The sequence below is a fragment of the Amycolatopsis iheyensis genome (genome assembly GCF_024703995.1).
Taxonomy (GTDB): Bacteria; Actinomycetota; Actinomycetes; order Mycobacteriales; family Pseudonocardiaceae; genus Amycolatopsis; species Amycolatopsis iheyensis.
In genome coordinates this window covers 57,672-99,703 of the sequence record NZ_JAMXQV010000036.1, presented here as the reverse complement: position 1 = coordinate 99,703, position 42,032 = coordinate 57,672, and the positions used below count along the sequence as shown (strand labels likewise).

Annotated in this window: 33 protein-coding genes and 1 pseudogene (1 of these 34 only partly in view); 14 read left to right on the top strand and 20 right to left on the bottom strand. The window is 71.7% G+C overall.

The window, feature by feature from the left end; translation table 11 throughout:
• Nucleotides 1–716 precede the first annotated feature (716 nt).
• From M8542_RS44275 to M8542_RS44255, 5 genes are all read right to left on the bottom strand, one after another.
• The gene (locus M8542_RS44275) at nt 717–1,517 is read right to left on the bottom strand and encodes an ABC transporter permease (protein WP_257926408.1); all 801 of its coding nucleotides are present in this window, start codon (nt 1,515–1,517) and stop codon (nt 717–719) included.
• The gene (locus M8542_RS44270) at nt 1,514–2,548 is read right to left on the bottom strand and encodes an ATP-binding cassette domain-containing protein (RefSeq protein ID WP_257926407.1); all 1,035 of its coding nucleotides are present in this window, start codon (nt 2,546–2,548) and stop codon (nt 1,514–1,516) included. The genes M8542_RS44275 and M8542_RS44270 overlap by 4 nt, the downstream gene beginning before the upstream one ends.
• On the bottom strand, nt 2,545–2,757 hold the full coding sequence (locus tag M8542_RS44265) for an MbtH family protein (RefSeq protein ID WP_276587945.1): 213 nt from the start codon (nt 2,755–2,757) through the stop codon (nt 2,545–2,547). The genes M8542_RS44270 and M8542_RS44265 overlap by 4 nt, the downstream gene beginning before the upstream one ends.
• 2 nt (nt 2,758–2,759) lie before the next feature.
• The gene (locus M8542_RS44260) at nt 2,760–13,004 is read right to left on the bottom strand and encodes a non-ribosomal peptide synthetase (RefSeq protein WP_257926406.1); all 10,245 of its coding nucleotides are present in this window, start codon (nt 13,002–13,004) and stop codon (nt 2,760–2,762) included.
• Between the two features lie 1,163 nt (nt 13,005–14,167).
• Nucleotides 14,168–14,317 (bottom strand): hypothetical protein, encoded by a 150-nt coding sequence (locus M8542_RS44255; RefSeq protein ID WP_257926405.1) that lies wholly within the window; start codon nt 14,315–14,317, stop codon nt 14,168–14,170.
• Between the two features lie 213 nt (nt 14,318–14,530).
• Between M8542_RS44255 and M8542_RS44250 the strand changes: the two genes are divergently transcribed.
• The 3 genes from M8542_RS44250 (at nt 14,531) to M8542_RS44240 (ending at nt 16,480) form a co-directional block, all read left to right on the top strand.
• Nucleotides 14,531–15,031 carry an NUDIX domain-containing protein gene (locus M8542_RS44250; protein WP_257926404.1) on the top strand — a complete coding sequence of 167 codons (501 nt, stop codon included), beginning with the start codon at nt 14,531–14,533 and terminating at the stop codon, nt 15,029–15,031.
• Between the two features lie 574 nt (nt 15,032–15,605).
• Entirely contained in the window at nt 15,606–16,142 is a 537-nt protein-coding gene (locus tag M8542_RS44245; RefSeq protein WP_257926403.1) for an HAD domain-containing protein, read from the top strand.
• Between the two features lie 80 nt (nt 16,143–16,222).
• Nucleotides 16,223–16,480: a hypothetical protein gene (locus tag M8542_RS44240; RefSeq protein ID WP_257926402.1), complete on the top strand. Its 258-nt coding sequence runs from the start codon at nt 16,223–16,225 to the stop codon at nt 16,478–16,480.
• 11 nt (nt 16,481–16,491) lie between these two features.
• On the opposite strand, the gene M8542_RS44235 is transcribed toward M8542_RS44240, so the two are convergent.
• On the bottom strand, nt 16,492–16,869 hold the full coding sequence (locus M8542_RS44235) for a hypothetical protein (RefSeq protein ID WP_257926401.1): 378 nt from the start codon (nt 16,867–16,869) through the stop codon (nt 16,492–16,494).
• Nucleotides 16,870–16,877: 8 nt separating this feature from the next.
• Here M8542_RS44235 and M8542_RS44230 point away from each other — a divergent pair, with 8 nt between their 5' ends.
• The gene (locus tag M8542_RS44230; RefSeq protein ID WP_257926400.1) at nt 16,878–17,252 is read left to right on the top strand and encodes a hypothetical protein; all 375 of its coding nucleotides are present in this window, start codon (nt 16,878–16,880) and stop codon (nt 17,250–17,252) included.
• On the opposite strand, the gene M8542_RS44225 is transcribed toward M8542_RS44230, so the two are convergent.
• The 3 genes from M8542_RS44225 to M8542_RS44215 form a co-directional block, all read right to left on the bottom strand.
• Nucleotides 17,230–17,484, bottom strand: coding sequence for a hypothetical protein (locus M8542_RS44225; RefSeq protein WP_257926399.1), 255 nt, complete (start codon nt 17,482–17,484; stop codon nt 17,230–17,232). The two genes, M8542_RS44230 and M8542_RS44225, sit on opposite strands and share 23 nt — an antisense overlap.
• A 16-nt stretch (nt 17,485–17,500) precedes the next feature.
• Nucleotides 17,501–18,280, bottom strand: coding sequence for an FHA domain-containing protein (locus M8542_RS44220; protein ID WP_257926398.1), 780 nt, complete (start codon nt 18,278–18,280; stop codon nt 17,501–17,503).
• A gap of 72 nt (nt 18,281–18,352) precedes the next feature.
• Nucleotides 18,353–20,050: a serine/threonine-protein kinase gene (locus M8542_RS44215; protein ID WP_257926397.1), complete on the bottom strand. Its 1,698-nt coding sequence runs from the start codon at nt 20,048–20,050 to the stop codon at nt 18,353–18,355.
• Nucleotides 20,051–20,142: 92 nt separating this feature from the next.
• On the opposite strand from M8542_RS44215, the gene M8542_RS44210 reads away from it, so the two are divergent.
• Complete coding sequence (locus tag M8542_RS44210) at nt 20,143–20,514, top strand: hypothetical protein (RefSeq protein WP_257926396.1); 372 nt, start codon at nt 20,143–20,145, stop codon at nt 20,512–20,514.
• Nucleotides 20,505–21,377: a tetratricopeptide repeat protein gene (locus M8542_RS44205; RefSeq protein ID WP_257926395.1), complete on the top strand. Its 873-nt coding sequence runs from the start codon at nt 20,505–20,507 to the stop codon at nt 21,375–21,377. The genes M8542_RS44210 and M8542_RS44205 overlap by 10 nt, the downstream gene beginning before the upstream one ends.
• Nucleotides 21,378–21,379: 2 nt before the next feature.
• Here the strand turns inward: M8542_RS44205 and M8542_RS44200 are convergent, their stop codons facing one another.
• From M8542_RS44200 to M8542_RS44175, 6 genes are all read right to left on the bottom strand, one after another.
• Nucleotides 21,380–22,654, bottom strand: a complete 1,275-nt coding sequence (locus M8542_RS44200) for a serine/threonine protein kinase (protein ID WP_257926394.1) — start codon at nt 22,652–22,654, stop codon at nt 21,380–21,382.
• Nucleotides 22,651–24,726, bottom strand: coding sequence for a transglutaminase TgpA family protein (locus tag M8542_RS44195; protein ID WP_257926393.1), 2,076 nt, complete (start codon nt 24,724–24,726; stop codon nt 22,651–22,653). The genes M8542_RS44200 and M8542_RS44195 overlap by 4 nt, the downstream gene beginning before the upstream one ends.
• Entirely contained in the window at nt 24,723–25,850 is a 1,128-nt protein-coding gene (locus M8542_RS44190; protein ID WP_257926392.1) for a DUF58 domain-containing protein, read from the bottom strand. Before M8542_RS44190 ends, M8542_RS44195 begins: the two co-directional genes overlap by 4 nt.
• A complete protein-coding gene (locus tag M8542_RS44185) occupies nt 25,850–26,812 on the bottom strand; it encodes an AAA family ATPase (protein ID WP_257926391.1) in 963 nt (320 codons plus the stop codon). The genes M8542_RS44190 and M8542_RS44185 overlap by 1 nt, the downstream gene beginning before the upstream one ends.
• Nucleotides 26,809–28,899, bottom strand: coding sequence for a fibronectin type III domain-containing protein (locus tag M8542_RS44180; RefSeq protein ID WP_257926390.1), 2,091 nt, complete (start codon nt 28,897–28,899; stop codon nt 26,809–26,811). Before M8542_RS44180 ends, M8542_RS44185 begins: the two co-directional genes overlap by 4 nt.
• Before the next feature lie 114 nt (nt 28,900–29,013).
• Nucleotides 29,014–29,316: a DUF1330 domain-containing protein gene (locus M8542_RS44175; protein ID WP_257926389.1), complete on the bottom strand. Its 303-nt coding sequence runs from the start codon at nt 29,314–29,316 to the stop codon at nt 29,014–29,016.
• Nucleotides 29,317–29,725: 409 nt separating this feature from the next.
• Between M8542_RS44175 and M8542_RS44170 the strand changes: the two genes are divergently transcribed.
• Nucleotides 29,726–30,001 carry a hypothetical protein gene (locus tag M8542_RS44170; protein WP_257926388.1) on the top strand — a complete coding sequence of 92 codons (276 nt, stop codon included), beginning with the start codon at nt 29,726–29,728 and terminating at the stop codon, nt 29,999–30,001.
• A gap of 599 nt (nt 30,002–30,600) precedes the next feature.
• Here M8542_RS44170 and M8542_RS44165 read toward each other — a convergent pair.
• The 5 genes from M8542_RS44165 to M8542_RS44145 all read right to left on the bottom strand — a co-directional run bounded on the left by M8542_RS44165 (nt 30,601) and on the right by M8542_RS44145 (nt 34,115).
• Entirely contained in the window at nt 30,601–30,765 is a 165-nt protein-coding gene (locus tag M8542_RS44165) for a hypothetical protein (protein WP_257926387.1), read from the bottom strand.
• Nucleotides 30,766–31,150: 385 nt separating this feature from the next.
• Nucleotides 31,151–31,366 (bottom strand): hypothetical protein, encoded by a 216-nt coding sequence (locus tag M8542_RS44160; RefSeq protein WP_257926386.1) that lies wholly within the window; start codon nt 31,364–31,366, stop codon nt 31,151–31,153.
• A gap of 268 nt (nt 31,367–31,634) precedes the next feature.
• Entirely contained in the window at nt 31,635–32,666 is a 1,032-nt protein-coding gene (locus M8542_RS44155) for an AfsR/SARP family transcriptional regulator (protein ID WP_257926385.1), read from the bottom strand.
• Nucleotides 32,667–32,748: 82 nt separating this feature from the next.
• Nucleotides 32,749–33,486 (bottom strand): DUF3159 domain-containing protein, encoded by a 738-nt coding sequence (locus M8542_RS44150; protein WP_257926384.1) that lies wholly within the window; start codon nt 33,484–33,486, stop codon nt 32,749–32,751.
• Entirely contained in the window at nt 33,486–34,115 is a 630-nt protein-coding gene (locus tag M8542_RS44145) for a TetR/AcrR family transcriptional regulator (RefSeq protein ID WP_257926383.1), read from the bottom strand. Before M8542_RS44145 ends, M8542_RS44150 begins: the two co-directional genes overlap by 1 nt.
• A 296-nt stretch (nt 34,116–34,411) precedes the next feature.
• Between M8542_RS44145 and M8542_RS44140 the strand changes: the two are divergent.
• The 7 genes and pseudogenes from M8542_RS44140 to M8542_RS44110 form a co-directional block, all read left to right on the top strand.
• Nucleotides 34,412–34,786 (top strand): annotated as a pseudogene (locus M8542_RS44140) (DDE-type integrase/transposase/recombinase); the annotation flags it as partial.
• 474 nt (nt 34,787–35,260) lie between these two features.
• Nucleotides 35,261–35,674, top strand: coding sequence for a hypothetical protein (locus M8542_RS44135; RefSeq protein WP_257926382.1), 414 nt, complete (start codon nt 35,261–35,263; stop codon nt 35,672–35,674).
• A 9-nt stretch (nt 35,675–35,683) separates the two neighbouring features.
• Nucleotides 35,684–37,597, top strand: coding sequence for an Hsp70 family protein (locus M8542_RS44130; protein ID WP_257926381.1), 1,914 nt, complete (start codon nt 35,684–35,686; stop codon nt 37,595–37,597).
• On the top strand, nt 37,578–39,089 hold the full coding sequence (locus M8542_RS44125; protein WP_257926380.1) for a tetratricopeptide repeat protein: 1,512 nt from the start codon (nt 37,578–37,580) through the stop codon (nt 39,087–39,089). Before M8542_RS44130 ends, M8542_RS44125 begins: the two co-directional genes overlap by 20 nt.
• The gene (locus M8542_RS44120; protein ID WP_257926379.1) at nt 39,086–40,705 is read left to right on the top strand and encodes a hypothetical protein; all 1,620 of its coding nucleotides are present in this window, start codon (nt 39,086–39,088) and stop codon (nt 40,703–40,705) included. The genes M8542_RS44125 and M8542_RS44120 overlap by 4 nt, the downstream gene beginning before the upstream one ends.
• Entirely contained in the window at nt 40,665–40,925 is a 261-nt protein-coding gene (locus M8542_RS44115; protein WP_257926378.1) for a hypothetical protein, read from the top strand. The genes M8542_RS44120 and M8542_RS44115 overlap by 41 nt, the downstream gene beginning before the upstream one ends.
• Before the next feature lie 35 nt (nt 40,926–40,960).
• A protein-coding gene (locus tag M8542_RS44110) for a CDC27 family protein (protein WP_257926377.1) crosses the window boundary here: on the top strand, nt 40,961–42,032 show its 5' portion. It continues 575 nt past the right edge of the window; the window shows 1,072 of its 1,647 coding nt (coding positions 1–1,072); it begins with the start codon at nt 40,961–40,963; its stop codon lies beyond the right edge, outside the window.

The window sequence follows — 42,032 nt, the reverse complement described above, 5'->3', positions numbered from 1 at the left end:
CGGTCGGTCGATGCCACCAGACCCGGTGACACCACCCCCCGGATCATGCCTTCGACTGGGGGCGCAAGTCATGCCGGGCCTGGTGACCACAGCTCCTTGATCAGGAACCACGAAAAAGGTAACGGGGCGCCGGAATCCGGTGCCCCCGCTCCTTTTTGGCTGGTTGTCGGGTCGCCCGGAGCGCTGGGGCCTCCCGGCGGGCCACGCGGAAGCTGTGCGTACGCCTCGTTCCCTCCGTGCCGCCCGCCGGCGACGTCGTGGGAGCGCGGCGGGTGCGGCAGCGGCTGGTGCGGTCGTTGCGGGCCGAGCTGGAGGGCCGGTGTGGCGCCCGGGTGGTCGAGGAAGCCCTGTCGAACTGGCCCTGTTGCCGCCGCGCCGGCAGTTTGCGGCGCTCACCTCGGTCGGCCACCCCGATCGGCTGGCGCCTCACACACGATATTCGAGCGGCCGCGTGCCGATCACCACCTAGACCTCGAGCCCGGTTCGCACGTGTTCCTCCGCACCGACGGGCTTGGTGGGAACCTCGATGCCGCCATCACCGGTGTGTGCCGCTGGTCCACCGGATGATCGATCAGCCAGTGAAGTTCGTGGTAGACACCGTCGTGCGCCGGCAGCACGATCAAGCTCGGCAGGAAGACGAAGTCGTCGTGCTCAAGAGCCGCACCTGAGCTGGGTCGATCCGGAACGGGAGGCGATGGTGGGCGCCGCCCGCCGAGCTACCGGCTGGTGACCCGGCGATACCGGTTGACCGACAGCGCCATGAACAGCGCGATGAGCCCGGCGGCCCAGAGGGCGGTGTAGAGCGCCGCGTGTTGGGCCGGCCAGGCGTGAGGCTGTGGTAGCGCGGCCGGGGTCGGGTTGGCGAACAAGGCCCGGGTCGCGTTGGCCAGCGAGGTGATCGGGTTCCACTCCGCGATCGTCGCCAGCGGTTCGGGCATGGCGGCCACCGAGACGAAGCCGGAGGAGATGAACGTCGCGGGGAACAGCCAGATGAGGCCGAGGCTCTGCGCGACCTCGACGCTGCGGGAGACCAGGCCGATGAAGGCGCCGACCCAGGACATCGCGAAGGCGAACAGCAGGATCAGCAGGTAGGCCAGGACGGCGTCGAGGATGCTGCCGCGGATGCGCCAGCCGATCGCGAGTCCGCACAGGCTGGTGACGAACAGGCTGACGACGCTCGTGGTCAGGTCGGAGGTGGTCCGGCCGAGCATCACCGCGACGCGGGACGTCGGCAGGGAGCGGAACCGGTCGACGATGCCCTTCTGCAGGTCGTTGGCGAGGCCGATGGTGGTGAACGAGGCGTTGAACGTGACGGTCTGCGCGAAGATGCCCCCCATGATGAACTCGCGGTAGGCGTCGCCGCCCAGGCTGCCGCCGAAGACGTAGCCCAGCAGCAGCACGAACATGATCGGCTGCAGGATGCTGGCGAAGATCGAGCCGGGTGTGCGCCGGATGGTGAGCAGGTTGCGCCAGGCGAGGGAGCCGCTGTCGCGGGCGACCCGGGTCAGGGTGGTCACGCGCCCACCTCTTCCCGGTCGAGGTCGCCCGAGTGCGCCGGCCAGTCGACCACCGGGGGCAGGACGGCGGTGTCGTCGTCGGCCGCGTGGCGCGTCAGGGCCAGGAAGACGTCGTCAAGCGTGGCGCGGCGGAGCCCGAGGTCGAGGACCTGGATCCCGTCGGCGGTGAGCCGGGACGCCGCGGCGGCGAGGGCGTGCTGGCCGTTCTGCCCGGCGCCGACGGCGACTTCGACGCGGCGGGCGCGCCGATCCAGCTTCGGTGGGGCGCCCCCGATCGCCGCGAGGACCCGGTGGGCCGCGGCGAGGTCTGCGGCATCGGCGGTGACCAGCTCGATCCGTTCCCCGCCGGTGGTGCTCTTGAGCTGGTCGCTGGTGCCTTCGGCGACGACCCGGCCCTCGGCGATGACCGCGATCCGGTCGGCCAGCTGGTCGGCTTCCTCGAGGTACTGCGTGGTGAGCAGGACGGTGGTGCCTTCGCGGACGAGCTCGCCCACGATGTCCCAGGTGTCGAGGCGGCTCTGCGGGTCCAGTCCGGTCGTGGGTTCGTCGAGCACGACGACCGGGGGAGCGGCGACGAGCGCGCCGGCCAGATCCAGCCGTCGCCGCATCCCGCCGGAGTACGTCCCGGCCAGGCGGTCGGCGGCGTCGTCGAGGTGGAAGCGGCTCAGCAGCTCGCGCGCGGTCGAGGCGGCCTTGCGACGGCGCATGCCGTAGAGCTTCGCGACGAGGTAGAGGTTCTCGAATCCGGTGAGCTTGTCATCGACGGCGGCGTACTGCCCGGAGACGCCGATCGAGCGCCGGACCCGGTCGGGGTCGCGGGCGACGTCGGCGCCGGCGACCAAGGCCCGGCCGCTGTCGGGGGCCAGCAGGGTGGTGATGATCCGGACGGTGGTGGTCTTCCCGGCGCCGTTGGGGCCGAGCAGGCCGAACACCGCGCCAGCGGGCATGTCGAGGTCGATGCCGTCGAGGGCGGTCTTGGGGCCGAAGGACTTTCGAAGTTCTTCGAGCCGGATCGCGGGTAGCGCGGTCATCGGGAGTTCTCCTCGCGCAGCAGGCTTTGCGGGGTGATGTCGGTCCAGTTCCGTTCGACGAAGTCGAGGCACGCCTGGCGGGCCTCCGGCCCGAAGGCCGTGGTCCAGCCGTCCGGGACGCCGGCGAAGGCCGGCCACAGGGAGTGCTGGTTCTCGTGGTTGGTCAGCACCAGGTACTGCGCGTCGTCGGATTCGAAGGGGTTGGTCATGATCAGTTCCCTGTCTTGGCTCGTGGCTGGTCGGGGCGGGGCTGCCGGTCGGCGAGGCGCTCGGCGAGGACCGGGCCGATCCGGGCCAGCGCGTCCGGCTGGGTGAGCTGGGCGTGGGCGGCCTCGACGTCGTGGTTCTCGACGTCGCCGCTGAGGTAGGGCATCCAGTCGGCCAGCACCGGGCCGTGCGGGTCGCGGTCGGCGGTGGCCGTGAAGAACAGCACGTCCGCGGCGACCGTGTGGGGCACGAAGTCGCCCATCAGCTGGGCTTGGCTGACGAACGCGCCGATCATGCCGCCGAGGGCCGCTTCGGTCAGGCTGCCCATCGGGTTGCCGATCTCGCGGTAGTGCGCGAGCACGCTCGCGCGGTCGAGCGTCACGTCCGCCGGCACGGGGAAGCCCTGGTTGTGCAGGAGCGCGGCGAACATCTTCGCCTCGCTCGCCACCTCCAGGCCGTCGGCCGGGGCCTGCGGGTAGGCGTCCAGCACGGTCAGCAGCCCGATCTCCTCGCCCGCGGTCTCCAGCTGCGCGACGACCTCGTGGGCGAGGTTGCCGCCGAAGGACCAGCCCAGCAGGTAGTACGGGCCGTGGGGCTGCACCGAGCGGATGTGCTCGACGTACCCGGCGGCGATCTCGGCGATGCTCGCCGGTGTGTAGCTCGGGTCGGTGAGCTTGCGCGACTGCAGGCCGTAGAGCGGCTGGTCCGGCGACAGGTGCTTCAGCAGCCCGGAGTAGCTCCAGGACAGCCCGCTGGCCGGGTGGACGCAGAACAGCGGTGGCCGGCTGCCGGTGGTGCGCAGCGGCAGCAGCACGTCGAGATCGCTGCCTTCGGTCCCGGAATCCAGCTTGGCCGCCAGGCCCGCCACGGTCGGGTGCTCGAACAGCCGCCGGATCGGCAGGTCGACGCCGAACGCCGCGCGGACCCGGGTGATCAGACCGCTGGCCAGCAGAGAGTGCCCGCCCAGCTCGAAGAAGCTGTCGTCGATGCCCACACGCGGAAGCCCGAGCGTCTCGGCGAAGAGCTTGCAGAGCAGGTCCTCGCGGGGCGACCGCGGCCCGCGCGATCCCGTGGCGGCGTCCGGCGGCGCGGGCAGGGCACGCTGGTCCAGCTTCCCGTTCGGGGTGAGCGGGAGCCCGTCGAGCGCGACGAACGCCGAGGGCACCATGTACTCCGGCACCTGCCCGGCCAGGGCCGCGCGCAGTCGGTCCGGGCTCACCGCGGTGGCCGTCGGCACGACATAGGCCACCAGCCGCTCGCCGCCTCGGACCACGACCGCCGCTTCGGCGACCGCCGGGTCCGCTTCCAGCAAGGCGGCGATCTCGCCGGGCTCGATCCGGAAGCCGCGGAGCTTCACCTGGTCGTCGGCGCGGCCCAGGAACTCCAGGGACGCGTCGTCGCGCCAGCGGGCGAGGTCGCCGGTGCGGTACATCCGGTCGCCGGTGCCGCTGTAGGGGTCGGCGACGAAGCGTTCCGCGGTCAGCCGGGTCCGGTTGAGGTAGCCGCGGGCGACGCCCGCCCCGGACAGGTACAGCTCGCCCGGGACGCCGGCCGGGACCGGCCGCAGCCGGGCGTCGAGGACGTAGGCGCGGGTGTTGCGCACGGGCCGGCCGATCCCCGGCCGGTCGCGCTCGTCGAGCGCCGCGACCACGGAGTCCACTGTGGACTCCGTAGGGCCGTAGAAGTTGTACGCCGCCAGGTTCGGCTCGGCGCGCAGCCGTGCCCACAGCCCGTCCTCCACGGGTTCACCGCCGAGAGCCACGACCGACGGCCGGTGCCCGGCATCGAGCAGGCCGGCCGCCATCAGCTGCCGCAGGTACGACGGGGTCGTCTCGATGGCGTCGATCCGCTCGTCGCGCAGGTAGTCGACGAGGGCACGTGCGTCGCGGCGGGTGTCGTCGTCGACGATGTGCAGCTCGTGCCCGGCGATCATCCACAGCACCGGGTCCCACGAGGCGTCGAAGGCGACCGCCGCGGTCAGGGCGACCCGCAACCGCCGGTCCCCGAGCCGCTTCGCAGCGGGTGCGAACACGGTCTCCTCGTGGTGGTGCAGGAGGTTCGTCAGCGACCGGTGCTCGACGACGACGCCCTTCGGCCGCCCGGTCGACCCGGAGGTGTAGATGACGTAGGCCGGTTGCCGGGCCGAGAGAGGACGCAGGCGCTCGGCGTCGGACAGGTCGGCGTCCGCGATTCCGGCCAGTGCCGTCCGGGTTTCCGGCGCGTCGAGGTCGACGCGGTCGATGCCGGCCGGGAGACCGTCCACATCGGACGTGCTCACCACCGCGGCGGGGCCGGCATCGGCCAGCATGTACGCGATCCGGTCGGCCGGGTAACTCAGGTCGATCGGCAGGTACGCGGCGCCGGACTTGAGCACGCCGAGCAGCGCGACCATGGTGTCCACCGAGCGCGGCACCGCGACGGCGACGGTGTGCCCGGCGCCGATGCCCCGCTGCCGCAGCAGCCGGGCCAGCCGGTTCGCCGCGGCGTTGAGCGCCGACGTCGTCAAGGCGCCGTCGGCCGCCACGACCGCGGTGTCCTCACCGGCGTGACGTTCGAAGGCCGTGGTGATCGTCTCCGGCGGCAGCGCGCGCCGGGTGTCGTTCCACGTCTCCAGGACCGCTTCGACTTCGCCCGCGCTCAGCAGGTCCAGCTCGGCGACCGGTCGTGCCGGGTCGTCGAGCGCGGCGTCGAGCAGCTTGTGCAGCCACCCGCCGAGGCGGACGGCGGTCGCGCGGTCGAACAGGTCGGCGCTGAACTCGATCGTGCCGGAGAGCCCGGCCGGCGCGCCGACGTCGTCGTGGCGCTCGGCCAGCGACAGTGACAGGTCGAACTTCGCCGCGGCGACCTCGTCGTGCTCGGCGACCGACACGTCGAGATCGGGCAGCCGCAGACGCATCGGCGGGGTGTTCTGCAGCGTGAGCATCACCTGGAACAGCGGGTGCCGGTTGAGCGTGCGCGCCGGAGCGAGCTCCTCCACGATCCGCTCGAACGGGACGTCTTGGTGGTCGAACGCGGCGAGGTCCGTTGCCCGCACTCGCTCCAGCAGCTCCGCGAACCCGGGCGTGCCGGACAGGTCGGCCCGCAGCACCAGCGTGTTGACGAAGAACCCGACCAGGTCGTCGAGCTGCTCGTCGGTCCGGCCCGCGACCGGCGTGCCGATCGGCACGTCCGTTCCGCCGCCCAGCCGGGAAAGCAGCGCCGCCAGGCCCGCGTGCAGCACCATGAACAGGCTCGCGCCGTTGTCCGCCGCGAAGGCGGCCAGGCGGGCGTGCAGCTCGGCCGGCAGGTCCAGCCGGACCGTGCCGCCGGTGTAGCTCGACTCGGCCGGGCGCGGCCGGTCATGCGGCAGTGTCAATTCCTCCGGCAGTCCCGTGAGGGCGTCGCGCCAGTAGGCGAGCTGCTGTCGCAACGGGCTGTCGGTGTCCTCTTCGGACCCGAGGAGTTCTTGCTGCCACAGCGCGTAATCCGGGTACTGGACCGGGAGGGTGGGCAGTTCGGCTGCCTGGTCGCCGAGCCGCGCGGTGTAAGCGGCGGCGAGGTCGCGGGCCAGCGGCGCGGTCGACCAGCCGTCGGTGGCGATGTGGTGCGCGACGAGCACGAGCAGGTGCTCGTCCGCCTCCACCGGCAGCAGCGCCGCGCGCAGCGGCAGATCCGTCTCGAGCCCGAACGGCGTCGCGGCGTAGGCGGCGATCGTCTCGGCGATCCCGCCCGGCCCGGCCTCCAGCGGGGGAAGCCCGGCGGGAATCTCCGTCATCGGCACGAGCTGCTGGTACGGCACCCCGTCGGTGACGGGGAAGACCGTCCGCAGGGTCTCGTGCCGCTCGACGACGTCGCGCAGCGCGGCGGCCAAGGCCGCCCGGTCCAGGGTGCCGCGCAGCCGCAGCACCATCGGGATGTGATAGCCCGCTCCGGTGCCTTCGAAGCTGTTGAGGAACCACATCCGCCGCTGCGCGAAGGACAGCGGGACGCGCTCCGGGCGTTCCTGGCGTCGCAGCCGGGCGCGGGGAGCAGTCCGGTCGCCGATCCGGGCCGCGAGCGCGGCGGGCGTGGCGGCTTCGAACACGGTCCGGATGGCGACCTCGGCACCGAAGCGGGAGCGCAGCCGGCTGACCAGCCGGGTCACCAGCAGCGAGTGCCCGCCGAGTGCGAAGAAGTCGTCGTCGGGGCCGACGTCGGCGAGCCCGAGGACGTCGGCGAACACCGCGCACAGCTCGGCCTCCGTGCCGGTGCCGGGGCGCCTCGCCACGACGGCGGCCGGGGCCGGCTCCGGCAGCTTCGCCTTGTCGAGCTTGCCGTTGGGGGTCAGCGGCAGCTCGGGCAGCGCGACGATCACCTGCGGGACCATGTAGTCCGGCAAGGTCGCGGCGGCGTGCCGGCGCAGCTCGGCGACGTCGGCCGTGCCAGGGGTGACGTACCCGACGAGCCGGTCGACGCCGGCCGCGCTCCGGTGGACGACCACGGCGGCGGCCGACACACCGTCGGCGGTGGCCAGCACGGCTTCGACCTCGCCGGGCTCGACCCGGAAACCGCGGATCTTGACCTGGTCGTCGGTGCGCCCGACGAACTTCAGCTCGCCGCCGGTGGTCCAGCGCACGCGGTCGCCCGTGCGGTACATCCGGGTGCCGTTCCCGGCGAACGGGTTGGCGACGAACCGTTCCGCCGTCAGCGCGGGGCGGCCGCGGTAGCCGCGGGCCAGGCCGGCGCCGTCGAGGTACAGCTCGCCGGTCACCCCGGCCGGAACCGGCCGCAGCGCCGCGTCGAGCACGTAGGTGCCCACGTTGGCGATCCCGGCGCCGATGACCGGCGCGGGGTGCTCGGCGATCCGGCCGACCACGGAGTCCACAGTGGACTCGGTGGGGCCGTAGAAGTTGAACGCCAGGATTTCCGGACGGCCGGCGAGGTCTCGCCACAGCGCGGTATCGACGGCCTCGCCGCCGAGGGCCAGCACGGTCGGCCGGTGCGTGGCGGTGTGCAGGCCCATTTCCAGCAGCTGCCGGACGTAGGAGGGCGTGGTTTCCATCGCGTCGATCCGCTCCCGGCCGACGTAGCCGAGGAGGGCTTCGGGATCGCGTCGCGTGTCGTCGTCGAGCACGTGCAGCTCGTGCCCGTCGGCCAGCCACAGGATCGGGTCCCAGGAGGCGTCGAAGGACACTCCGGCGGTGTGCGCGATCCGCAGGACGTCACGTCCTGCCGCGGCCGTGGCCGGGGCGAACACCTCGGCGCGGTGGCTCTCGAGCAGGTTCACCAGGCTGCGGTGCTCCACCGCGACGCCCTTGGGACGGCCGGTCGAGCCCGACGTGTAGAGCAGGTAGGCCAGGTCCTCGGGCACCGGAGCGACCGGAGACTGCCCTTCGCCCTCCCACTCGCCGTCGAGCAGCACGGTGGCCGGGGCGCCGGTAAGACCGGCGGCCACGTCGGCGGTGCTGACCAGCAGCACGGGCCGCGCGTCGGTGAGCAGGTAGGCGATCCGGTCGGCCGGGTAGTCGATGTCGACGGGCAGGTAGACCGCGCCCGCGCGCAGGACGGCCAGCAGGGCCACGACGGTGTCGGCCGAGCGAGGCAGCGCCACCGCCACGACCTGCCCGGGTCCGGCGCCGCGGGCGGTCAGGGTCGCGGCCAGCCGGGTCGCGCGCTCGTCGAGTTCGGCGAACGTCAGCCGCCGGTCGGCGGCGACCACCGCCGTCCGGTCCGGGTGCCGCGCGGCCGCGGCGCCGAGCTGTTCGGGCAGCGTGGTGGCGGGCACCGGACGTCGGCGTCCAGCCGAGCGCGCCACCAGCTCGGCCTGCTCGTCGTCGGTGAGCACGGAGGTGGCGTGCAACGGTGCGTCCGGAGCGGCCAGAGCGTTCTCCAGCAGCGTCACCAGACCGCGCACCAGCCGCTTCGCGGTCACGCGGTCGAACAGGTCGGTGCTGTATTCGAGGTCGCCGCTGATCCCTGCCGGGGCGCCGGCGGCGTCGTGGGTTTCGGTGAGGATGAGCGACAGGTCGAACTTGGCGGTCGTGGTGGTGGCCGCCGGTCCCGTCTCGATCCGCAGATCGCCGAGCTCGGCCACGGGCGCCGGGTTGTTCTGCAGCGTGAGCAGGACCTGGAACAGCGGGTTGCGGCCCGGGACGCGCTCGGGGGCCAGCTGCTCGACGATGCGCTCGAACGGCAGGTCCTGGTGCTCGAAGGCGGCCAGGTCGGCGTCGCGGACCCGCCGCAGCACCTCGGCGAACGTCGGGTTGCCGGTGAGGTCGGTCCGCAGGACGAGCGTGTTGACGAAGAACCCGATCAGCTCGTCGAGCGCCGGCTCGGTGCGCCCGGCGACCGGGGTCCCGATCGTGACGTCGCTGCCCGCGCCGAACTTCGCCAGGGTGGCGGCGAATCCGGCGTGCAAGGCCATGAACAGGCTCGCGCCGTGCCGGCCCGCCAAGCCGGTGAGCGCGGCGTGCACGTGGCGCGGCAGGCTGACCGGTACCGCGGACCCGGCGCCGGTCGGCGTAGGCGGACGCGGCCGGTCGGCCGGAAGCGGAATCTCGGCGGGCAGGTCCCGCAGCGCGCCGGTCCAGTGGGCCAGCTGCTTCGCGCCCCGGCTGGCGGGATCCGTCTCGTCGCCGAGCAGCTCCCGCTGCCAGCGTGTGTAGTCGGCGTACTGCACGGCCAACGGGGGCAGCCCGGCGCCTTCGCCGGCCAGCCGCCGCTGGTAGGAGACGGCGAGGTCGCGGGCCAGCGGCCCGAACGACCAGCCGTCACCGGCGATGTGGTGCAGCACCAGCACGAGGACATGCTCGGTGGCCGACAGGCGCAGGAGCGTGGCCCGCAGCGGAGCTTCGACGGCGAGGTCGAACCCGCGAGCGGCTTCCTCGGCGAGCCGGCCGTCGAGCCGTCCGGCCGGGATCTCCTCGGTGCCGAGGGCGATTCCGGCCGCCTCGGCGGGCAGGATCCGCTGGTAGGGCTCACCGTCGTGCTCGGCGAAGATCGTCCGCAGGCTCTCGTGCCGAGTGACGACGTCGGTCAAGGCGAGCGTCAGCGCGGTGACGTCGACCTTGCCGGTGAGGCGCAGGACGGCGGGCATCGTGTAGTCGGCCGCGTCCGGGTTCAGCCGGTTGAGGAACCACAGCCGTTGCTGGGCGGACGACAGCGGCTCCCGGTCACCTCGGGTGCCGGCCACCAGGACGGGCCGGTGCTCGGCTTCGCGCGAGCTGAGCCGTTCGGCCAGCAAGGCCGGGGTGCCGGCCTCGAACAGATCGCGGATGGCCACCTCGATGCCGAGCTCGGCGCGGATCCGCCCGACCGCCCGGGTGGCGAGCAGCGAGTGCCCGCCGAGGTCGAAGAAGTCGTCGTCGACGCCCACTGCGGCGACGTCGAGGCTTTCGGCGAAGATCGCGCAGAGCCGCTCTTCCACGGCGGTAGCCGGGGCGCGGCCGGTGGCCGGCCCGGACGGCTCGGGCAGCCGGGCCTTGTCGAGCTTGCCGTTGGGGGTCAGCGGGAGGTCGGGGACCGCGATGACGGCCTGGGGCACCAGGTGGCCGGGCAGGCTGCCGCCCAGCCGTGACCGAAGCTGCGCCGGGTCGGTGCTCGAGACGACGTAGGCGATCAGCCGGGCGGCGTCGCCGGAGCCGTGCACGACGACCGCGGCCTGATCGACGTCCGGGTAGGCGGTGAGCGTGCCTTCGACCTCGCCGGGCTCGATCCGGAAGCCACGGATCTTCACCTGGTCGTCGGTCCGGCCCAGGTACTCCAGCGCACCCTGGCGGTTCCAGCGCACCAGGTCACCGGTGCGGTAGAGCCGCTCGCCGGGGCCGTCGAACGGGTTGGCCACGAAACGCTGCGCAGTCAGGGCCGCGCGCTCGTGGTAGCCGCGGGCCAGCCCGGCACCGGCGAGGTACAGCTCGCCGGGAACGCCGGGCGCCACGGGTCGCAGCGCGGTGTCGAGGACGTAGGCGCGGACGTTGGCCACCGGAGTCCCGATCGCCGGCTCGGTGTAGGACGGTAAGGCCGCCATCACGCTGTCCACGGTGGATTCCGTCGGCCCGTAGAGGTTCACGGCCAGCAGGCGGGTTCCCTCGGTCAGCTCCGTCCACAGGGCGGGGGTGACGGGTTCGCCGCCCAGGGCGACGAGCCGCGGGTGCCGGCCGGGGTGGTCCAGCAGGCCCGAGGCGAGCAGCTGCCGCACGTAGGACGGCGTGGTCTCGATGGAGTCGATGCCCTCGTCGGCCAGGTAACGGGCGCACGCTTCGGGGTCGCGGCGCACGGTGTCGGGCACCATCCGCAGCTCGTGCCCGTCCAGCAGCCACAGCACCGGGTCCCAGGCGGCGTCGAAGGCGACCCCGGACAGATGCGCGACGCGCAGCACATCCTTGCCAGCGGCCGCGCGGCCCGCGGCGAACAGCCGTCGCTGGTGGCTGGCGAACAGGTTCCCCAGCGCGCGGTGCTCGACGGCGACGCCCTTCGGCATGCCGGTCGAGCCGGAAGTGTGGATCAGGTAGGCGAGGTCGTCCGGCCTGGGCGGTCGCGGGTCGGCGCCGGTGGCTTCGGCCAGGTCGAGGCGGTCGAGGACCAGGTCGGTGCGGGGGAGCAGGGCTTCGGTCTCGCTGTGGCCGATCACCAGGGCGGGGTTCGCGTCCGCCAGCAGCGCGGCGAGGCGCTCCGGCGGGTGGGTCACGTCCAGGGGCAGGTAGACCCCGCCCGCGCGGGTGACCGCGAGCAGCGCGGTGATCGTGTCCGCCGAGCGGGGCAGGGCGACGGCGACGATCCGGCCGGGGCCGGCGCCGCGGTGGGTGAGTACCCGGGCGAGCCGCTCGGCTCGCTCGTCGAGTTCGGTGAAGGTGTAGCTGATCTGGCCGTCGCCGATGGCGGTCCGGTCGGGGGTCCGTGCGACCTGCCGGGCGAACAGCTCCGGCACGGTCGTCGGCTCGGTCTCGACGGTGGTGGTATTCCATTGGTTCAGGACGAGGTCGCGGTCGTCGTCGCCGAGCAGCTCGATCTGCCCCACGGCTGTCGTCGGGGAAGCGATGGCTGCCCGCAGGAGCCGGAGGAACCGGTCGTGATGGCCGGCGAGGGTGTCCTGGTCGTAGCGGCGCGGGTTGGCGTCGAAGTCGACCCGGACGCCGTGCTCGGGCGAGATGCCCTGGACGACGATCGACAGGTCGTCGACCGGGCCGACCGACAGGTTGTGCAGGGCGGCCCCGTGCGAGCCGAACTCGATCCGCGGGTCGAACGGGAGGATGTTGACGGTCGGGCCGTGCAGGCGCCGGTCGCGGGACAAGCCGAGTTCCCGCCGCAGATCTTCGGCGCGGTGGCGCTGGTGCTTCAGTGCGTTGCGCACCTCGCGCGAGGTCTGCGTCACGAGCTCGCGCATCGTCGTCGATGGCGTGATCCGCAGCCGCAGCGGGACGACGTTCGACACCATCGCGGGAGTGGTGCGCTGCACCGGCGTGCGCCGTGCGGTGACGGGCAGACCCAGCACCACGTCCTGGTCGCCGGTGGTGCGGTGCAGGTAGGCGGCCGCGGCCGCGATGACGAAGGGCGCCCAGTCGGTCCGCGACTCGCGAGCCACGGCACGCAGGTTCTCCGCTTCGGCGACGTCGAGCCGGCCGCTGTGCTGGAGGAATCCGTCGTCCATCGCCGCGACCGAGTCGGTGAGCACCGTGGCTTCGGGGTGGTCGGCGTACCGCTCACGCCAGTACTGCGCGTCCACGAGGCCGCGCTCCGAGGCCGAATACGCGCGATCTTCGGCCAGAAGTTCTTCCAGGGAGCCGAAACCGGCTGGTTCGAGCTGCTCGCCGTGTTGCCGTGTCCGGTAGCCGGCGGCGACGCGGGTGAGCACGAGCGCCGCGCCGTAGCCGTCCACCAGGAGGTGGTGCACGCGCTGGTGCAGGAAGTACCGTGCCGGGCCCAGCCGAAGCAGCGTCGCGGCGAAGAGCCGATCACCGAACACATCAGGCGGTGTGGCGAGGTCCGTGCGCAGCCATTCCAGCGCAGCGGCTTCGGGGTTCGCTTCGGTGCTCAGGTCGACGATGGGCAAGGTCCACTCGCCGAGCGGTGCCACGAACTGCCGTGGTTCTCCGTCTACTTCGGTGAATCTGAGGCGCAGAGCCTCGGTTTCTTGCAGTACGTGCCGGATCGAGTCGGCCAGCGCGGTGTGATCAACCGCACCGTCGATGTCGAGGTACTGCGCGATGGTGAACATCGGGTTGCCGGGAGCCAGCTGCTGGGCGAACCAGATTCCTCGCTGGGCCAACGACAATTCCAGGACGTTCTCGCACATGACTACCACGGCTCCCCGTTCGCATTGATGACGAAGCTCGGCGGCGCTCGACGCCGCGTGATCATCTCTCTCGATCTGCGAGTGGTTCGTGTTCACTCCACCGGCTGGACTGGTTCGAGTGACATGACACACCAAGGGGTGACCGAAGATCGACTTTGCTGTAGCCGTTGAAGAATCTCTTTTGCTGACAACGAAAAGCCGCGACCTGCCCGAACGAGCTGGTCACGGCTTTAAGTCCGAGTGCGACGCGGGTCGGCGCCGCTGATCCATCAGAAGATGCTGATGTTTCCGAACGAGATGATCAGGTTCACGATCGACTGCATGAAGTTCATCAGGGGTCTGCTCCTTGGTCGCGTGTGACGATCTTCCGTGGTCCGTCACTGATTGCCTTGGTCTGCAGGGTGTTCGGCCGCGACGCCCGTAGTGGCTTGCTCCGGGTGAGATCCCCCACTCGTGCCAGGGATGTACGACGACCTTCGTCCAGGCGTATTCGCCTTGCGTGGCTTCACAATTGGGCCCTCACGCAGGAGGACTGTGATCAGTACTGCGAAGCTCATGACGGTGGCCGCATTTGTCGGCTCCGCGGTGGTGGCGGGCGCCGGCACAGCGTCGGCGAGTACGAAGGCCGGTCCTGCGGTCCGAGCGTGACTGTCCGACGGGGTGCAGGGTCAGCCTCTGGGGTGTCCTGGCTCGCTGGCGCCGGCGGATGGCTGCTGTAGTGGCGATGTGTTCGTCGGGAAAGCGCGGAGTTGAAGGTGGTGCCGGGCTCGCCCCCTACGCGAGCCCGGCACCTCATCCCCTTCGTGCCGCCCTCCGCATCCTCTGCCGTGGACGAGGACGACGATTTCCGCACGCATCCGCGGCCAACGTGGGGGATGCGGTCCACCAGCTGGACGGCCGGCTCTCCCCGGAGCTCGATTCTCAACGGTGAAGGGCCGGCCGTCCTGCGGTGCGGTGGGTATCGTGGCGGGATCCACGGCGGTCTGTTTCGTGTTCTCCCGTACGTGGCTATTTGGTGTTACCTGGCGTGTTTGTCAGGACGCTCGACGCATCAAGAGTTTCGCGAGCTGGGCGAATGGTGTGTGGAGGAGCCGACCTGAAACCAAGCGTCACCGACACCATGCTCACCGCTGCGTAACTCCGCCGCTCCGCGGGTCTCGGCGTCATCGACGACCTCCAGCACCTCCGCGCCGGTCACCATCCGCCGCGGCGCGACAGTCGGCGCGCACGCGGCCGTCGCGCCCGGAATCACCATCGGTCAGCACGCCCTCGTCGGACTCGGCGCCGTCGTCGGCCGCGACGTCCTCGACCACGCCCTCGTCCTCGGCAACCCCGCGCGCCAGGTCGGCTGGGTCTGTGTCTGTGCCACCCGCCTCGACGACACCCGCCGCTGCCCGAAACCCGGCTGCGACCAGCGCTACACCCTCGTCGACGGCCGGATCGAGATCGCACCGGATGTCGCAAAAGGAGACTGAAACGCCTACCGGGCGTAACAGCCGACACCGGTGTGGGTAGCCTCGCCCGGCATGACCCAGGCACCGCAGCTCTCCCCCGCCGAGCACTACGCGCGCCGCGGCAAAATGATCGCCGGCGCCGGCCTGATCATCCGCGACCAGCACGCACGCGTACTGCTCGTGCACACCACCTACGGCGCAAAACTGTGGGAGCTGCCCGGCGGCGGGCTCGAACCCGGCGAATTCCCGCCCGCCGGCGCAGAACGCGAAGTCACCGAGGAAATCGGTCTCGACGTGAAAGCCGGGAACCTGCTCGTCGCCGACCTGGTCCCTTACACGTTGCCCGACGGGCAACCGGCACTGCTCACGAACTGGCTCTTCGACGGCGGCATCGTCGAACCCGACCAGATCCGCCCTGACCTTGCCGAAGTCGACGAAGCACGCTTCTGCACGCCAGCCGACTGCCACGAACTGCTCCCGCCGCACATGGCCCGCCGCATCGACCACTGCCTGGAAGCCCTGCGAACGAGGCAACCCCTCTACCTGCACCACGGCTACCTCCCGACAAGCTGACACGTCGGACCCCGTACCCGGCGCGTTTCCGCTCGTCCTAGCGTCAGGTGCGTGACGACGAGATGACATCGACGCCCTGCTGATCGAGAACTCGCACCACACGTTGTCAAAGCAGGGATCCCAAACACCCACGATGATCACCCCATGGTTGCGCAGATCGTCCTCAAGATCACCAAAAACGGGTAGGGCAACGGCCGTCATTGCTTCCGTTTCGATGGGTTGTGCGAGCTGCGCATCGTCCAGCTCACCGGCGGTTCTTTCGCCGGGCTGCGCTTTGAAGCTCCGCTTGGATTTCTTGCGATCACCTCCGTTGCTCTTGCCCGCGGACGCCTTGCCACGTTGCGTCCGGTTCAACGTGGTTCCGCACCAGCTCGCCAAGATTTCCGGCAACCGACGATGGCCGCTCGAGCACTCGCGTGATGTGGGCAAGTGAGGTCGTCCGGACCATTTCCGCCTGTCGGGGAACTCGGGAGAATCGCCGTCGGTGCGAATGGGACAATGTGCTGGTCCCCGTCGGCAGAGGCGCGGGGGCTGACCGAAGGAGTGAGAATGCGCGGCGCGGTCGTGGCAGTGGATGTCGATGGAGTGCTGGCCCACCGATCCCGCGCCGGCAGGGGGCGAGCCGACGCTCTCGGAGCGGGGCTACCGGTCCTACGAGTTCGATGGGCTCGGCCCGAACGGTCGTCCAGCGACGGGAACCGCGTGGCTGAATCCCGAGCATGGGCAGTGGCTGCGCGAACTCGTGGATCACGGCGCTGAGCTGGTGTGGGCGACCAGCTGGGGTGTCCGCGCCGCCGAGTGGATCGCACCGCGGCTGGGTCTGCCCGAGATGGCGGTCATCGACGTGCCGAACGATGGTCCCGCGTTCGGCTGGTCTCCCAAGGTCAGGCCGATCCGCGAGTGGGTGGCCGATCGGCCGGTGGCCTGGCTGGATGATCAGTTCGGCGGTAAGGAGTACGGCTGGGCCGAGTACCGACGCGAGGACGATGGCATCCCCACCGTGATCGTCTCCGTCGGGCCTGCACTCGGACTGCAGCGTCAGCACATCGACGACGTGATCGTGTGGCTCGACACCGACGTCGTCGCCTACTTGGGAAGGGTGACTCGTTGATGGTCGTTCCTGCGCACCGGGAGTGCGTCGATCGAGCTCTGCAGAGGGCAGGCCTCGCGGGCGTCGGCCGCGTTCGCGCGGTGGACCGCGTCCTGGCCCGAATGGCCGAGGGGATCTGCCCACGTTGTGATGCCGCGCTGGGTGATTTTCCCGCCCGCTCGCGGGCGACCGAGGATCGGTGCATCCGGGTGTGCGGTGAATGCGGCAGCCACGAAGGCGCCCACGCACTCGCCCAACCCACCGAGACCGAGCCGATCGCTGACTGGCCGCTGGACGCCTCCGAGGTCCGCGCTCAGTTCCAGACCGTGCTACGCCACCTGGAACATCCCACCGACTGACCGATCCCCGATCAGAACGGCGCGTCGTGCCAGTCCACTTCGCCCTGCCCGTCCAACGGGACCGGCATCCGGATCGTTCCCAGGTCAAACTCAACTCGTTCGCCGGCGGCAATCTCGGCCGCGAACGACCAAGGACGACGCGCCCTCCTGCGCCGGTTACGGCGGCCGGACACTACGTTCAGGCTGATCGCGAAACGCGATACTCCCTGCCACCAGGTCTCGGCAGGCTTCTCGTCCAGCGCACCCCGCAGCTCTTCGAGGACGTTGCTGGAGTAACACCAGGTGTTGATGATGGGCTTGGCGTAGTCGTCGTTCTCCTTGATGGCCAGCCGCGTGATCAGCGCAGTCGTCCGACTGGTCTCCCTCAGGTACCAGAGTGACCGGCACACCTTCCTTCTTGACGATCCGCAGGTTGATCGTCGGCCCCGCACTCTCGGAGACGAGCCCGACCGCCGCGATCCCGGGAAAGAGCCTGTCCAGATCGGTGATCCCGCTGCCGATCCGCCGGCCGAGCTCCTGCAACGTGCCTCCGCCGGGCCGGAGCTTCTCTCCCTGCATCGCGCCGTCCACGATCGACAGCGCGAAGCCTCGCCGTCACCTCGGCGCCGCGGCGCTTGCCCGGTTGCAGAAGACGCGCGACCTCACGGATCTCTTCCATGAAAACCGCGATGGGGTCGAGCGGCGCGATCGTCGCGATTGGCAGGACGCGATCGGAGAGGACGTCGCACGGTTTTCACCGAAAATGTGCCTCAGGAAGTCCCCGACAGCGTGATCCCGGACTGGGCCTGCAGGTAGAGCTGCCCTTCACCGATGTCCAGCAGGTGGTGCTGCGCGGCGTCCCGAAGACCGTTGATCGACTGCAGGGTCAGCGCCTGCTCCTCGGAGAGGAACTGGATCTTCCCGGTCGAGAGGGCGCGGCGGACACACTGGTCGAAGCCGATAGTGCTCTTCTCGCCCGGATCGCGGATCCATCCGCCGCGGTGCAAGATCGCCGCCTTCAGCAACCGTCGTCCCGGGCGCTCAGTCCCAGCCGTCCAACAGGCTGAGGTCGGACGGAACAAGCGTCGACGTGCTCATCAGCGCCTGGATCAGGTTGTGGTTGAGCATGTTGCCGATCGGCTCGACCAGTTCGTCCTTCGTCAGGCCGGGCACGCCGTCCTGGTTCAGCCGCAGCCGGACCGCGGCGATCGTGCGGTCGACCTTCTTCTCGGTCCACTCGCCGTCGGGCTGCAGCTCCGCCATCTCCTCGGCGACTTGCTTCCGGCCCAGTGGCTGGGCGAACGCCTCCTGCGCGAAATAGCGCTGCCCCAGCACGACGAGCACCAGCTTTTCGTCCGGAGTCAGCCAATACCGCTTCGGCGGCTGGGTGACGGCGTCGAACAGCGATGGCGGGCAGGAGCCGTCCGGGCCGATCACATACACCTCCATCATGTGCTCGCGGCCACGGGTGCCGCGCACGAACATCGGGGTGTAGCCGGGCACCAGCGGCAGCGGGTCGTGCTCGGGGTACAGCCACTGGTCGCCGGGCAGCCGGATGGGCAGGCGGCCCGTGTTGGCCAGCTGCCAGCCGCCGCCCGAGTGGCTGATCAGCCCGGTTTGCCGGCTGACCCGCAGGTCGTCCTCGCCGATGCACAGGTCCACCTGCGGCCGGTTGCGGCCGAACCGCAGCTCCCGGCCCGGCGCCGGCGCGAGGGAGACGCCCTGCGACAGGGCCAGCGCGAACAGGGAACCCGGCACCGGGTCGGTCACCCCGCCGCGCAGGTGCTCGTACTTCCGCGTGTCCACCCGTGTCCCGCCCATCCGTCCTCCCGCCGCCGCTGTCCGCCATGCCCGGTCATGGTCCCCCGGCGCGAGCGGGACCCCTCCCGGTCCTCAGCGCGACAGCCGCTGCGCCACCGTGTCCGCCAAGCGCCGCGCCGGATCGCACAGCTGCTCGGGCTGCTTCTCACTGTCTTCGACGTCGACCAGCACCAGTTCGTCGACCCGGGGCCGGGTGTCCTCGACGTAGCTGCGGTAGACGATGGCCACCTCGCAGTCGGTGTCACTGCGCCCCTGCGGCAGCACCCGGGCGTCGAAACCGCCGACTCGGAGCGCGGTGCTTCCGGACGCGGCGAAGCTTTCGGCGAGCGTCCGGTCGAAGACCACCTTCGCGACGCCCGACCGGTCGGTGAAACTCCATTGGCATTCCCAGTCCCCGAAGGAATGGACCTGGTTCAGCGGCCCAGGGCCGAGCGCCGCCGTGACAACTGGTGCGTCGAGCAGCGTGCAGGCGTCCTTGGCGGCGAGCGACCCGGCTTCGAGCGTCCGCCGCGCGATCCGGCCGGCGTTCAGGGAGACCAGTGCACTGCTGGTGATCGCCTCGGCCATGCCGCACAGGTCGACATTCCGGTCGCCGGTCTGGTCCGCGTCGATGACGACCTGGTGGCCGGGCAGCAGCAGGATCCGGGTGCAGCTGCCGTCTTCGGCGGGTGGGCGCTGGATCCCGACAGCGCCGACCTGCTGCACCGGCGTGGCGTCGTCCTGCTCGTCGACCGCGAACTCCACTCTGACGTCGACGTAGTCCTTGCGGTCCTTGGTCAGGTAGACCAGCGCGTCGCAGCGGTTGAAGTTGCCGTAGTCGCGCGAAGTTTCGACGACGCCGTAGCCGGCGAGCGCGTTGGCGTAGGTCAGGGCGCACGGGTCGGCGGTGCGCGGATCGCCCATGACCGACTCGGGACCGGACGCAGAAACGGACGACGACGGCTCCGAGGCAGCCGGCTCGGTGTCCCCGCGGGTCGTGAACCAGACCACCGAGGCTGTCACCAGTGCCAGCACGACGATCCCCGCCGCGACCAGCCGCCACCGCCGCGGGGTGCGGGGTCTCGCCAGCGCCGCGAACTGCTGCCGAACGGTGTCCGCCGTCGGCCGGGCCTCCGGGTCGCGGTCGGTGAGCCGGGACAGCAGGACGCCGAGCGGCGCGCCTTGCGCGGCTTCGGGAGCGGGATGCCCCTCGACCGCGTACCTGATCGTCATGCCCAGGGAAAACACGTCCGACGCGGCGGTCGCCCGGTTTCCGCGGACGACCTCGGGCGCCTGGAACCCGGGCGTGCCGCCGCCGGTTTTCGGGTCCTCGGTCCGGGTGTCGCTGGCCCAGGTGGCGATGCCGAAGTCGGTGAGCTTGGCGGTGCGGTCCGCGGTCACCAGGACGTTCGCCGGGGTGACGTCGCGGTGGGTCATGTTCAGGTCGTGCAGGTGCGCCAGCGCGGCGGCGATCTGCGCGCCGATGACGGCCGCCTCGCGCGGCGGCAGCGGACCGTCGTCCTCGCGGATCTGCCGCAGGCTGCGCGACGGCAGGTACTCCAGCACCAGGCATTCGCGGCCGTCGTCGGTCTTGACCAGGTCGTAGGCGGCGATCACGTTGGGGTGCCCGAGCCGAGCGCCGGCGACGGGTTCGTCGGCCGAGACACCGACCTTGAGCGCCACCGGCCGGCGCAGCGTGGTGTCCGTCGCCAGCCACACGACGCCCATGCCGCCTCGCCCGATCTGTTCTACCAGCCGGTAACGGTCAGCGATCAGATCACCACGATCCATCGGCCGAACATAGCGGGTGCAGGGCCGGCCGACGCGGGAAGGGTCCCGCGACCACCGGCTTAGGCTCCGGCCATGGACAGACGGACGCACCCGTGACCCATCGGCTCCTCCGGTCGCTCGGTGGGCATCTGCGCCAACGCGGCCACCACGTCGCTTTCCGCATCGCGCCGCCGGTTTGGGACGAATCCCAGTGGCGACTCGACCGCCTGCTGCGCGACCTCGCCACGGCTGCGGCGATCGGGGCGCGAGACGCCGAGGTCGTCCGGCTGACCGGCGACGACCCGGCCGGGCGGCCGGTGGCGCTGTTCCGGTGGTTGCGCGACCCCGGCACCCAACCGGGTCCGGCCGACGAGCTGTTTGCGCGGGGTGCGCGCGCGGCGGCCGATGGTGACCTGCGCGAACTTCGTGCCGTCAATGAAGAACTGCTGCGGCTCATCTCTTTCGGCGGGCGGCCGTGGACGTGACGCGTTCCCTGGCCGCGAGCCTTTCGGCCGCCGAAGCGGCCGCACTGGCGCGGGCCGGGGACCTCACCCGCGCAGCGGCAATCCTCGCGGAGCTCGACGCGGCGGGCGACGCCGGCCCAGCCGAGTTCGACCTGCTCGCGCGGATCCACGCCCAGCGCGGCGATCTCGACCAGGCCGACCTGTCCTGGGCACGGGCGCAGGCCACCGACCCCGAGCACCCCGGCGCGGCCGCGGGCCGGGCCACGATCGAGGCCATCCGCGCGCGCCGCCGGCCGCCGCGGCCGCTGCTGCGGCCGTCCCGGGCGGCCGCGGTGGTCCTCGTCGCCGGCCTGGTCGCCCTCGGTGTCTCGGTCACCGGCGGCTCGACGGACTCTCCGCCACCGGCCGGGCGCGACTCGGCGCGCGTTGCCCAGCTCGAACAGCAGCTGGGCGCGCAGGAAGCCGCCGCGGCCCGGCGCGAGGCGGCGGTCAACGCGGCTGCGGCGGCGGTGGCACAGCCCGGCGTGACCGTCCGGACCACGCCGGACGCGGTGGAGGTCCGGTTTTCCGGCGGCCTCTACCGCTCGGGCGATCAGCTCACCGCGGAAGGCAAACAGCGGCTCCGCCGGCTCGGCTCGGCGCTGTCGGGCACCGGCGGCACGATCACCGTGATCGGCTGGACCGTGGCCGTGCCCGGCGGGCCGGCGGCGGGTGGTTCACCGGTGGCCTGGAGCCGGGCCCGCGTGGCCGCCGTCGAACTCGCCGCGGCGAGCGGCCTGCCGCTCACCCGGTTCACCTTGGCCGGCGGGGACCAGGACGATCCCCCGTTCCGCGACCCGGCGTCGAACCGCACGGTCACGCTCCGGATCTCACCGGCCGGCTGAGATCACCGGTTGCACACCGCGCCGCGGATCGAGCGGGACAGGCTGGTGTAGACGGCCCGGCCGTCGGTCGCCCGCACCTCGAAGCAGTAGCGCTTCAGCGGATCGACCCGGACCGTCGTGGTGTGCGTGCGGCCGGCCAGCTCCGCGTGGTTCGGCTCGCCTTCCGGCGCGACGATCACCGCGTAGTCGATCCCGGCCAGCGCACTGGTCCAGCTGAGCACGACCTGGCTGCCGTGGTCCTGGGCTTCGGCCAGCTCCAGCCCGGCGTCCTCGGGCGCCTTCACCGGCGACGACGCCGGCGCGGTCGTGGCCGAGTCGTCCGTGCCGCCGGTGAAGAAGGCCGCCGCCGCGATCGCGGCAACGCACACCGCAGCGGCGCCGCCGAGCACGAGGTTCGGGCGAAGCCGCTTGGTCCGGGCCGGCCGTACGGCGTCCAGCGTCGGCACCCGCGACGGCTGCGCAGACCAGCTGCTCGCCTCGACGGGTCCGGTCTCGGCGGACTCCGGCAGCAGCTCGGCGAACCGCGCGGCGACCCAGGCGGCGTCCGGCGGGCGGTGGTCGGGGTTCGGCGCGAGCAGCCGGCCCACCACCGCCGACAGGACGACCGGGACGTCGGGATCGTCGATCACCGGGACGGGAGTGCGCAGCAGCCGCATGATCCGTTCGCCGACCGGCTCACCCAGTTGCCCGGGTAGCGGGATACGGCCGGTCAGCGCCCGGTGCAGGAGCGCACCGAGACCATAGAGGTCGGTCCGCTCGTCGAGGGTTTCGTCCCGCAGCGTCTCCGGCGCCAGGTACCCCAGCTCGCCGTCGATGTCACGCGGGAACGCCCGGCGCAGCGCAACGCCGAAGTCTGCCAGGACCGGTTCTCCGGTCGGCCGGAACAGCACGTTCGCGGGCTGCACCCGGCCGTGCACCACGCCGGCCGCATGCGCGCCCGCGAGCGCGGTCGCCACCACGTGCCCGAGCACGATGGCGTCGCCCGCCTGCAGCCACCGGTCGCCGTCGATCAGCCGGGCGAGGGTTTGCGGGCACAGCTCCATCCGGAGCGCGTGCCGTCCGTCGGCCCGCTGTTCGACGCCGTCGGCCGGGAGCACCGAAGGCAGGTCCCGGAGCCGGGCGGTGTCTCGTTCGACCTCGGCCAGCGTCGCCCGGTCGAACCGGGCCGGGAAGACCTTGAGCGCCACCGGGACGTCGTCGAACAGTCCGGAGTAGACAGTCGCGACCGGCCCGGCGCCGAGCGCGGGTTCGTCGGGCACGGTCAGCACGCTCGTCATGACGGCACCGCCCGCAGGCTCCGCACGTCGAAGGTGGCTCGCAGGCGGGCCCGCCACGCCGCGCCGGCCAGGCCCTTGCGGACCGCCCGCACCGCCGACCACGCCTGGTCCACGGTCCGGTGGTCGGCGGCGGCGCCGGACCACAGCGCGACGTCCACCTGCCGCGCCAGCCAGCTCAGCCCCTCTTCGACCGATTTGTCCACAGTGGACGGTAGGCCGCGGGCGAGGTCGCGCACGGTCGCCCCGCGGGGTGTGGCGAAGCCATGCGCCCGCAGGACGTCCCGAGCCTCTTGCCACGCGGCGACGACGGCGTCCGCGCCGGTGCGGCGCCGCCGCCGTGCCGTGCGCACGGCACGCAGGACGGGGATCGCCGCAGTCAGCAGGACGAGCAGCACGACGGCGCCGAGGCCGAGCCGGGCGGCCGCGTCCAGGAACCAGCTCGCCGGCGAGCCGCCGGACGTCGGCGGCGCGGGGCCGTCCCTCGGGACGTCCGGGTCGCGCAGCTGGGGCTGGGGCGGGAGTTCTCGCCGCGCCTGATCGGTGACGCGGGCCAGCGCGCCCGGCGTCGCGCCGGTCCCGCGGGCCGCGCTGCCGGTCGGGTCGAGCGGCACCCAGCCGACCCCGGAGACGGCGACTTCGGGCCAGGCGAACGCGTCGCCGTTGTGGACGGTCACCGGGCTCCCGCCACCCGGCGGGGTCCGGAAGCCGACCGCGATCCGGGCGGGAATGCCGACGATCCGCGCGAGCGCGACGTACGCGGCCGCGAACTGCCCGCTGGTGCCGGCCCGGGTCGTCGTCAGGAAGGCGGTCAGCTGCGGCCACCCGCTGCCGGTCGGCAGCACCGGGCCGGTGGCCACGCGGTAGTTCCCGGCGAGGTAGCGCTCCAGCACCAGTGCCGCCCGGAACGACGGCCGCAGCCCGCCGGTCGCGGTCTTCGCCAGCTCGGCGACGCCCGGCGGCACCTGCCCGACCCCGCCGGTCACCGCGGCCGGGTCGATCCCGGCGTCGAGCAGGTCCCCCGGGGCGACGGCAGGTTCCCGCCAGCCGAGCTCGTAGCCGACCGCGCCGCGGCGGTCGGGCAGCAGCAGGGTGCCGGTGTGCGGGTCGACCAAGGGCGCGGCCCCGGAGACCGCGGCAGGTTCGGCCTGGCTGGGCAGCCAGGGGCCGCTCGCGTCCGCCGGGACCGTGATCCGCGCCCGGTGGGTGGCCTCGCCCAGCGACGACCCCAGCCGAAGGTAGTCCGCGCCGGCTCGCCACGTGACGCCGTCGAAGTCGTCGAGAACCGCGGTCCGCCACCGGTCGACCGGCGCGCTGCTGGTGTAGCTGAACACCGCCGGCGCCGGGTGGGTCAGCCGGTCCGCGACGTCGTCGAGCGGGTCGTCGACGCGCAGGGCCGGTGGCGCGGCGGCATCGCGGGCGATGGCCAGCGACGGCCGGGCGCCCTGGTCGATCGCGGTGAGCCCGGCCGCGGCGGCGACCGCGAGCACCGCGGACGGCACCACCAGCAACACCCGGGCCCCGCCGCGGCGGGTCAGGACCAGCAGCGCGCCCGCGACCACGCAGTACGCGAGCCCGGCCGCCGTCGCGACCGGTCCGGACAGCGCCGCGAAGGCCTGGCTCAAGCCCGCGACGGCCAGCCCCGGCACCAGCGCCACCGCGGGACGGCGGAGCAACTCGACGCCGAGCATGGCGGCGGCCAGCACCGCGAGCGGGACGAACAGGAGCAGCTCCGCGTCCGCGCGCGCCGGCCACGTCGACTGGAGGGTCAGCTGCCAGGACCGGGTGACGCCCGCGAGCAGCCCGCGCAGCATCGCCGCGTCCGGCAGGCCCGGCCCGAACTCCAGCTCCCCCAAGGCGAGCAGGCCGAGCAGGAGGACCACGACCGGGCGCCACGGCCGCAGCGCACCGGCCCGGGCGCAGAGTTCCGCGCCGGCGAAGGCGGCCACCAGCACGACGGCGAGCGGCGGCAGCAGCGCGCCGGCCCCGAACACGGGCGCGAACAGCAGCCCGGCCAGGCCGGTGGCCAGCAGCAGCAACGTCGTCGTCAGTCGTTGTGTCCATTGTGGAGTCATCGGGCGACCGAGTTCCAGCGCCGGGCCGCGTCGGCTGCGTCGGAGACCTCGAGCACGGTCGCGCCGGGAATCCCGGCCAGCGTGCCCTGTTCCCCGAAGACGAAGACGACGAGAGGCGCGTAGCGGTCGCGCAACGCGGCCAGCGCGGTCCGGTCGGCGGGTGTGCTGCCCGCGGTGACCACGGCCAGTCCCCCGACGCCGCCGCGGGTCAGCTGTTCGGGCACGAGCGCCCCGCCTGCCGACGATTCGAGCACGCACAGCGCGTCCAGCAGCGGCCGCACCGACCGCACGCCGCCGGCGGTGTCGAGGTCGAGGCCGGCCGAGGACACCAGCCGCGCCGGCCGGTCCGCGCGCGCGGCCGACGTCACCAGCGACGCGGCGAGGTCGACCGCCTCCTCCAGCACCGGCCCCCGCAGGCGGCTGTCCAGCAGCGCGGTGAACCGCGGCTGGTCCGGGTCGACGTGGTCGCGGACCATCAGCAGGCCGGTCCGCGCGGTCGCTTTCCAGTGCAGGTGGCGGACTTCGTCCCCGGGCACGTATTCCCGCACCTCGCGCAGGTCGTAGGAGCCGCGCAGCCGGTTGTCGGCCACGGTGCCCTCGTGGTGGTGCCGCGGCCGGCCCCCACCGGGCTGGTGCAGGACGTGCACCCGCGGGTGCACCCACAGCGTCGCGATCTCCCCGGCGGCCAGCTGCCGGCTGCCGAGCCCGAACGGGTCACCCCGGTCCAGGGTGAGCGGGCCGACCTGGTGCCGGCCCCGCCGGGCGGTCGGCAGTTCGTAGCGGTGCACGGCTTCGGCGTTCGGGGCCAGCGCGCGGATCCGGACCGCGCGCAGGCCACCGCCGATGCGGTCCCCCGCGCTGAAGGCGACCTGCCGCCGTCCCGTCGGGTTGTGCACCCGCAGCGTGGCCACGGCGGGCCGCCCGCGCTCGACGCGGTCCGGGTAGACCTCGCGGGTGACGGCGACGCGCGGCCGGCGTCCGGTCAGCACGACCGCCGCCAGGAGCGCGCCTGCGCCGGCGCCGGCGATCGCCAGGAAGAATGGGTAACCGGCCCACTGGGCGAAGGCGAAGAGCACGACAGTGCCCGCGAAAATCCCGATACCGCGCCGGGTCAGCCGGATCATCAGGCCGTCTTCCCCGCCCTCATCGGGGCCGGGGTCGCGGCGAGGACCTCGTCGACGACCTCGGTGGCGCGGCGGCCGTTCAGCTCGGCGTCGGCCGTCAGGATCAGCCGGTGCGCGAGCACCGCGTGGGCAACGTCCTTGACGTCGTCGACCGTGACGAACGCGCGGCCGTCCGTCGCCGCGAACGCCTGCCCGGCGCGGATCAGCGCGATGCTGCCACGCGGGCTGGCCCCGTAGCGCAGCGCGACGTGCGTGCGGGTCGCGGCCGCGAGCCGGGCGGCGTACTCGCAGACCGCGCGGTCGACGTGCACGACGCGCACCTGCTGGATCGTCTGCCGCAGCGTGGGGATGTCCACCACCGGGTTCAGCTCGTCCGGGCCGACGCCGGCACAGTCGCCCATGATCACCATGACCTCGGACGCGAGATCCGGGTAGCCGACGTCCAGGCGCATGAGGAACCGGTCCAGCTGCGCCTCGGGCAGCCGGTAGGTGCCGGCCAGCTCGATCGGGTTCTGCGTGGCGACGACCAGGAACGGCCGCGGCACCTCGTGCCGGACCGCGTCGACCGTGACCGTCCGCTCCGCCATCACCTCGAGCAGCGCCGACTGCGTCTTCGGCGTGCCGCGGTTGATTTCGTCCGCCACGACGACGTTGGCGAACACGCCGCCGGGGTGGAACTCGAAGCGCTCTTCCTTCTGGTGGTACACCGGCACGCCGGTGATGTCGCCGGGCAGCAGGTCAGGCGTGAACTGGATGCGGTTCCACGAGCCGCCGATGCTGCGCGCCAGGCAGCGGGCCAGCGTCGTCTTGCCCACGCCGGGCACGTCTTCGACGAGCAGGTGCCCTTCGGCGAACAGCGCCGCGACGGCGAGACGCACGACGTCGGGTTTGCCGCGTAGGACACTGTGGACGTTCGCGGCGATCCGCTCGTAGACGGCGCCGGGCTGAAGTACTGGTGTCATTGGCTCTTCCAGTTGATTCGGTTGGAGGTGATCCGGCCGTCCGGGGTCTCCACACTCACCCAGACCGTCTGGCCGGGTTCGTCGTAGTCGAGCTGGTTGTAGGTCAGGGAGCCGTTCCCATTGGTCCGCGCGGACTCGGTCCGCACGTTGGCGTTGCTCTCGGAGCTGAGCCTGATGGCGTAGGTCGTGTTCGGGGCGAAGCCGGTCATCGTCACGTTCACCCGGGCACAGTCCGGCGCGTCGCAGTTGCCGCTGCTGGTGGGCGCGCCTTGGCTGATGGTGATCTTCGGCGACGGCACGGTGACGCTCTTCGACGCCGCCGCGCCGGTGCGGGTCTGCCCGTCGGGCGTCCGGGTCACCGCGCGGACGGTGAAGGTGTAGGTCTTCCCCGCGCTCAACCCGGAGTACGTCGCCGTCGTGCCGGACACCGTCTGCTGCGCCAGCCCGGTCCCGGTGACGACGTAGTGCACCAGCTGCCCGCCCCCGAGATCGGGCTGGGTCCAGGACAGCGAGGCATCGCCGTCTCGGTAGGCCGCGGTGAGCTTCGGCGCCGAGGCGGCCGCCGCCGGGGTCGCGGACGCCGACGCGCCCGGCCCCGTGCCCGCCTTGTTCTGAGCGACAACGGTGAACGTGTAGCGGGTTCCGTTGGCCAGCCCGGTGATCTCGACCTGCCGGGTCCCGCCACCGACCGTCCGCGAGCCGCCGGCCCAGCTGATCCGGTAGGCCGTCACGGCCGCCCGGTTGTCCGCCGCCGCACCCCAGCTCACCGTCGCCGAGCTGTCGCCGCCGGTCGCCGACACCCCCGGCGGCGCGCCCGGCGGACTGGCCGGAACGGCAGGCGGTGACGGGTTCCGCGGCGGTGGCGGCGGCTCGTGGGGCTTGGGCTTGTCGCCGGCACCGCCGTCGGGATTGTTTCCGGTGCCCGGGTGCTCAACCGGGACCACCACCGGCGGCTGCCCCGGAGTCGGGTGGTCCGGCACCGGCTGGTCCGGTTTGCCGGCGGGCGGCACGACCGGGACGTCGGTGATCTTGCCGTCCTTGCCGACGACCAGCACGTGGGTGCCCTGCGCGCCGTCGACGTAGACGCGGGCGTCTTCGCCGCGAACGATCCGGGATGTTCCTTCGCCGGGCGGCACCGGCCTGGCGTCGGTGGGCCGGCCGGCGGCGTCGAAGGTGAGCAGGGTGCCGGTGCTGCGGTTCACCACGGCGACGACGGGGCCACCGGCCACCGGGCCGTCGTACTGCCCCGCGGGCAGCGCCACGACGATCGCCGGGCGCGGGTTCGGTGCCGGATCGACGAGGTACAGCCGGTTCGCCGACGAATCGAGGACGGGCACCCGGCCGGCGACGTCGTTGGCGGCCGGCCGCAGGTCCGCGGTGGCCGCGACGCCCATCGGCACCGCCGCGCCGAGACCGTCCGCCTCGACCGTGCGCACGGAACCGTCGGTTGTGTCGACGAAGTGCAGAGCGTCCCCGACCAAGGTGAACGCGCCTTGGTGAACAGCAGGCAGCGCCACGGGGCAGGACGAGAGGCTGACCGCGCCGCGGTCGAGCCGGCAAAGCAAGCCGGAACTGGTTCGAGGCAGCCACAACGTGCCGTCGGCGGTGGCGACCGGGTCACCGACCGGGCCACCGGCGGACATCGTCGCCGCCGGGTCCCCGAGCCGTGCGACCTGCCCCGCCCGGCGGTACACCAGGTACGGACCGCCGGCGGTCTCCACCCCCACCGGAACCTCGGCCGACGGCGGCGTCACCGACGGCCCGGCCGTCAGGTCCGACTTGCCGAACTCGGTGATCCGCGTGCCGCCCACGACGTACCCGCTGGAATCCCCCTGCAGCACCTGACTCCCCGGGTCACCGGGCACGGCGGCGCGCGCGTCGATGGCGGCAGTACCACCGTCGACGTGAAAGGCCACATGCAGCACCGAGTTGTAGACCCAGTGGCCACCGGGCACCACCCGCAGGCCCGGCAGCGGGTTCGCGGCCCCGGTGACAGCGGCGGCCACACCCGCGGTCACCACCACGACAATCCCCACGACCGGCAGCCGGGCGCGCCATGCGTGCTTTCGCCGAGTGCTCTTCGTCACGGGAGCGGACAGTAACCACGCGAACCGGGAGGGGTCCCGCGAACAGCCGGGAGGACAGTCTTCCCTGCAAGATGCCCGACGGAGTCCTTCAGCGAGGATCCGACCGGACCCCGGTCAGTCGATTCCTTCGACGATGCGGAAGTCGCGCGCGAAGCCGTCGGAGAGTACAGCCAGCGCCTCCTGGTAGGCCGCACTCTCGTATGCGGCCACCGCCTGTTCAAAGCTGTCGAACTCGATCAGGACGACGCGCTCGGCGATTCCGGCTTCGTCTGCGACGACCCGGCTACGGCCGCGGGCGAACGTCCGCCCGTAACCTTGACGGCGCTGCCGGCCAGGAGCAGGGGGCGGAGATCCGCGTCCGGGCCTGCGGCGTCGGCCGAGAACATCGATCCCGCCCTCGTCTGTATGCTCCTGCATCGACCGGACACGTCGACCGCAGAAGCTTCCGTGCTCGTGGCCACACGAGGGTCCCGCCGCCTGCGCTGAGGCCGTCCCGCAGGTTGCGAATGCGACAACCCAGCACGCCGGCTCGCGGCGCGAGCAGGTGCGCACCGAGTCCCAAGGGCGTCCGCGACTCGATCACGGCGCGCCGGAGGAACACAGCCGACAGCGGCAGCCCCCAGCGAGCCGGCCCAATCCAATCCAGCAGCGGCAGCTTCCCCAGTCCGAACAGCAGAACCTGGAACAGGCCAGGTACCGACAGCCTCGATCTTCGGTACCTGGCCCCGGACGCGCCTGGGCGGCGTGTCGTCCCGGCGACGTCCGGCTGTCAGTCCGTCAGGCCGGGTACGCGCTGCCCGTCACGGTCACTGGCCCGGGGTGGGTGATGGTGCCCCCGAAGCAGACCGACCACGAGTGCGGGGCCACTCCGGACCCGCTGCAGGTCCAGGTTTTGTCCAGATCGCTGGCCTTCAACCGCACCGTCGCCCCCATCGACGTGGACGTGGATCGGTTGTTGCGCACGATCACGGCGCCCTGCACGCCGGTCCCGGACACCGTCCGGACCGCGCAGACCTGCCACTTGATCCCGGACGGCGACTCCACGGTCGAGGTACAGTTCCAGTGGCTGGCGCTGGAGGTGATCGGGTTGGTGTTGCCGTAGGGACGCCAGGTTCCCCTCAAGGCAGTGGAGGCGGTGGCAGTCCCCGCGGCTCCCAAAGTCACCCCGAGAAAGACCGACAGCCCCAAGGCCCCCAGCCCGGCCGACGACAGTTTCTTGTGCATTTTCTCCCCTTTTCTCGCTACTTCGACATGGCCGAATGCACCGGAGGACATCGCCCCGGCCGCACCCCTCAATCGGACGCCGGGGCGCTTTCCGATCACTTTCAATCCGGTGTCCTGTCAGGTCACGGACTCGCGAAGGACTCGCCGGGCGGCTTCCAACGATTCACGCGATACTGCAGGACATGGGGCTGGGGGTTTCGGGTGCTGGGGCCGGTGCAAGCGAGCATGGACGGGGTTCTCCTCGCCACTGACGGCGAACGACCGCTCGTGGAGCTGGTCGGGCTGCTGACCCGGTGGCTCTGGGACGACGGCCCGCGCAACACCCGCGCCGCCATCCAGACCTACGTCTCCCGCCTTCGACGCGGCGTTCGGTTCCGCCGATGTGCTGCGGACCGAACAGGGCGGCTACCGCTTCCTCGTGCCCGACGAGACTGTCGACCTGATCCGGTTCCGCTCGGCCGCTGCCCGGGCTGGGCTTCAAACCGGCCACGGCGCCCACACCGAGGCCGTCGCCGCCTTCGACGCGGCGCTCGCCGAACGGTCGGGCGAGCCGCTGTCCAACGTGGCGTCGCAGCCGCGCCGCGGGAAGAAGCGCTCGCCGTCCGGGAGGCCCGCGCCGACGCGCTGCTGGTCCTCGGGCAAAGCCGGCAGCTTGGATGAGGAGCTCGGCCTCCGAGCTCGGCCTGGGGCTGCTGGAGCTGCGCCAAGCGGTCATCACCGCAGACCCCGCGCTGGACCGACGCCCGGCGCCGACCAGCGAACCCTCCGCACCCCAACTGCTCCCGACCGATTCCAGGATTGCGCCGCGGTCGCGCGCGATCCCGTACCGCGGTGTCGAGGCTACGCTCGGCGTCGGCGTGACGACCTCAGTTGACCTGTTCCCCTTGACAAATCACCAGAGCGCGCTCCACGTGAGTGAGCGCTTCTTCCGGACGGCCCGGGTTGACGAAAAGTTCGTCGAGCACGCGGTTGGCTGCAGATCCAGCCCTGCCTCGTAGGCTGTTTCGACGGCTGACATGGAGTTTGCCTATCTGGCCAGGCTCCAGCCGACAGACTCGTCCGGGTCGGTGAAGCTCTCGACGACCGGGCCATCGGCGCATTCCAATTCGGCATTGGGCCGGGAGGCATCGAACGCGTTCGATCGCACAGGCAGGTCGTGCAGTTCCCAGCGGTTCGACCGCCGCTCGAACAAGTGCGCTGCGCTGAGCTGGTGCCGCAGTCGGCCCGCCTCGGGTACTTCCACCGCTGGCGCCGAGGTCCCTGTCATCACCGTTGCCCAGGTCGAAGGCGCGGGACCCGGGACCTTCGTCGAACTCGGCTATGGCGTCCTCCATCGAACGGCCTGCGTGGCGGTTGGCCCGTTCGCCCAGAATATGGATCGCCAACGGCAGCCCGGCGCGCAGTGGAGCCGGCTGAGCAGCGCCCCGCCGTCACGTCGATCGAGGCGCGGGACGGTATCCGGGTTTGCGCTGTGCCCGGCGACCAGCCATCGGGCCGGTGGCGGCTGGTCATCAGCCAGCTGGTGAGACGGGCCCGACCCGGTCAACTCCCGGAACAGCTGCCCTCCGGGAAGCTCCCCCTACCTCGTACGCGAAGTGGACGGCGAGCGCCGACGTGCCGACGCCGGCTGTCCCGTCGAGCACCGCGACTGCGGTGCCGCCCACATCCGGAAGCTGTGCCCGCAGCCGGGCCGGCTCCTGGTCCCGGTCGGTGAATCCGCCGACGTCGCCGGGGAGCCGGCGGGGTGGGGACGGTTTCCCGGCGGATACCTGCGCAGGCGGCGGGTCCAACGCCGGGTCGGCGGTGATGATCGCTTGGCGCAGCTCCTGCATTCCCGAACCAGGAACGAGACCCAGTTCCTCGTCGAGGGCGCTGCGCACTCGGTCGAACACTGCCAGAGCGTCGGCCTGCCGTCCGGCCCGGTAGAGAGCGAGCATCAGCTGTTCGTGAACGCGTTCGTGCAAAGGGTGCCCGGCCGCCAGCTCCGTCAGCTCCGAAATCAGCCGCCGGGTTTGCCCGAGAGCGAGCAGCGCGTCGGCGCGGGCCTCCCGTACCGCGAGTGCCTCTTCGTGGAGGGCGGCCACGACGTCTCGCTGCAGCACCTCGGACACCACATTGGACAAGGGCTCGCCCGACCACTCGGCGAGCGCGGAGTCGAAGGCTGCGACAGCTTCTGCGTGGGCACCTCGCTCGGACCTAGCCCAGCCCTGGGCTGCGGCCGAGCGAAATCGGATCAGATCGATGGCGTCGTCCGGTGCGGTGAGGCGGTAGCCGCCCTGTTCGGTCTGCAGCACGTCGGTGTTGCCGAGCGCGCGGCGAAGACGGGAGACGTAGGTCTGGATGGCCGCACGAGCATTGAGCGGCCGGTCGTCGTCCCAGAGCCACCGGGTCAGCTGGGTAACGGTGACGCGCTGTCCGGCGTGGGTCAGCAGCCCGGCGAGCACCACGAGCGGCCGGTCGCCGTCGGGGGCGACGACGACCCCGTCCGCCCTCACTTCCACCGGTCGCAGTATCCGGAAGCCCAGCCCCATGCGATACGTCATGATCTTGCCCCATCCTGATCGACGTGCGTCGGTCTCGGCTGCCCCGCACCGATTCGCCCTCCGCGGCGCCTCGGCCGCCTGGTCAGCCGCTGCACCGAGCGATCCGATGTCCGACGAGCCGTCTCGGCGACGCACGGCGCCATGCCCATGCCGCGATGGCGAAGGCCGCCAGGGTGAGCGGGAAGCCCGTGGCGACTTTGAGCGTGACCAGCAATGGATCGGTCTGGTGTGCGGCCAGCAGACGAGTGACGATGAACCGGAAGATGGCCACCGTGGCCGAAGCGGCGGTGGCCAGGGTGAAGTCGCGTCCTCGTGCTGCGGCACGCCGGGCGGGTTCCGGCTGATTCACCAGCAGCCAGAGCACTCCGATGAGCGGTCGGCCAACGAGTATCGATCCCGTCAAACCCACCGCGGCAATGGCGTACCAGGCGAGGTCCGGGAGGAAGAGCCCGGAGCCGGATCCGGTGCTCCAGGCGGCCACTCCGGCGATCATGACGCCGACGAGGCCGCCGAAGGCAGGGCCCTTGGCATGGCCGCGGCGGACACGAGCGATCGCGATCGTGGTGGCGAGGACGGCGGCGAAGGCCACGGCACCCGCCGGCCCGGCCATCGCGTTCAGGGGCGCGAGAACGGCGGACGGCAGTGCGGAGAGGAGAAGACCGCCGGCGGAATCGATGCGCGGCCGCGAGCGGCGCGGAGGCTCCGAGACACCCTGCAACCTGTGGGATGCCGAGTTCCGCACCGACGCATCGGTGTTGTCCGGCGTGACCGGACGCGGGCGCGGTTCGTCCGGCTCTGGCGTGGGATTGTGACGGGCCATCACTTCGTCCCGGACGTGCTGACGAAATGCAGGGAGCGGGCAGCTCGTCTGCGGTCGTCGCCGTAGCCGACCGCCAAGCGGACCACCATGTCCCGGAGGACTGCGCGGGCGGCATCGGCGGTCAGCGCTCCGCTCAGCACCATCGTCACCATTCCGTGCGGCATGCTCCACACCTGCGCCGCGCACAGCTCGGCCTGGTCGGCGGCCACCGCGGCGAACCTGTTGCCGTCCACCCCGCACCTGACGAGGTCGATCAGCCGCGTGAAGGTGGGTTTGCCGGCGGTGTCCTCCTCGGGCGGCCGATCGACGAACATCGCGCGGTAAAGGTGCGGCCATCGCACTCCGAACTCAAAGAATTCCCGGACTATCCAAGATAAATCAGTGACCGGATCGGCCGACGGGCCGAGGGAGTCCAGCTGCGATTCGAGACGGGCAAAGCCATCCAGACGGACTTCGCGACGTAGCTGTTCGATGCTGCCGAAGTAGGTGTAGACCGCGGCAGTGGAAACGCCGAGTTCGCGGGCCAGTCGCCGTGTCGACAGCGCTGACGGACCTTCTTCGGCCAGTAGCCGCGCGGCCGCACTCAAGGCGTTCGCGCGCAGCACCGGATCGCGTGGTCGGGGACTCATGGAACCATAGTATTACAACGTTGCGTAACAGCGCAATGCTACGCGGATCAGGTAGTGGAGACGTCAGCGCCCCGTTGCTCTGCATAGACGGGCCGGGTACGAAGGTGAAGCGGCGCGCAGCCCTCGCCGACCATCGCCGAGGTGCGCGAGCTCGTTGGCCACCGCAACCGCGACCAGAGCTTCGCGCGGTGCTCGCGCATCCGGTCCGGCACGTAAACTTTCGAGCACCGGTCGCGGATTTCAGTTCGGTCAGGACGCCGTCGCGATGCAGGCCGGTCAGCTCGTCGCGGCAGTAACGGCAGATCATCGCCCGCTGGCCCGGGCACATTGTCCATCTCGACGTGAAGAAAGCCGGCCGGATCCCTGACGGCGGCGGCTGGCACATCCACGGCAAAGACAGCGAGCACGCACGACACGTCGCTCGCGGCTAAACCCGAGGCCAGCGGGCCCGCTACACCTACCTGCACTCCGCCGTCGACGGCTACTCACGCCTGGCCCACACCGAAGCCCTGCCCGACGAGAAAGCCCGCACCGTGATCGGGTGCATCCACCGCGCTCGCGCGTTCTTCGCCACGCACGGCATCACCCACATCCACCGCCTCGTCACCGACAACGGCGCCTGCTACCGCGCCCACGACTTCGCCACCGCCCTGCGCAGGGCCCGGCATCAATCGAGGGTGAAGAAGCGATCGCTACGTTGGCCAGCCCGCTGCTTGTCCGGCCTCGACGGCTACTTCGTCGGCCTCGGTGTCGACCGGCGGGCCATCGCCGTCGACCGCCTTCGGCTGGGTCGGCTCCCGGGACGACGCACCGGCGTCCGGGCCGCAAGCAGCGCCTATGGCAGCACCAAACACTCACACGATGAACGGTTGAGGACCACGTGCAGGTTCAGTTCGATGAGTGCGTGTCCCGCATGCCCGGTCTCGATCGGACTGGTAGTAACTCCAAGCGACTACAGGTATGATATAAGTCACGAGTGGGACTGGGAGGGTTCCCCAATGGGGCCGGGAGGGGGTCCCAGATGACACCGCTGTCGTCCTACGACCAGTTGCGGGTCGTTATCGGAAGTAGCCGGGTCTGAATACATGCACGACATTTCTTCGGCTGGGAAACAGCCTGTCACGTCGCTCTTCGCCCTGCCGCCCGTGGTGCCGCGCGGAAGCCGCTACGCACAGCTCGGCATCGCGCCGGAAGCGACGGCGGCCGAAGTCCGGGCGGCGACCGACCGGTACGTCGCCCGGCTGAAAGCGGCCGGCGCGAGCGACGACGCGATCGCCGAGGCACACGCGCTCAGCCTGGAGAAACCCGACGCCAGGGCCGCGTACGACGCGGAACATCCGCCGCTGGCGTTGCTGCGGCTGGAGCCCGCTTGGGACGGGGTCTTCGACGATCGGGCAACCAGCCTCGCCGCGTTGCGCCGCGAGCTCGAACGCTTTCTGCTCGACGCCGGCGAGGTGGTCCACCACCCGGACGACACGACTCGAACGGACTTCACCGCGGACTTCCGGCCGACCCCGTTGCTCGACGGCGAGCGGCCGGGCGACCGCATCCACGAATGACCGGAGACCATGAACGTGAACCTGCACCGGGTCGTCGGCATCGACCTCGGCACGACGTACTCCGCCGTCGCGCTCTTCGACGCTGACGAGGACACCGCGACGATCGTGCCCGACCGGGTGTTCGGCCCGGAGGCCGACACCACCCCCTCCGTGGTCGCCTTCGACCCGCACGAAGGCCGGGTGGTCGTCGGCGCCGAGGCGAAACGGGCGATGTCCCTGCCCGGGCGCGGCCGGGAGACGATCATCGAGATCAAGCGCGAGATGGGCGCGGTCTTCACCGAGGAGACGCTCAAGCGCTTCGGTGCCGGCGGCACGTCGTTCCGCGAGGGCGACCCGCTGCGCGTGCGGCTGCACGGCGACTGGCTCCGGCCGCAGGAGGTCAGCGCCCTGGTGCTGATGCGGATGAAGGAGATCGCCGAACGCGAGCTCGGCGGCGGCGTCCACGACGCGGTGGTCACCGTGCCCGCCTACTTCACCGAACGGCAGAAGAAAGCCACCGAGGAAGCGGCACTGCTGGCGGGCCTGCACCCGCGCCAGCTGATCCCGGAGCCCACCGCCGCGGCGATCGCCTACGGCGTGGACAGCGCCGAGGAGGAACCCCGCGTCTACCTCGTCTTCGACCTCGGCGGCGGCACGTTCGACGTGTCGATCATCGAGACCAGGGACCGGAAGATCACCGTGCTGGCCACCGCGGGCGACGCACGGCTGGGCGGCGGCGACTTCGACGCGGCCGTCGCGGACTGGCTGGGTGAACGGACCGGCCGCACTTCCCCGAGCGCCGACGAGCGCATGCAGGCGCTGGCCGCCGCGGAGCAGGCCAAGCGCGAGCTTTCCCTGCGCGAGACGACCACGATCGACCTCGGCGACGGCACCGCACCGGTAGAACTCGACCGCGCCCGGTTCAAATCCTTGATCAAGCCGACGCTGGACCGATCGCTCAAGAAGGTGGTCGAGGCGCTGAACATGACGAAGCCGGGCCCGGACGAGCCACCGGTGAAGGTGGACGCGATCCTGCTGGTCGGCGGCTCGACCCGCATCCCGCTCGTGCGGGAGATGCTGGTGGAGCACTTCAACGAGGACGACGACTTCGTCCGCGCCGACGGCGACCCCGACACACTGGTAGCCCGGGGCGCCGCGCTGCTCGCCCGCCGCTTCGAGCCGTCGGAGTCGTTCGACTTCGATCGCCGTCCGGCAGGCCTGCGCCAGTCCGGCGAGGACGAGTTCGACATCAGGCTCATCACCGAGCACACCCTGGGCGTCGGGGTGCAGGACAACAAGTTCGACCCCCTGATCGAACGCGGCGCGAAGATCCCCAACCACAAGCAGAAGCGCTACACCAACCAGAAGGACTCCGAGAACGTCGAGGTGCCGATCTACCAGGGCGAGTCGGACCTCGTGTTCGACAACACGCGCGTCGGCACGATCGTCCTCGACAAGATCGAGCCGCGCGAGGCCGGGTACCACCAGTTCGACATCACGTTCAAGCTCGACGTCAACGGGTTGCTCGAGGTCAAGGTGTTCCACGCCAACGCGGGCCGCGAGTACGAGGCGACGTTCCGGCAGAGCACCAGCATCGGCAAGATCGACATGCTGGCCGAGAGCAGGCGCCGGCTGCTGCGGCTGCTCCAGCCGCGCACCGAGGCCCAGCCAAGCCAACCGGACGCGGCGGCGGAGCCGCTCACCTTCACCCTGCCGCCGCCCGTGGAGCTGGTACCCGACGACACTCCCACCGTCCAGCCCGACGCCGTGCCCGCCGAGTTCCGGCGGCTGTTCCGCAAGGTCACCGCGTGGACCTCGGACCACGAGGCACCAGAGGACCTCACCGCCGCGCTGCGCGAGTTCACGGAGGCGGTGCGCACGGGCGCCGAGCTGGACGACCTCGCCGACCGCCTCGAGGACGTCTATGACCGCGCCCGGCGATGAGCCCGTCCAGCTGATCGCCCAGGAGCTCGACGCGGAGTACGTCGGCGTCGGCAGGCGCGGCACGCTGTACCGCGCGCCGGCCCGGCGGCGCTGGTACCGGCTGATCCCGCGCGCCGAGCTGAGCGCGGACCACCGCGACGAGCTCAAACGCTGGCAGCACCGGCCGGCCGGCGCCGGTCTGGCCCCCGTCGTGCCCGCCGACACGGCCGGCGACCAGCAACGTCTCGGCGGCCGCTGGTACCAGGTGGTCTGCTACGAGTCCGAAGCGTGGCGCGGTCTCGCCGACGCCATCGCCGATCCGGACCCGGCCCAGCGCGTCGACGCGGTCGTCACCGCGCTGCGCGCGTTGCCCGGCTGGTGGGAGTCGCTCGGGCCGGGGATGGTCCCGATGCCCGCCGACATCACGGTCACCGACGACGGGCCGGAGCTCCTGCCGCTGCCGCTCTGGGGCGCGCCGTCGTTCACGGAGCTGTTGAGCGGCCCGGAGCGGGTGCTGCACCTGGCCCCGGACGTGGCGCGCGGCCGGACCGCGGTCGGCCGGGAGGACGACCTGTTCGCGCTGGCGGTGGCCGCGTTGCGCAGCTTCGGCACCAGTCCCGACGCCGACGCCGAACGGCTGCTGCACCGCGCGGCCTGCGCGGTGCCGCCGTCCGGCGAACGGCTCGACGGCAGGCTGCCGGTCTGGATGCGCCGCGTCGGCCCGATCCAGGCGGTGCTGGACGACCTGTGCGAGCTGACCACCGCGCCCCGGCGAGGCGACGTCGACGTCACCTGGCTCGCGGACCGGTTGCAGCGCGCCAGGGAGGCCATGGACCCGGTGGCCGCGGTCCAGGCGCTGCGGAACGCGGGTGAGCCCGACCAGGCGCTGTCGCTCGCGCGCGCGGTGCTGGTCGACGATCCGCAGTACGACGTGCTGGTGCTCGCCGCCACGATCGCCTACCAGGACAACGCGGCGCCGCTGGAGGCGCTGACCCTGCTCGACCGCGCGGTGGAGGCCGCCCCGGAGCGGGTCGAGGCGTACGCCGAGCAGATGTCGGTCATCGCCATCGGTGAGCTGTGGACGATGGTGCTGTCACTGCTGTCCGACGCCATCGACGACTCGTTCACGCGCAGGCTCGACACCACCGTGCAGACTGCGTTCCACCGGCTGCCGCACGCGTTGCGCAGCGAGCACTCCCCCGCGATGGCCAGCCATCTCATCCGCCAGGGCAAGGTGCGCGAGGCGAATGCGTTCGTGCACAGATGGCTCCACGACGGCAGAACGCTGACGTGGTGGCGGTTCGACCTGATGCTGGCCTACGCCTCCACGTTCTGGCTGCTGGGCCGCCGCCGCGAGGCCCTCGAGGTCGGCGAAGTGCTGAGGCAGGGCCTGAAACGCGTGCGGGACAACGGGTCCGTCGAAACGGCCGCGATCGACCTGTACGAGCTGTTGCTCATGCAGCTCGAGGAGGAGATGGGGCACGCGGACGAGTTCGGGGAGGAACAACGGTGAACGCGGTGCTTTTCGTGGTGTGCGCTCTCCTGCTCGTGGTGTGCCTGGTGGGCGTCTGGTACTTCCTCGTCGTCGTACCGAGCCGCTGGCGGGTGCCACTGCACGAGGCGATGGTGATCCTCGGGCGCGACCGGCACCAGCGGGCGGACCTGGAGAAGGCCGACCGGCTGCTCGACAAGGCGATGAACGCGGGCCCGCGCGGACGGGACCTCGCCGACACGCGGTTCGCGCACGCGTTCGTCCGCGCGATGCTCGGCACCTATCAGTCCGACCGGTACTGGGCCGCCGCCACCGCGGTCGACAGCCTGGCCACCGCTGCCGGGCTCGACCCCGCCGGCGCGCACCTTGCGGTGTGGTTGCAGCACAAGCTGGAACGCCACGAACGCGCGGTCGAGCTCTACCGCGAGCACGAGGCCGTGCTCGCCGGACGGCCGGGCGCCCGCACCGCTGCCGCTTCGTCGCACCTGCACCTGGCGGGCGCGCACTGGCGGCGGCGGGAGACCGACGAGGCCATGCACCACTTCGACCGGGTCCGCGACCTGGGCGTGCTGACCGGCGAGATCCCGAAGGCCGCCGGCAACCTCCACGTCCTCAAGGGCATCCAGCTGTTCTTCGACCACCGGCACGCCGACGCCCGCGCGGCGTTCGAAGCCGCCCGTGAACGCGCCACCGAACGCGAGCAGAGCACCGTCGAGGCGGACCTCGGTCTGCTCGCGTGCGACTGGGAGGCGGGCGACCCGGAGGAGCACGAGGGAGCGCTGACGCGGATCGCCGAAAACCTGGCCGAGTACCGGGACGACGAGGCGGACGAGGAGTACCGCAAGCAACTGGGCACCGCGCTGACGCTGCTCCGGGTGACGACGCTCCTGCGGCGCTGGGCCGGCAGGCCGGCCGAATCCGGCGCCCCGGGCTCCGCCGACCGCCACGAGCTGGCGGACCGGGTCAACGAGCTGATCGACGCCGACGAGGAGCTGGGTGACCCGTTCCTGGTCGAAGGACTGATCTGGTACTACTTCGCCGCCGACGAGGGCGAGCGCGACACGGCGCTCGCGATCCTCGAGCGGGGCATGGGTCTTCAGGGCGCCAAGGCGATCGCCGTGCCCGAGGTGCTGGAGCTGGTGGAGAAGGAACGCGCGCTCGGCGGGCAGGGCGACGCGCTGTCGCGGTTCCTGCGGCTGGTGCACGAGTTCCTCGCCGACCCGGCCGTACCCACCCGGCACCGCGACGAGCTCCGCTCGCTGCGTGACCAGTTCACCCGTTACGCCGACGACCTCGGCGAGGACCTGGCGCTGCCACAGCGCCCCGACTCGCCCGAGGAGCTGCGGCAGCGGATCGACGCGATGCGCCGCCGCATCGAGCTGATCATCTATCCGCGCCTGCGCGACCTGCCCGACGACGCCCCCGCCCGGGTCGTGCTGCGGGAGCGGCTGGCGGAGCTGGACGAGGTCGCCGAACTGTTCGCCGCGCAGGCCGAGGCCCTGCACCAGAGCGAACACCAGCTCGTGATCACGACCGGAGAGTTCCTGCTACCGCAGGAGGAATGGGGCCACGGCCATGGGATTGTCGACAGCGTGGGTGCGGATCCGGACGACGTGGCGGCTGTCCGGGAAAGGTGACGGACGATCGGTACTCGACCGCGAACGGCTCGTGGCGCTGCTGCCCGAGGTGGAGTACCGCAGGGCGCCGGACGAGCAGCAACTGTTCGACGAAGCCTCCCTGCCCGCGTCGCTGCCGCTGATGCTGAAGCTCGACCAGGAGGCCGAGTACCTGGTCTGCCGCGAGGTCGCCGAACGCGCGCTCGGTTCCGTGCCGGAGCCCGACTCGCTGCCCGGCTGACGCCCACCACGCCACGCCCGCCGGGAAGGACGACGATGACCGACGACCGGGCCCAGCGCGACACGCCCGCACTGCCGTACCAGCCGCTCCGGCTACCCGACCTCTCGGCGCCGGCTTTCGGCGGCACCGACCTCGGCGAGCACTTCCGCCGGCTGGAAGAGATCACGCGACGGCGTGCCGACCGGGAGGCGGCACCGTCGGCGCTCTTCCTGCCCGACTTCGTCACCCTGGCCGCCGAGGACTCGCTCGACCTCGGCGACCTTGGTGAGGACCTGCTCGAGGACGCGCGCGCCAACATCGCGCGCGGCGAGTACGCACTCGCGCTGGAGCAGCTCGCGGAGTTCCTGGAGCTCTCCCCCGGCCGGTCCGAGGCGCGCTATCTGCAGGCGTACTGCCACTACCGGCTCGGTGACCTGATGACGGCGCTGGAGATCACGCTGCCGATGCGGCGTGAGCGGCTGGACGATCCCGCTGTGCGCAAGGGCGTGCTCGACCTCCGGGCCACGCTGTGCGACGTGCTGACGGCCGTGGAGGTCGGCACGTTCCTCGACACGCGCCACCGCGATCCGCGCTCCGCCGACGACCGGCTCCGGCGTTTCATCGACGTCGCGCCGGAGCAAACCGAGCCGCCGTACCTGCTCGCGCTGCTGCAGGCGGCGGACGGCGACTACGTGTCGGCGTTCCACACCGCCCGCGACGCCGCCGATCGAGCCGACGGCAAGGTGGAGCACCTGCGCGCGCTCGCCGACGCACTCGCCCTGCTGGCCGTGCAACCGCTGGCGAGGGATGTCGTGCGCGCGCTGTACGACGGCGCCTACCAACGGGCCCGCAAGGCGTTGGCGCGGCTGGACCGCGAGTGGCGTGAGCTGGAGACGCTGCGGGACCTCGACCGGTTCCTCGCCCAGCTGACCCGCACCGGTCGCTCACCGGCGAAACCGTTGCCGGCGCCCAACATCCCGGCCGACCGCGCCATGCGGCTCTATGCGCTGATCGCCGATCTGCACCGGGAGGAAGCCCTCGATCTGGTCGACGCCCGGCACTGGGCCGAGGCGGAGCGGGTGCTGGCCGAGATCCTGCGCCTGGTGCCCGCCTACCCACCACCGAACC

Coding starts and splice junctions, on each gene's coding strand:
- M8542_RS44270 (WP_257926407.1), bottom strand. CDS start 2,548: ATGACCGCGCTACCCGCGATCCGGCTCGAAGAACTTCGAAAGTCCTTC.
- M8542_RS44265 (WP_276587945.1), bottom strand. CDS start 2,757: ATGACCAACCCCTTCGAATCCGACGACGCGCAGTACCTGGTGCTGACC.
- M8542_RS44260 (WP_257926406.1), bottom strand. CDS start 13,004: ATGTGCGAGAACGTCCTGGAATTGTCGTTGGCCCAGCGAGGAATCTGG.
- M8542_RS44250 (WP_257926404.1), top strand. CDS start 14,531: ATGACCCAGGCACCGCAGCTCTCCCCCGCCGAGCACTACGCGCGCCGC.
- M8542_RS44245 (WP_257926403.1), top strand. CDS start 15,606: ATGTCGATGGAGTGCTGGCCCACCGATCCCGCGCCGGCAGGGGGCGAG.
- M8542_RS44220 (WP_257926398.1), bottom strand. CDS start 18,280: ATGGGCGGGACACGGGTGGACACGCGGAAGTACGAGCACCTGCGCGGC.
- M8542_RS44215 (WP_257926397.1), bottom strand. CDS start 20,050: ATGGATCGTGGTGATCTGATCGCTGACCGTTACCGGCTGGTAGAACAG.
- M8542_RS44200 (WP_257926394.1), bottom strand. CDS start 22,654: ATGACGAGCGTGCTGACCGTGCCCGACGAACCCGCGCTCGGCGCCGGG.
- M8542_RS44195 (WP_257926393.1), bottom strand. CDS start 24,726: ATGACTCCACAATGGACACAACGACTGACGACGACGTTGCTGCTGCTG.
- M8542_RS44190 (WP_257926392.1), bottom strand. CDS start 25,850: ATGATCCGGCTGACCCGGCGCGGTATCGGGATTTTCGCGGGCACTGTC.
- M8542_RS44185 (WP_257926391.1), bottom strand. CDS start 26,812: ATGACACCAGTACTTCAGCCCGGCGCCGTCTACGAGCGGATCGCCGCG.
- M8542_RS44175 (WP_257926389.1), bottom strand. CDS start 29,316: ATGCAGGAGCATACAGACGAGGGCGGGATCGATGTTCTCGGCCGACGC.
- M8542_RS44170 (WP_257926388.1), top strand. CDS start 29,726: ATGGTGCCCCCGAAGCAGACCGACCACGAGTGCGGGGCCACTCCGGAC.
- M8542_RS44155 (WP_257926385.1), bottom strand. CDS start 32,666: ATGACGTATCGCATGGGGCTGGGCTTCCGGATACTGCGACCGGTGGAA.
- M8542_RS44150 (WP_257926384.1), bottom strand. CDS start 33,486: ATGGCCCGTCACAATCCCACGCCAGAGCCGGACGAACCGCGCCCGCGT.
- M8542_RS44145 (WP_257926383.1), bottom strand. CDS start 34,115: ATGAGTCCCCGACCACGCGATCCGGTGCTGCGCGCGAACGCCTTGAGT.
- M8542_RS44130 (WP_257926381.1), top strand. CDS start 35,684: ATGAACGTGAACCTGCACCGGGTCGTCGGCATCGACCTCGGCACGACG.
- M8542_RS44125 (WP_257926380.1), top strand. CDS start 37,578: ATGACCGCGCCCGGCGATGAGCCCGTCCAGCTGATCGCCCAGGAGCTC.